The organism is Taishania pollutisoli (assembly GCF_014518315.1).
Taxonomy (GTDB): domain Bacteria; phylum Bacteroidota; class Bacteroidia; order Flavobacteriales_D; family Crocinitomicaceae; genus Taishania; species Taishania pollutisoli.
The window spans coordinates 288,357-346,027 of sequence record NZ_JACVEL010000001.1 but is presented as its reverse complement, the minus strand read 5'-3'; the positions used below and the strand labels follow the sequence as shown (position 1 = coordinate 346,027).

Sequence of the window (57,671 nt, the reverse complement as noted above, 5' to 3'; positions counted from 1 at the left end):
TGTGTATAGTACCCTCTGTAATTGGAAGGTGTTGAGGTACTGATGTCTCTGGAATTATAAGCATGTACAACCCATTGATTATTTGCCCAATCTGTTGCAGCCGGAGCTGTAGGAGGGGTACAACTTCCTCCGCCGCCGAATGATACGGTTGCGTATAAACAACCAATGAATAGCAATGAGAAAATTTTTTTTACAGTGGAGCAGGTCAGTGATTGACTGAGTGAATAGTTTAAATGATACAACATACTTATGTTTCTATTGTTTCAATCGACAGTGGTCATCTAAATCGTTTTTTCAGATTTCAGTAAATAGATGTTTGTCAAATGAAAAACGGTTAGCAAATTTATCTTCCTTACAGTGAGTTTTTTATAAGAAAAATAGCTGTTTTCAGCCTGACGAAGATAAGTAGAAAGTTAATTTCAACTGTTAAAAATTGATTAAAAATTGGTTGTTTTTGTGAAGAATGCTGAAAAAGAGGAGTTAAGCCAACTGGAAAAATAGTTGTTGAAATAAAAAAGCCCAACCAAATCCGGTTGAGCTTTTACGATTAGATGTTTTACCGGTTTATTGGATAACCAATCGAACTGGTGTATAGATATTTTTATCTTTTACCTGCACGGAAACAATATATGTCCCACGGGCAAGGTGTTTTTCTTCAAAGCTAACATTGTTTGTTCCGGAAAGTACACTAACAGTACGATCGGCTACGATCTTACCGCTTACATCCTGAATACGTATTGTTGCATCCCCGATGGATTCTGATGCAATCAATGCAACTGTAAATACACCGTTGGTCGGGTTCGGATATATTTTTAATTCGTTAGCAGATGAGGTACAATTACTCATGACAGGTCCAAACAGTTCAGATGTTCCGTCGAAATTTGTTTGAATTAAACGGTAATACACTTCCGTAGCAGCATTATCGATTACTTCATAATTAGTTGTTGAATTCGTTGTACCGGCACCATCTATTGTTGCGATAGCATCCCAATTGTATCCGTCACGACTGCGCTCCAATGTGAAATAATCGGAATTTTGTTCAGAGGCGGTTGTCCATCTGATACGTACCGTGTTTTCTTCACAGTGTGTTGTAAAGCTGGAAAGATTCACTGCCAGCGGACTGGTAGGGTTCATCCCGTGTAACCAGAATTCTGAGAATCCGGGAATGGTATATTGTGAGTACAGTGCAGAAGCTTCTCCTCCCGGAATTGTAACTCCGGCCACTGTTCCGACGCCTGAGTTATTGTGAATCGTTGTCATTCCGGCTACACCTCCTAATGCAGGGCAGTTGTCGAAAGGACTACTGTTCACATTGACAGAAGCAGGGAAAACACCACCTGAGTATTTACTTAAACGGACACTTGCCTGACCACTTACGTTGTCATCCGGATTGCTGTTGGCATTTGCAACGGTTGTCAGTTGACTTAATTCTTCTCCGTAATAAGGCAATCGTACTTCAGCAGCTCCGTCAACTGTAGGTGTAATCACCCAATGGCGTTCCATCACGGAAGTGATATACCCCGGATCGTTACATGCCGGAACATTCAGCGGATTCACATCATCATATGCGGTAACAGTAACGTTTCCTAAGTTGGATGCAGGAGAGGTTCCGCGCACAGAAGCCAGGTAACGACCATCAGAACCGGTGTAGAAATGTACCCATTGATCTCCGGAAACAGGACATGTTCTGCTGTCACCTGACAATGCGAGTGTCGAAACTACCGGTGTGATACTTAAACTTGCATTTGCTCCTCCAACTCCTTCTGCAGTTCTTACTTCGATCGTGGAGTTGGGGTCTAATGCATAAACACCAATTCCCCCGGTACAGGTTCCTGCGCCATTCCAATCCGGACAACTCCATACAGGGGTAGGGTTTCCATTGATGTATACGCGTGTTGCATCATCCCAGTTGTTCAATGTTAACTGGTACGTTCCGCACGGGAATCCCCGACGTTTGTGCACAAATGTAAAGTTGTCATTCGGAAGAATACATCCGTTCCAGGTTGGGGAAGACGAAGGGCTTAGTGTATTGTTCCACCCGGAATATGTCATATCCTGTGTATTGAAACCAAAATCGGTGGTACTTCCGGTATTTTGTGTGTAATACCCGTAGTATGTGGTACCTGTTAAATCAATGTTGTTTCCATTGTGTCCGGCTACGTTCCACATAAAGTTTCCGAACCCCGGATCAGTAGGGGGAGGGTCATAGGTTACTCTAAGATAAATCCTGTCGGCGTTGGAGTATCCTCGTATTTCAATCCAGCAATCAGCATGACCACCGGTGTGGTTGTACATTTCTAATCCTACACCAAACCAATCCACAGCTAGACTGGCTTGCAACTCGGAATTTGCGTTTAGCGATTTGGTATACCAAAAATTAGTCCCTCCTTCGGCATTTACCTGCTTAATTGCCCAATCAGCATTGGAATAGATTGCACCATCCCGAATATCTGTAAGAATAGTGGCATTAGTTGCCGGTACCGGGTCATTGGCCATGTGACGTGTTCGTACTTGTGTAACACAGCTGGATTGCGTCGTTGCATTGTAATACACTTTATACCATAATGCTGCGGAAGAAACACAAGAACCGTCAGGAATTCCTCCAATGTTAAATTTGGCCCATCCGCTTAAAACATCATCGTCACCATCATCAAATTTACCTACGGCAATGAAATCATTATCTCTTATTGTGTTTGTTCCGGCGTATCCAGTCCATGACTGAAGACTCCCTGTCCATGCAGTAGCATTGTTCGGAGTAAAATTAGCAGTAGGGTCAATAATAATCGGGTAAGAACGTTCCGGGGCAGTTAACCAGGTGATGGAAACCTTTGTTTTGATCGTCAATGTATTTCCAACTTGTATCAATTCACTGATTCCTTCTTTTCTATGCATACTTTTGCCGGAATTTTGAGAAGGGCTATGATTGCAGTTTCCATCGTGATGATGATGCTGAGGAGTATCTGAAAAGATCGGTTTTTCGTATATTACCTGAACGGTATTTGTCGGATCAATTAATAAAATTTCATTGTTAACTAATTGTGCAGTCCATGCATTCGGGAGCACTACTTGTTCTTCAAATACCAGAAATTGCGCTCCGGAAGGTATGTTTATTAAGGCAGCGGGACTGTTGATAATGTAGTCCATTTTTCGTTGTGTCGTATTTTGTGTCAGACGAAGGTCAATGCCGACGCCGTAAACATTAGAATAAGTCAGCTCGTTGTAGTTAACCATCCCTTGTTTTTCCTGTATATTCTGAGTTTGTACGGGATTTCCGTTTACCTCGTAATACATTTTCAGATTTTTCAGATCAATCAATGTTGCTCCGTTTGCCAATGTGGTTTTGATATTTCCTGCTGAAGTAGACGGATAATAGGTTTTGTGATTATTGGTTGTATTTTCAAATCCTGTAGAAGAAGGAACAATACTATGAAAAATCGTCTTCCATTGACCATTTTCAAAGTAATTTATTTTCCCTGAAGATACATGTGCGGTAATTGTACCATCCGGATTTCGGAAATGTTTGGTAGTTGCATCGCGTTTTTGAATGATTTCACTTCCCTGGGCGTAAGTGCCAAACGGTTCATTTTCCCATAAAAACTTCGATTCATCAACCGTGTATTTTGCAGCTCTTTCGGACTCTTGTGCCTGGTTTTGTCCAAAAAGAAGAGTGCCTTTGTTCAGTGTAATTAATAAAAATAGCAGTGAATACAGTGAGAGTTTCTTTTTCATACGTTAATAATAGTTGATATTTCACATAAACAGCAGTTTCTTTTTCAAGCTACGTCATAGTACCTAACAACTAACAGACGAAATCACTTAAAATAAGTTGCATCACATACCACCTATCATTAAAGCGTAAGCATAAAAATATTGATCGTAAGTGACAGACAATAATAATAAAAAAATAGACATGGACTTCCTGATTGTTAAAAGATTAACCGATAAGTGTAAAAAACCTATGTATTTTTATTTTCTTGTTGAAAATTAATAAAGAACAATGTGTTATTTTACTTTTTCATTCACAATGGCCAGATTATTTATCAATATACCACTGTCCGGGTATTGTTTTAACCCTTCCACTAAAATTTCTTTACTTTTCGGATAATTCTTTAATAAAAAATACCCCCTTGCTACCACTCCGTAAGCATGGTCATTCGGTTGAAGTTTAAACAATTCTTGAGCGCTCCTGAGGTATTCATTATAGTCCCCTTTTAACTCTGTTATCTCCAGCAAAATGTAATAGGGAAGTGTATTGTCGGGATCAATTTCAATGGCTTTTTTCAACGCACGTATTCCTTCGTCGTAGTCTTTTGTAATCATTGTCGCCCTGCCTTTATCAATGTATGCATTAAAAAAATCAGGCCATAGTTGCGTGGCTTTATCGTAATGTGCTACAGCAGTTTGCTGCATTTCTAATTTTTGTGACGGTGTGAGCTGTTTTTCTGTCATAGAATTAGACATAAGTGTCATTGCATACAGATTATTTGCCTGTGCAGAATTTTCCAGGTGTCTGATGTCGTGGCTCATTAATGTCAGTGTATCTTTCCAGTTGATATTTCTTACAAAGGTTCGTGCAGCAAATAATACAATGACGATTCCTAAAACAGCTCCTATGATTCCCGGTTTTCGGGTGTTAAAATCAGGATTGATCCAATAAATGATTCCTGCAATCACAATACAAAACCCCGCTGAAGCTGTGAATGCCAATCGTTCTCCTACCATACCGGCTACTAATTCTACCCAGTTGCTGAACAATAAGATACTCATTAAGTACCACATGATCCCAACTGTGATCAGTGGACGTTTACGAATTTGCCATATGGCCAGAAAAATTAAAAACAAGTGAACAACAATTGAAATCAGTACCATCGGATGTTTAAAATCTACTGTTTTAATTTTAGCATATCCATAGTAGAAGGAAAGTTCCTTTGGAAAGCTATGTAGCCGGATATATTCACCCAATGTAAGAAAACCGGTTGCCATTTTTTCTGATTGTGTATGAGGTGCAACAAGGGTGTTTTCAGCGTATAATAATTGGCGTCCTTCTTTGAGAAAATTTGCAGTTGAAGGTTGTTCCTGTTCTTTTACTGAAGTGCTTTCCGCTAATTGTACCGGTAACTCATTTCGTTGTTGAAACTGCTGGTACCATATAACAGAAAGTGAAATACACAAACCGATGAATGGAGAGGAGTATATCCATCGATTATTTTTTGTTACGTGAGATAAATACCAGGTAAGGCTATAGATAAATATATAGACATTATAAACGGGAAGTCCACTGATTATTAGTGCAGCCAGTATTGTAGCGCCAGTGATTATCAGACCGATGATTGGTTTTTTTTGCAGGATACTGCTCAGAATAATAAAATGGACAATCAATACGATGTTTCCGATGTCGTGATGGTGATATAGAAAATACGCAACAGAGAGCGCCGCCGCAGATACCCAGAAAGCAGGGACCGTTTTTTCCTTTATTGTGAGATGAATACACGTTGCTATCCCTGATAACATTGCTAATAGTTGTAATTCGTAATTGGATGACCATAAAAAATCTAAACCAATCAGTGTGACAATCATTGTTGTGATCCCGTACTGAAAATTCGTTTTGAGCAGTAAAAAAAACAAGGGGATACTGATAATCATAAAGAACACGGATGTATATACTGATAAAAGTACTATTACCCCGATGAGCAGTATGTAGAGGAAACTGTTTTTTTGAGGCGTTTTATTTTCTGATACCAGGAAATTCTTTACAAAATAACTGATGAAAATAAGGGATATGGGAATCACCATCATGAGTATGGTTCTATCCCACTTTAATTCAGCCCCTATGATTGCTGCGGGAATAATTAATACTGCCGATAGTATAATTAATTGTTTTATTGAAATATCTTTCAGAAGTAGAATGGCTATTGGTAGTATAAAAGCCATCGGATAAACACTTTTTTTCGAAAGCATGGCACATGAAAATAAAATAAAAGCAGTAAGGATAGAAAACCAACTATTTTTTATCAGGTATTTATGGAGCGATAGAGCCGACCATATCACGAATAAAAAAGCCAGTATTTCATCCCTGTTTTTCAGGCTTGCAACTACTTCCGTGTGAATCGGATGAACGGCAAACAACAGTGTTGCAATCCCTGCAAACAGCACATTTTTTTCTCCCAGCATTTTCACCAGTAGTTTAAAAAACAAAACAACAGATAAAGCAAACAGGATTACATTGATAAAATGTCCTGCTCCCGGTTTTTCACCAAATAAATCATGCTCCAGTGCAAAAGAAAGATGCACCATCGGACGGTATCCGTAAGCATATCCCATTGCATCGCTGTAATAAGGAGAAGTAAATATTTCACTGATTGCACTCAGTCCTTTTGAGGTCAACGGGTGATTTCGGGTAACCATCCCATCATCCATATTATAACCATTTCCAAGTGTATTGGCAAACAAGAAAAATGTTAATAAACCAAACAGGTAGTAATATTTTTTCAAAGAAGTTACCGGTTGCCCAATCTGAGCAGAAACAGCTTCCTGCTGATTTTGCTTTACTTTTTGCTTTGTTGCCATGTTTTAACTGTTGTTAACCTGTTGATGAATCCACTGATAGAGCTTTGAAACACCTGTTTCTAATGTATATGCGGGCGACCACTCAAGGTCGTTTTCAATGAGTCGGTTGTGTGAACATCTGCCGCGTACGCCGACAGGTCCGTGAATGGTTTTGATCGCATTGGTTTTCGAACTGATTGCTAAAACGAGTTTGGTGAAATCCAGCATGGAAATCATTTCTTCCGAACCAATGTTATAGGGACCGGTGTAATCTGATCGCATTAACCGGATAGTGGCATCGAGGCAATCATCAATGTACAGAAATGACCGGGTTTGCAATCCGTCTCCCCAAATTTCCACTGGTTGTCCTGAGCCGGCTTCCGCTACTTTTCTGCAGATAGCGGCCGGTGCTTTTTCTTTTCCTCCTTTCCAGGTGGATTCAGGACCGTAAATGTTGTGAAACCGGGCAATTTTTACATTTAATCCGAAATTGCGTTTATAAGAAAGATACAAGCGTTCACTCATCAGTTTTTCCCATCCGTATTCGCTGTCCGGATTGGCAGGATATGCAGAGTTTTCTTCGCAATTCGGAGTTTCCGGATTTGTTTGATTTTCTGCGGGATAAATGCACGCAGAAGAGGAGAAGAAAAGACGCTGTATTTTTTTTTCAGTGGCAACTTTTGCAACATTCAGATTGATCTGAGCTGAATTATGCATGACATTGGCATCGTTCAGTCCTGTGAAAATATACCCTGCACCTCCGACATCTCCGGCGAGCTGGTATACTTCATCCACAGCTTCATCGATATTATTCTGAACAGTGTGAATATCCCGTAAGTCTCCGATTATAAATTCATCAGCAGCAGATTCAGAAAACTCGGGGTGTTTGATGTCAATTCCTTTTACGTACAATCCTTCCTGTTTCAGACGTTTTACCAGATGACTTCCAATAAAGCCGCCCGCGCCAAGAACGATCGCCTTCTTTTTCGCTTTCATAATAGTTTAGATTCAAATAGTCTGACAAATTTCCATCGAAGGTAATAAAAGTATGTTGAAAAAGAGGAGGTCGTCAGTTTTTTACTTTGAAATGTAAATCCGGGTTTGTGTTTTTGCAATTGGGACAAGTAGGCATTAAACGCGTCGTGTGCCATTGACTGTGGTTGCGAAAACCGTTCAATTGAAAGTTGCGCAAAATGAATAAAAATCAATGGATCGTTGTTGATAAGCAGCTCGTTCGTACCTGTTTTCTGTAGTACAGCTTCTTCCTCGTTCCAACCTGCGAAATTACATCCCCTGTGTTTGATGATTTCAACGTGATCGAACAGAACGGGAATCAAATCCAGGTATTTTTGGTCGTCAAACAACCCCCGCCAGTATGCTTTTTTGATGTTATAGGTACAACAGTCAATCCACCAATCCAGTATGTGTAGTGCATTTTTCCCCGCACCGATAAACCCGGCATTATACAATCCTACACGAAAATTTGCTTCCAGCCAGTTTTGCTCTTTATGCGGATGCGCTTTGTAAAAATGAGGAGTCAACAGGAAGGAGGCTGTTTCTAATTTTTCGAACAAAAAATCGGGAGACGCATAAAAGAAAATATCATTATCAACATAGATGACGTTATCATATCCACGCTCAATGAGGTATTTTAAGTAAACCGGTTTTAATGCCCACCGAAGTTTGTCGGGGTTGTTTTTGTAGCGTTGTTTGATTTTTTCTGCCCGGGCTGAATCAAGTGATTCCAGGACAGAATGATGAATAAACGCAAGTTCCGGTTGCTCGTTTGTATCAGTAGTTAAGCAAAACAGATCCGCACCACTATATTTTCTGACCGATTCAAGGAGCGCATAGCTCTTAAACAGGTGACTTTTAGTGGATATGGTACAAACAGCTGTTTTCATGTTAATTTACTGTTGGAATGGTGTTCCAGAAATCCCAGGTCTCATCGCCGAAATGATGATAGACGTGCAATAATGCCGGTGTATAACTCTCCTGAGCTCCGATGTGTACCACATTGCCTTCCCATCGCAAAAAAGGGTTGTGATAATCTGCAATCAGGTTCCATTTCTTATTCAGTGTAGGATGCTCTTGCAATCCGAATTGCCAGACCGTTTTGATCAAGGTTCCCTGGTCCCGGGTTTTCCAGCGGGGGTTTTTAAAAATTTCCAGTGTCGATTCGTGCCACATGTTTAAAAAATCATGCGATGAGTCGTCAAATAAAAAAACACCTCCGTTCCAGTGTTGAAAATGATCATTTTTTACAGCAATGTCAAAGGTTTCCGCAATCTGTTCTTTGAGGTGATTACAGCTTAATTTCCACAGTGACCGTCCGTCAGGAAGAGCAGGGTAACCTTTCAGGTGATTCCATTTTAATCCACTTTTTTTGCTGATTTCAGCCCATCTGAAATGATGCATGAACGATTCTCCTGTTTGATCTTTCCAGGTTTTATCCTTTTTATCAAAATAGATTCCCTGCGGAATTGAGAAACGGTTGAATGAGAACAAAAATCTGAGTCCGACGGCTATTTTGCGGGGAATGGAATTGTTTTGCTGATAAAACGATACCAGTTTTTTCCGGTTTTCAATGATCGATGGTTTGGAAGATGTTCTGAGCGGATCGATTGCAACCAGATTTTTTTCAATTCGATTGGAATAAGTATCATATAACGAAATGCAGTCACAATTAACAGCATAGGCCGAAAACTGCTCCATTGTGCAATGATCAGGGGCAAAGGAGATGGGTGAAACAAATTCATTGAATACGTCATCCACCTCTTCCGATAAAGCGAGAATGTCCGTGTCCAGGTAGCAATAGCGGTTTCCCTTGGGGAAATAGTGATGTATTCCTGTTTTCAGAAAAATACTGGCTTGATGGTGGTTGAATGCCTCCGGAGTTCTGACATCAACTACTTTATCATGAATAACCGGAATCTCGTTGCGGGAAGTATCCGTCAATACCCAAATTTCATTGGAAGTATATTTTTTCAGATATTCCAGTGAAAAGTGCAGGGTGTCAATGTGTTCCCGTGCCCCGCAAACGACAAAAATGAAACTATTTTTCATAAGGATCATTTTTAAACCAGTTTGTCATCTCTTGAATTCCCTGTTCGATAGAACAGATGGGTTTATATCCGGTATAGCTCTCCAGTTTTGATGTGTCGCTATGTGTTGATTTCAATTCATTGAGAGGAAGTGTCGCATATTGTATTTGCAATGGTTTTTCCAGGTAGTGCGCAATAAGTTCGGCATAACGATGTACGGAAACAGGGGCACCGTTTCCGATATTGAAAATTTGGTGTGTTCCCGGCCGCTCACCAACAATTTTATTCACTAACAGGCGAATGGATGTAACGATATCACTCACATGCGTAAAATCTCTGAATACATTTCCTTCGTTGTATAACGTGACAGGATTCCCGTTGCTGATTGCCTTCATAAATTTATATGCGGCCATATCTGTTCGGGTCCAGGAGCCATAAACGGTAAAAAAACGCAATCCGATGGCAGTGATCCCGAATTGACGGCAGTAATTGTCAATCATTAGCTCTGTCATGCGCTTACTTGTACCATAAAATGACAGTTGCTTGTCATGCGGAGAATCCTCATGCATAATGGATTGACTCGGTTCATACACGGAAGAACTGCTTGCATAAATCAGGTAATTTACTCCGTTTTTCCGGCATTGTTCTAATACATTGAATGTTCCTTCCACATTTTGATGGAAATAGCGTGCAGGATTGTTCAATGAACCAGAGATTCCGGTTTCCGCTGCCAGGTGAATCAGCACATCCGGTTTTGTGTGCATCTGATCAATAAAACCTGAATGAATCGAATGTTCATCACTGGCTCCGAAGTGAACGGACCGTTGCCGGGAAGCAGCAGCTTGTAAATTATCCATGCCGGATACTTCCACGTATGATTGCAGCTCTTTTTGGAGGTGAGAACCAATGAAGCCTGCAGCTCCTGTGATGAATATTTTGTTCATAGTGTTTTCGGACGAAATATAGGTATTTTATTTATAAATAGATATATCAGGTAAAACGGATTGATCATGAAGATGATCATCGATTTATAGAATGCTTCTATCTTTACGTTAAAGAATAAGTCGATTCCGATATGAAGGGAAAGTAATAAACATCCATATATGATTGTCATTTTTTTATTCAGTAATCCGAACCCCGAGGTAATTTCTATCAAAAGCGCGATCATTAGTAGTGTGGCCATGAATTCTTTGTGATCAAATACGAATTGAACTTTTGAAGAAAGAATCGATTCCGCAGGAATTTTTCCGTCAAAATAATTCATTTGATTCGATTTTAGTAGTTGTAATGTCATCAAACGGGCATCATATAACCAGGATAATCCTGAGGTCCAGATTTTTGATAATCCTGCCAATGTGTAACAGGCTACAATTACTTGAACGGGATAAAAAATCCGGTTTTTATGTAATAAAATCTGATTCGGATTGTTTTTATAGAATAAATAGGCAAAAAACTGAGCCAACCAAATCAGTGTAAATACTCCGGTTCGGGCAGACACACCAAATGATTCATGAAGAGAAAACACAAGTAAAGCAATGCAGAAAATGCCAAACGTTGAAATAATCATTTGTTTCTCCATGATGTACAGAATAGAGAAGACGAGTAATAAGCTAATGATAACTACTTTAAACACGTCAGAAAGTAGCGGGTTACAATCGAACAATGAACAGATTCCTTTCCCGGAGGATATAGAATTAATAGGGATTAATGTTGAAACGAGTTGATTGATCGAAAACAAGATGAATGGAATTTTAATGCATAACCATTCCAACTTTTGATTTGTGTTATTGAGATTACTTAACATAAGTAGTGCAAAGAATAGTTGTATCCGAAATCAATTTATTGTCCTTTATGTAATTGTATATCCGGTATAACCTTACTTCTTCAACTGAAGATTCTCTGAGTTTTTCCCAGTGAATCACCTGGCGAGTAATACGTTCCCCAACTACTTTTAAATCGGCTACTGACTCGATGCCATATCCATGTCCTATCTTCTGATTATCGCACTCTGTGTAATAGAGATGACTAAGTTCTGCATGATGGACAATCATGTATTTGTTCAGATTGTTATTGTGTTCATCTTCAAGGTAAAAAGTATAAGACCAATTGGGAAAATTATTGTACATCGGATAAACTGAAAACGGATACGTTTCTGTTACAAAAAACGTAATTAAAAGTACCCCGAAGTAGAAAGGGTATTTGACAAAAAGATGTATTAAATTGTTAGTGAGTTTTTTCATAGTATTGCAGCTATTTTATACCCATTGTTGCACCCATTTTTCCATAATGAGTAATTTCCATAATTTCCAGTTGTAGGACTCTTTATATAAATCATCAATGTATGATTGTTTGATCAGCTTCAACTCAACCAACCTGCTGTTTTTAAGTTGATCTTTGTACCAGTTGAGATCCATGTAGTAAGCGTCGGGACCTACAAATCCTTGTTTTTTTCGTTCTAAAATTTCTTTTGGAAGTTGTTGTTCAATGTTTTTGTACAATAAATACTTCGTTTGGTCTTTCCGGAAATACGTTTTTTCATCAAGTTTAAAAACGTACTCAAAGAGTTCATGGTCGAGAAAAGGAACACGCACCTCAAGTGAATTGGCCATGCTTGCCCTATCTATTTTTGTCAGTACGAGCTCTCCCATGAAGCACTTTACATCCATGTATTGAATCGATTTCAGCGGAGATACCTCTTTTTTGAAATGCTTACGATAAAACCAATGGACATCTTCAGGAATGTATTGATGTAGATCAGGATGCAACATCTTTTTCAACTCTTCCCGGTCAAACCAACCCATTGCCATCGCGTTTGCATAGTAGTTGACCGGATCATTTTTAAATAACTTTCGTTTGAGTTTATCCAATACCGAGGAAGGGTATTGCTGATTGAAAAAATCGTGTTGCCAGGTATATCCCCCAAAGAGTTCATCGGCACCTTCTCCACTCAAAACGGCTTTCACACGCGAGCGAGCGAGTTGACTTACCATATAGGTTGGAACAATAGAGATATCTGCAATCGGTTCATCGTATACCACTGCCATACGGTCAACCAGTCTCAGGCTTGTTTCGTCTGCAACAACCGATTCATTGGGAACATTCAGGTGATTGGCCACAATTTTTGCAAAGTGATCTTCGCTTTTCTCCCATTTTGAAAACCCAATTGAAAAGGTTGCCGGTTTTTGCCCCAGCTGATCCATGTAAGCAACCAACGTGCTGCTGTCATAACCACCGCTTAGAAACGAACCCACCGGAACGTCGGCATACATGTGCTGTCTGACAGATTCCTGCAGAATGGATCCAACCTGTTCGATCATCTGTTGGTCGGATTGTTGCTGGTTGTCAACAGGAATTGTCCAGTATTCGACGAGTTTACAATTCAAGGTTTGTAAATCAACAGTTGCATAATGTGCCGGAGGAAGTTTATGAATGTGTTTCCAAATTGTTTTCGGAGATGGAATGTAACGGTACACAAAGTAATCTGCAAATGAGGAGAAATCCATTTCCTTCTGAATGATGTTGGCAGCGTGAATGGCTTTCAATTCAGAGGCAAATAGTAATTGATCATTTTGAAAGACATAATACAACGGCTTGATTCCAAAGCGGTCACGAACGAAATAAAGTTGCTGTTTTTCTTCATCCAGCAGTGCGAATGCAAACATTCCCTTTAAATGGTTCACGACATCAATTCCCCATTTTCGATACCCGGCCAGGATGACTTCTGTGTCCGTTGAGGTCTTGAATTCATAACTGTCGGAAAGTTCTTTTTTGAGCTCCGGAAAATTGTAAATCTCCCCGTTAAATGTGATAATGACCTTTTCCGAATTGTCTTTCATCGGTTGTTTTCCCTGCTCGGATAAATCCAGGAAGGACAAGCGTCGGTGCCCCAACGCGTAATGCCCGTTTTCGGAAATGTACGTGTCGCCACCATCCGGCCCCCGATGCATGAGGGTGTCGGTCATTTGTTGAATGACAGATGGAGAAATTCTATTGTGTATGTCAATATATCCGGTTATTCCACACATTTCAATTTCTTTTTCGCTTCAAATAGTTATAGACAGATTTTTTTTCCTTTTTCAGATTGATACCAAAAATAAGAAGAAAATAGTAGATCGAATAATTTACAATTTTACTTAAAACAGATCTTAAACGACAGGTAATCCAATGCAATAAATTGTAATGAAATATGATCAGATACGGGATAATAAAATAAATCCATTGAAGATCGATACTGATCAATAAGATCGCATAAGTTACAGGTAGTAATACCTGATAATAATAATTGGGAAAAAGTAATCTTTTCTCTGTTTTCTTAAACAAATGGATGAGACTGTATAGAACGATTATCAGTAAAAACAGTGCATATGTCCAATGAAAAAAGTAAGCATATAGCAACCAGATTACAAATAACAATCCAACCTCAATCCACATACAGAAATATACAAGGCTTTTTGTTTTTTTAATTCCTATTACATGCGGGATTAGCTGTATTCCCACTTTCCGATCATTGTCATAATCGCTCAATTGGTGAACGATAATATTTCTACATCCTGCAATAAAAAAAGTGGCGGTAATGAATAATAGATAAATATCCGTTGTATGCTGATAATATAAAGAAAATGTTACCAGGCAGAGTGTAAAAGGGATTGTATATGCATATAAGGAATCAATGATAATGGAGAGAATCCAGTTTTCTTTCAGTCTGAAAAGCGGATGAGAGTAAAGGAAAAAGATCACTACTTCGGATACGATAAGTGCGATAGAATATTCATTAGCGGGGAGAAGAATCCAGGGGGAAAACATGCAGATGATACTACTGAAAAGCAGCCCCCTTTTTTGTCGTTTTGTTAAACTCCCCAGTACCGTTTTTTTTCCGGCTTTTCGGTCAATTTCAAGATCATAAAAATCATTGATATAATACCCGAATGCTGCAAAACCAATAGAAGATACGACAAAAAGTAATAGGTGTAATAAAATACTGGTATTAAAAGAACCGTCAAAATAATAGATAAAGAAATAACAAAATCCAAAAATTTGAGGAATAAAGCTGATGATCCAGTCTTCCATACGAACTGAATGCAAAAAAACAGCAACTTTATTTTTTCTATGATGCATTACATCTTTTGTATGATGTTGGGACCAGGTTTAATCGCTTTAATTTCATACCACTCTAAATAGGGGGGGAGTGAGTTTTTTAGCGGATCCGGCATGATATGAAAATCGACCACAAATTTATTTCCTTTATCCTGATTTGTAGGAATTTTCATGAGTTGACAAAATTCCAATTGAAACCCCTCTTTCCGGAGTATCATTAATAATTTCTCTTTAGGAATAATGTTTAATTTTATATGTTTATTGTTGTGTTTTACCCATTTACGAATGTCTTTTTGCTCGCTTTTTGTGTATGGCGTTTTTTCAAATAAGTCTTTGATATAGATAACCCCATCAGGTTTTAGTAATTGCTTTGCTCTTTTTATAACTTTTCTCGGATTGTTTGAATGAACGAGTGATTCCATGAAATAAATAATATCATAGTGATTATGCTTAAAGTTTGATAATAAATGAAAATCATCTTTAAAGACAGTAATTTTTTCATCTAACCCATGCTTTGACACAAGTTCTTTTCCGAATGAAACCTGCTCTTTGGAAATTGTTACAGCGTCAATCGTGATCGTGTTTAATTTTGCTAATTCCACAGCGACTCCACAGACTCCACAGCCAGCATCGAGTATGGTTAATCCATCCTGAATCCCCATCTGACCTGCGTAATACTGTATCAATTGATCATCATTCTCTGCAACTTTAGACTGAAAAATTAATCCAAAACCAGTTAAATAATTGGCTGTCCAGGCATCATAATAGTCTTCGACCTTTTTGGGAGTAAGATAATTGGTTATTTTTTTTAACATATTCGTCTATTAATTATATTTCCATTCTACAAATAGTTTCAGTGGGTTGGGATAGATTTCAAGTAAATCTATTTTTTCACTTTCTAACCTTATCGTATAACAAGAAATAAAAGATTTTGTAATATTTTTTTTGTCTTTAATCAAAAAGACAGAAACACTATATTCACCGGCTTTCAAATTTTTCTTTCCAATCGAAAATGTAACGTTTAGTTCTGTATCTATTTCCGATGGGCTTATATTTTTGACACTATCAATAGAGCTGATGACAAACCTGGATTGTATCGAATTATTATAATCAAATGAGAGGCCAACATCAAGTGTTGGCTTCTGATTGATATTGCTGAAAGATAAATGAAAAGTAATTTCTTCGTTTGTTTCAATATGCTTAATATTTTCTAAACGTATCTTTTGATCGAGTTTAAAATAAGCTGTTTCATTGAACACAAAAGTGGCATCATTATTAGAAACAATCTGACCGTTTGAGATTTGTAGAATTCTTGTACAAATGTTTAATAAAAATTCAGTATTGTGACTGACAATAATTGCGGTAATGCCGTTTTCTATTTTCTGCCGCAGAATAGTTAATGCTTTTTCCGTAAAGTATTGATCACCAACAGCAAGTACTTCGTCGAGTAGATAAATGTCACAATCCAAGTGCACCATGATGCTAAATGCCAACCGAAGGTACATCCCGCTTGAATAGGTTTTTACTGGTTGATGAATGAAATTTTCTATTTCACTAAATGCAATGATCTCATCAATTTTTTGCTCAATTTCTTTTTTTCTTGCGCCCAATAGAATTCCATACAAAAAAATGTTTTCTCTTCCGCTCAATTCTAAGTTAAAACCTGCTCCTAGTTCTAAAATAGCGCCAACTTTACCTTTTATTTTAATGATTCCCCCGGTTGGTTTGGAAACACCGGAGAGTAGCTTTAATAAAGTACTTTTTCCGCTTCCATTAGGTCCTGTTATTCCTACTACTTCACCTTTTGAAATCCCTAAAGAAATATTTTTCAGCGCATAGAAGTCTGTTGCGGAATTTGTATTCGGCACATTCAAAAAAGAATATTTTTTTGACACGTTTGTTAACTCAATTAATATGTTTTTATCCATAATTTAAAGGCCAATAGATCGTCTGATTCGCTCCAGTACAGGTTGGGTTCTTAAAATGTCTTTTCTATCCAGTATCTTACACATGATGGAATGGTCAATTTGTTCTTCCAGGATTACTTCCTGCGGAATTATTTGTGAATAAACCGAGTATTTAACAAAAAAAATATCTTTTACGGTTAACTTTAGTATCCTGTTTTTGTCACGATTATATGAATAATGAATCAATTGAGCGTCTTGAGGTATAAATCCTAACGCACAAGCAATTCTTCTTGTTTGAGAAACATTTGCCGGGGATTGATGAATTATTCTTGCGTCATAAATAAGCACCTGCCCCTTTTTAAGGAAAAACGGTTGAAGTAATCTTTTTAAAAACGTACCTGATTGATCCCTTAATTGCTTTAAAGGATCTTCAATACCGGTCCCTCTGTATGTGATGGGTAATTTATGTGTACCCGGAATTAACTGAATCACACCATTTTCCTTTGTTAAATCTTCCAGAGGAGTCCATGCATTTAAAAATACATATTTACGTTCATCGACAAGGCTCCAGTCCTGATGAGCAATTACCTCCGAGTTGTTACCAGGTTCTTTAACAACAAAGCTGGCAGTTACCAATCGATAATCAAAAAGTAAATCATTCACTTTTTGTCCTAAAGTAGCATTCAGATATTCGTACGTTTTTGCCTTAATTTCTTCGTTTTTTAAGTGAAGTGAAGAATGAAATCCATGTAATTCATTGTGGTATTCGTTTGCGTAAAAATTCTTAATGTCAGTAAATTCATCCGGGGTAAATAGTTGAACACAGACGAAGCCGTATTGCCGAAATTTTGTTTCCAATTCATCGCTATTAAATATTCTTCGCATGGAGTCAGGATAGTTTTAACAATGACAATATTTTATGGACCAGATTTCGTCGCAATGGCTGTTGAATTTCCCATATTTTTTGCAGATCACTTTCAGAAAAAATGGCAAACTCAGTTACATTCTCCAGTGTATCATAAGGCAACGTGAATGTAGGTTTGTTAAATTGATTATGAACATGTTTGAAATAAAAGTCTTTATTCGCTGTATATTTCAACAACCGGTTTTCATCTTTTTCGTAAAACAGGTGAAATACTTCGGCTTGTTTTGGTACCACGCTGATTACAATAGCGGGACGAACGGATTTACTTTTATTAACCGGAGAAGCATGAATACACCTGTGATCATATACAAGAGCCTGCCCGGCTTTCATTGGAAGGTATGTTAACCTTCCAACATGGAAGGCCGCATGATTCTGTAAAGCATCAGGGATACACGAGCCCCTGTATGTAAAGGGGAGTTTATGTCCTCCTTTCATGATATGGATCGCCCCATTGTCAAAATCAACATCGACTAACGGAATCCAAATATTAAAGGAAGCATATTTGGTTTCGTCAACTAAGGTCCAGTCCTGATGAGGATACATTTCGCTATTGCCCCCCTTCCCTTTTACCATAAACGTATTAATAACAACTTCATAGTCATTAAAAAGTGTTTTCGTTAGTTTATTTGCAAGCGATTCTATATATAAATCGATTTTCTCTTTGTAACCATCTATCGGCGCATATACAGAAGAAAGAAACCCTTCCTGAAACCACGGTGTTTCTTTTTGAAAAAAACGGAGTAAATCTGAAAGACTTTCTTTGTCCAGAGCGTCTGTAATAAAAAAGCCGTCAACATCGTATTTATTTTGATGCTGCGCATCTTTAAAGATAGATTTCATAAACGGATTTTGGTTGGCGATCAGTTGATGAATCTGATCGTCAGAAATGTTGTTTTCCGGCATTTGAATGACTTTTATTACATTAGTTTGTTCTGATATTTTGTTGCTTCCGTAATAGAAATGATAATAAAATTCAGTGGGAGCATTATAAAGTGTCAATCCTTGCTCATTCTGAAAATAATGCAAAGGTTGAGCTTTTACTGGTATACAGGCACATCCTGCTGCCATTCTAACGGAAGATGATTTATTAGGGGGAGACATGTGTATACACTTCAGGTCATAAATTAAAGCTTGCCCCTTTTTTAAAAAAACAGGCGTTAATGTTCTGTAATCATTCAATAAATTACCGTTGAATGCAGAATTGATATTACTTCCTCTGAGAGTTGGTGACATCAGATGACTTCCAGCAACAATATAGAGTGCGCCGTTTTGCTCTGTTACGTTGTCGAGTGCCAACCAGATATTTACACCTGTATATTCTGCTTCATCAACCATATTCCAGTCCTGATGAGGAGGAACTGCACTATTATCATGGGGGTACTTAACAACAAAGTTACCAATCAGGGGAGTATATTCCTGTAAATAATCACTGCACAATTGATTCATAAACGGATATAAAAGCCTGTGCACATTCTCCTTATAATCAGGATTGGGATTGTCCATCGTTGACTCAAAAGGAGTCTGTGTATTGTCGGTTAATTGTTGATAGCCATTTATAATTTGATCAATTGTGTCATTTCCCAGCGGGGAATCAACTATAACGTATCCATGTTGCTCAAAAAAAAGCTGATTTCTCTTATCGCTAAAAACAGGCTGTTTCATTTCATTAATTTTTTTAAAAACCGGGATAGTTTATTCTGGGGATACTGACTTCTCATGAAAGAAATAACATGCTCTATATCGGGTGTTTTTGTGTATCTTTCTGTTGTGCCGATCACTTCTGAATATGCTTTTGGATTTTGAGAGAAGGATTTGATATCTCTGTAGTAATCAGTTCGGTTTACCTTTAATATTTCAATATTTTCATGACCATTCTCCACGTTACGGAAATAATGAATGAAGTTAGAATGCTTGGTGAAAATACCGGAATGCAGAACCATCCGTTTTTCATCTTTTAAATTTGCGGGAGATCCATGAAATAAGCTATGAGAAAAAATACAAGCCTGCCCTTTTTTAATCGTTAAATTCTGAATATGCCGGGTTACTTTAGGATTGTTTATGTCAATGTATAAAGAAGGATTGTTGACCGACCGGATTGTTCCTTTAAATTGCCGGTGAGTTCCCGGTAATACACATAGACCGCCATTTTCTTCTGTCGTGTCGACTAATGGTATCCATAACCCCATTGAGATATCTTCAAATTCGTCAACCAGATTGTAGTCTTGATGAAGATTGAAATGTGTATTATTTTTATCCTTTCCCTTCACTAAAAAAGTTGCTCCTTCAATATAGCAGTCTTTCATATATGTTTCCAATAACGGATTGGCTACACGTTTCATCAAATCACTTAATTCCTGATTTAGTTCTGGTTCCCATGAATATACACTGGTGAAAATACCATCGTCAAAAGATGCATTTTTTCTCTCCCAAAAATCCAGAAAGACAGCAATGTGCTCATCGTTGAAAAAATCGACAATTACGTAACCGTTTTCATTAAAAAAAGCTTGTAATTCAGGATGGTTAAAAATTTTCATAGAGTGTATTTAATAGAAGAATTCTGAAGCTTCCTGTTCTATAGGAGTCGTGAAATTGTGCTGTTCAAACAAATGTAAAAAATTTTCCTCATCTTTTTTCTCAAATGCACTCAAAAGATGAAATACCCCGTCTTTTTTTCGAAGTAAATTCTTAATAATTTCAGTTTGTTCACCGGATGTATATCGGGACTCTAATTTCTTATATAATTGCTGATTAAATCCTGAATCCGGACCATTCATAAATTCTGCAATAGAAGAGATACTAAGATAAAAATCAGAAAATAACGAAGTGGGATTAGAAAATAAGATTCGTAATTTTAACGGAAGAGACGGATCGACAGTACTCCTGATTGCTTGTTTTATTTGAAGAGTGAGTACTGTTTCCATGAGATTGGTAGCAGGAAAATCAGAGGCGGCTCTACCCATTCTGTCAGAATAGAGAATCGATTGATCCTGGTACATGAATTCAACCTGAGTAAGGGCTTTGTCAAATTCTTTTTGATTTTGTTCTCCTATATTATTGTTTGGCGTGATCGGGTGTTTCATCCATCTGTGCAGCACTTCTTTAAGCTGTTCAGGTGAAAAATTCGCCAAAGAAAGGTCATGAGGAGTTGTTAAAATGTTGGTTTCAAAAAGTAAATTTTCCCGATTTGCAAAGTCCAGAATAGATGGATATTCTGCCCAATTATGAGTCATATAAGTGGGGGAAATAATGACATACCGGTCATTTTTTTTCACAATGTCCCTAAACTGAAAAACGTGTTCTATTACGCGTTCAAATTGGGCATTAACTCTTATTTTTTCATAGGTATCTTTCGTTATTGAATCAAGCGAAACAACCAATTGAAGGTTCACTAATTTTTCGAGTACCCTCTTAACACGATTATTAAAAATAGTCCCGTTTGTTGTAATATAGATCTTACAACCGGGATTTAATTCGATAAATAAATCCCATATATCCAGGTATAAGTCAATTAAAAAAGGTTCTCCTCCGAAAAATTTAGCTTCTTTCAGATGTGGAATATATGACTTTAACTGATTGATAAAGTCCTTGTTGTACCGTTGAGGGATGGGGGGGAGTTTTTCCCGGTTTTTTCTGATGCTACTGGACAATAAGCCGATACACATAACACATTCAAGGTTGCAGGTGTTAGATAATTCAAAGCTAATTACCTGAGGGTATTCTATAAATTTACCAATTGAAATTTTATTAGTTAATTTTGATTGTGTTCTATTGATGTATGTTTTGCCATAAATGTCATACAATTTGGAACGCATTTGACCATAGTTTTTAGAATGAAAATCAGATGAGCACACTTTACAACCTTCCGGAAAAGACCGTGTTTTCATTTGTTTTCTATGCTTCTGAGCAACGTTTCCAAACCAAATTTCATCAATGGTTTGTTCCGGGAACTTTCCCATTGGCATAAAACGTGTAAAACTACAAGCAGATACAACTCCGTTTTGAGCAAAATGCATGCTGTAGTTCGGTGCGTGACATAGACTACTTTTATCTAAACAATTACGATCCTTATTATAGTCTTTATACATAACTCTTCTATATATAGTCTGATAGTCGATTTTCCTTCCTGTTATAGACGTACATACCGGTTAAAAGGAGTGCCAAAACAATAAAAAAATTGATCAACCAGATCCAGTTAAATTCCCCAAAGCCAAATAAACACCATCTCCAGGCCTGTATTACATTTGCCATTGGGTTGAGATCCAATACAAACGTATATTGAGATGGTAAAATATCACTACTGAAAAACACAGGGGAAAACCAAATGCCGAAATACAGAAGGAAGGGAATTAAATGTAGTACATCTCGTTTCTTGTACGCGAAAACCGAAATCCAGAATACGAGACAGAGCGCACAGGCTGTATTGTAAAACAAGACAATAGGCAAAAAAATAATTTTCCATGATATTACCTGTCCGAAGTAAAAGAGTAACGGGATGAGTAATAGTAAACTAATTCCTAATTCAACCAGTGCAATGACCATTTTTGAAAGCGGGATGACACTTTTCGGAAAGTAAATTTTCTTGATTAACTGAGCCGATTCCTGCAAGCCGAATGTTCCTGCATTGACAATATAAGAGAAATAACTCCATCCGAGCAATCCACTTAGTACATACACTGGGTAATCAATTCCTTCTGTTTTCCATTGAAGAAGAAAACCAAAGAAAAATGTGTAGATGATTAAGGACGTTAACGGTTGTAACAATGTCCAACCCAACCCGATCACCGTCTGTGAATACTTAACCTTTAAATCCCGTTTAGCAAACACCCAGATCAATGAACGATACTTTCGGATATTTCTGAAATAAGCCCCGAATGTATCGGGTTCAGCAGTCATGATGTGTAGTTCATCACCATCATTTTTCATCCCAGTATGATTTAATAGTGTTACAAATGTATTCGACTACCTCGTTTCCCATTTCAGTATGTAAAGGAAGACGTAGTAACTGATCTGAAATAGTGGAGGCATTTGTCAACTTTCCGGGTGAAAAAGAATGTCCTTTTAGTGTTTGATGTAGTGGAATGTAATGAAACATTGCTTCTATTCCGTTTTGTGATAAGTAAGATGCGAGCTGTTCACGCTCTTTTTTATTTTTTAATAGTAAATAAAATTCATGGTAATTTTCGGCAATATATTTTTCAGCGATTAGTATCAACTTCCCTTTTCGTTCCAATGGCTGTAATTCTCTGTAATAGTGTCTTGAAATCCGGTTGCGGTGTATCAGTATTTCTTCATAACGAATCAACTGATCATACAACGCAACCGCATTCATCTCATTCATCTGGAATTTGGAACCGACATCTACCCATTCATAATAAGGAGCATTTCCTTCCATGAAATCTTCACGATTGGTTCCTATGTGATAGATGTGACCGGCCCGCTTGCGAAATTTCGGGTTGTTGACCAGTAACAAACCTCCCTGAACAGCCGAAATTTGTTTGGTGATATCAAAACTGATCACCCCAAAGTCACCGATTGTTCCGAGCGGTTTTCCCTCAAATGTATTTCCGAATGCCATTGCTGCATCCTCCACCAAAAAGAGCTGGTGCTTTTCACAAATCGCTTTCAAACGATTCAGATCGCATGCATGACCGGCATAATGAACCGCTACGATGGCTTTTGTTTGCGGTGTGATGAGCCCTTCTACCAGATCCAGATCAATATTCAGCGTCTCCGGCTCAATGTCTGCAAAAACCGGAGTTGCTCCCCTGGATACAAAAGCATTGGCAGAAGATACAAATGTGAAAGAAGGAATGATGATTTCATCTCCCTTTTCAATATCCATCAACAAGGCAATCATTTCGAGTGCACCGGTAGCCGAATGCGTAAGAAATAATTTGGAATCCGGGTAAATGGGGCTTAAAATGGAAAGACACTGATTGGAAAAGTGCTTTTTGCGAAACAAATTATAATCAGAATACAGCAACTCAATATGTTGAAGATAATTTGTAGTTTTACCAATGTTGTTGAATAAAATGTTCATAGTTGATTCGCGTAGCACATATCATTAACCCTGTAAAGGTAAACGAAAAATCGGATTTACACGTTGCACAGCCTATAACTTTTGAAACAATGTTAAGGGCAAAACACAATTCCCCGCACGAACGGGAAATTGAACTGTATACAACTCAATTCGAAGAAGATAGGGAGGTCATCCCGGCCGGATTTCAGGTGCTGTCAAACCTGGATCGCTCCGTGCTGGATGTAAACAGTCAACTCACCAAACGCAAACTCCCGTTGATTGCAGATATCCTGCTAAAGGTAAAAGAAGCCGCTCCGTTTGATTATGTGATTTTTACCAATATGGATATTGCGTTGATGCCTTATTTCTATGATGCTGTTTTTTCTTACCTCGAAAAAGGACATGACGCATTGGTCATCAACAGAAGAAGAATTTCCGACCGGTATAAATCGGTGGAAGAACTCCCGTTGATGTATGCCGATTTGGGAAAATCACACCCGGGATTTGATTGTTTTGTAATTAAAGCTACGTTACTGGATCGTTTTATTCTCGGAGAAATTTGTGTCGGGATCTCATTTTTAGAAGCAGCATTGGTGCACAATATTTTCTCATTTGCAGAAAACCCCTTGTACATTCCGGATGCTCACCTTACGTTTCATATAGGGATGGACGTGTTGGTTCCCCGTAACAATGCATTTTACAAACACAACAGGAATCAGTTTTTTGAGAACATCTACCCGAAGCTGCAACCGTATTTTGAGCTGAAAAAATTTCCGTACAGTACACTTCCCTTACCGAAGCGTGCATTAAAATGGATGTTAAATCCAAGCATTTTTACCCGGAATTACCTCAATTTAGAAGGTAAGAATCTCTGGCAACGAACCAAAGCCCGGTTGGATGAGGTGCGTTGGCGTATCCTGCAAAAATAAGTATGAATTTTCAGACCAATGTCTTTTCGTATACTTCGGCAATCACACCGACTGCGTAGTCAATCTCTTCTTTTGTAGTGTAACGTGAAAAAGAAAAACGAACATTCGGACGAGACAAATCGGCATCAATTCCTGTTAATACGTGCGAACCTTTGTTAGCACCCGAAGTACAGGCACTTCCACCACTTGCAGCGACTCCTTTCAAATCCAGTGTGAACAACAACATCCCCGATTTTTCTGTCGCAGGTAATTTTACATTCAGAACGGTATATAAAGATGCTTCAGGAGCAATAGATCCATGAAATCCGACGTCCGGAAGCTGCTCTTTCAGGCGTTCGATCATATAGGATTTTAATTCCTGTACATGTCGTTGGTGACTTTCAACATCTTCGTATGCCAATTCCATTGCTTTCGCCAATCCGACAATTCCATACAAGTTTTCAGTTCCTCCGCGAAGCCCGCGCTCCTGACTTCCTCCATGGATGAGGTTTTCAACTTTCACTTTTTTACTGCAGTATAAAAAACCGACACCTTTCGGTCCGTGAAATTTATGAGCAGCACAGGTAATGAAGTCAATATCCAGTTCTTTCAGATCAAAGGCATAGTGTCCCATCGTCTGCACAGTATCCGAATGAAAAAAGGCATTGTATTTTCTGCACAAGTCGCTTACACGTTTCAGCGGGAGCAAAATTCCGATTTCATTGTTGGCATGCATCAGAGAAACCAGTGTTTTTTTCGATGTATCCGCAAGTAATTCTTCTAAGTGTTGTAGATCAACTGTTCCGCAATCATCCGTTTTGACAAAGACCATTTCAGCTTTCCCTTCTTTTTCCAATGCTTCAACGGTGTGTCCTACAGCGTGATGTTCAATCGGAGTAGTAATTACGCGTGTCACTCCTAACAGGTGAACCGACGAATTGATTGCCATGTTGTCGGCTTCTGTTCCTCCACTTGTAAAAATAATTTCAGAAGGTTCACAATGCAGCAACCGCGCTACTGTGCGACGTGAATTTTCCAGCAACGCTTTTGCTTTTCTTCCATAGGCATGTGTTGAAGAGGGGTTACCAAAATCGTCCTGCATCACAGCTGTCATGCAGTCAATAACCTCTTTCGCCATTGGTGTTGTAGCGGCGTTGTCCAAATAAACGTTTTTCATCTTAAAAATTAATTACAATACGTTAAAATCAACAAGTGGTAGCAGGGCTGAATGTGTATAGAAAATGTCTTATGGATTATGGTTGCTGAAGAAAACACCGATACGTTCGATCGTTTCAACCATTTTTGCACCTGAAAGTCCGTGCCCTTCGGCAGGAATAATCCAGGAGTCAACCATTTTTCCTTTTGTGTTCAATGAATCAACTAACCACATGGTTTGCTGAACAGGAACGACATTGTCTGTATTACCGTGAAATAAAATCGATGGAATAGCTGTTGATGTATAATAAATCGGGCTGGATTCAAAATAGATATCCGGAACATCTGCAGGAGTCCCTCCCGTTACCAGTTCAATCAATGCTTTTGAATCCGGCAAAGCGTCATAACCTTGTGCCAGATGTGTAGGCGGGTAATAAGCAGCTACTGCTTTGATTGTATGATCACTATTGTTTTTGTATGAATGCAATAGCGCCAGATGTCCTCCCGCACTTGCTCCGACCATTGTGATGTGATTCGGAGAAATATTCCATTCAGCACATTTGGATTTGATGTAGCTCACAGCAAGTGCAACATCTTCTTCCTGTGCAGGAAATCCGTTTGTATACGGGTCTGCGGAACACAATCTGTAATTGATTCCAATGAAAGCATATCCTGGTAAATGCTTCTTGAACGTTGTCAGCAAACCGGTTAATTCATGTTTGTCTCCTGAGCTCCAGCCTCCTCCGTGAATATAAACCATTACTTTCGTCGAATCATAGCTTCTGTCTTCCGGTAAATGGACATCCATCACATTCCGGGGGTCAGTACCGTAACTTTGATTGTAAAGTACCTGTCCCGGAATTTCAGGTTCTTCCTTGTCTTTCTTTTTACAAGAAGAAAAACCCGTCAAAAACAGGCAAATAAGCAACAGACCGGAAAAATGGATGTATTTCATATAACGGCTTTTATATCAATTAGATTGATTGAAAATCAAGTGTAAAGATACAAAAAAACAGTGGTTCGGATTTTCTTTTTGATTTTTTTGTTTTTCATGCAGATGTTCATTTACATCGTTGAATCGAAAAGTTTCATTAGTTTATTCTTAAAAAAAAACGCATATTTGTCTAGGAACATATATGCAAGAATTAAAATGAAAATTTACCCATTAAATACAGGAAATTTTAAATTAGACGGAGGTGCCATGTTTGGTGTCGTACCCAAGTCAATCTGGTCAAAAACAAATCCTGCTGACGAAAACAATATGTGCAACTGGGCGATGAGAAGTATGCTTATAGAAGACGGTAACCGGCTTATTCTCATTGATGCAGGAATTGGTGACAAACAAAGCGAGAAGTTTTTCTCTCATTATTATTTACACGGAAATGATTCATTGCATGGCAACCTGAAACAGTTGGGATTTCATGCCGATGATATTACAGATGTTTTCCTGACACATCTGCATTTTGATCATTGCGGAGGAGCAATTCAGTGGAACAAAGATCGTACGGGATTTGAGCCGGTGTTTAAAAATGCAACTTATTGGAGTACTGAAAATCATTGGAAATGGGCAACGGAGCCGAATCCGAGAGAAAAAGCATCCTTTCTGACAGAAAATATCCGTCCCATCCAGGAAAGCGGTCAATTGAAATTCGTAGAACGGACAGGTGATTATACGAAGCAGGTTTTTCCAAACTTTGATGTCTTCTTTGTCGACGGTCATACGGAAAGTATGATGATTCCGCATATCCATTACCAGGGAAAAACAGTAGTCTTTATGGCGGACTTACTTCCGAGTACCGGGCACATTCCGCTTCCATACGTGATGGGCTATGACACCCGTCCGTTGCTGACATTGACGGAGAAAGAAAAATTCCTGAACACGGCTGTGGAACATAACTACTATCTGTTCCTTGAGCATGATAGCGTCAATGAAATCTGTACACTACAAAATACAGAGAAAGGCGTTCGGTTGGGAGATACCGGTTCGTTCAATGAACTATTTGGCTAATCAAAATTATTGCTATGAATAACTATCTGATTGAAATTTTAAAAGAAGAGAACACCGTCATCCTTCCCGGTTTCGGGGCATTTACTGTCGTTAACAGAGCGACAAATGAATTGATGTTTATGTCGTTTATGAAGTACAACGACGGGACATTGGTAAATTTTATCGCAAAAAAAGAAGGAATCTCCGCTGAAGAGGCGAAAGAAAAAATTGACAACTATGTAGCAGAAATCAATGCAGCGATAGATGGGGACGGAATGTTCAAATTAGATCAGATTGGTGTGTTTACAAAAGACAGTGCCGGGGAAGTGCAGTTTTCACCAACACCGGGAGATGCAGCAGTGACTGCACCGGTGGTAACTGTTGTTCCGGAACCGGAGGTTATTGTTGAAATACCAGAGGAAATTGCTCCTGTTGAAGAGGAAATACACAGAGTGGAAGAGGTGCCGGAAGAAATTCCTGTGCCTGTAGAAACAATTAATGCATATGAAGAGCAGGTAACGGAGGAAGAAGTGGAAGTCGATGAGGTAGATGTTCCGTTGGTGAATGCGGAAGAACCTGTTGTTGAAATTCCGGTTGTTATTGAAGAAAACATCCCGACTCCGGCTACTGAAGACGAGCAGTGGAATGATGATTTGGATCTTCCTCCGGTGAATTATAAACCGGAACGTCCGAAACAGCCGATTCTGGAGAAAACTAAAAAAGATAAAAAACCGCGGAGAAGTGGTACGCTGATACTGATGATTATCGCATTACTGGTAACTGGAGGGGCAGCGTATGTCGGGTTCAATTATAAAGATCTGAAGGATAAAATCCCTTTCCTGGCAAGTGCTGAAAAAGAAGTAAAAGAAGACATGAAGCCAGTGGAAGATATTGAAACTCCCGAAGAACCGGTGGAGGAAATTCCGGAAGAGGAAGTCGTGGAAGAAGTTGCTGAAGAGGTGGCTCCCGAAGTAACTCCGGAACCGGCAAAGGAAACCAAGCCTACTCCAGCCGCTTCTTCAGCCAACGGAATCAGAGTGGATAAAGCGCTTCCGATTCAGGTGATTGTCGGTTCGTTTGGAGAGGTTGCCAATGCTAACCGTATGGTTGAAAAATTACAGGCGCAGGGATTCCCGGCACAAATTATCGGCGTATATGGCGGGTTACATACAGTAAGTGTGGCATCCTTCAACTCAATGGATGAATACAAGGCGAATCAGTCACAATTGCAAAGCGCCGGTGCACATTGGGTAAAAAAGTAACCGCAAATTTGTAGCTTTGCCGGCAAAAGAAGCAAACATGGAATGGACAACAATTAAAGAATACCAGGATATCACATTTAAACAATGCAACGGGGTTGCCCGTATTGCGTTCAACAGACCCGAAGTACGCAACGCATTCCGTCCGAAAACGGTTTCGGAACTGCTGGAAGCATTGATCATCGCACACGAATCACAGGAAATTGGTGTGGTGTTGATCAGTGGAGAAGGGCCTTCACCCAAAGATGGCGGATGGGCGTTTTGTTCCGGTGGAGATCAGCGGGTGCGTTCAACAACAGGATACAAAGGAGAAGACGGAGTGAACCGTTTCAATATTCTGGACGTACAACGGCAGATTCGTTTCATGAATAAAGTGGTCATTGCTGTCGTTCCGGGATGGGCTGTCGGAGGAGGACACAGTTTGCATGTAGTTTGCGATTTGACCCTTGCGAGCAAAGAACATGCGGTTTTCAAACAAACGGATGTGGATGTGGCAAGTGTGGATGGCGGATTCGGTTCGGCATATCTAGCCAGACAAGTCGGGCAAAAACGCGCCCGGGAAATTTTCTTTCTGGGAAAATCGTACTCCGCACAGGAAGCCTTCGATATGGGAATGGTCAATGCCGTAGTACCCCACGATGAGTTGGAGCAAACAGCTTATGAGTGGGCGCAGGAAATACTGACCAAAAGCCCGACAGCCATTAAAATGTCCAAATTTGCATTTAACCTCATTGATGATGGGTTGGTAGGCCAGCAAGTGTACGCAGGAGAAGCGACGCGATTGATCTACATGACAGAAGAAGCTGTGGAAGGAAGAAATGCATTCTTAGAGAAACGTCCGCGTGATTTTTCGAAGTTTCCGAAATTTCCGTGATCAGCAGATAGAATATTAAATGTAAAAAGCGCATCTCAATTCATTGAAATGCGCTTTTTTATGAGGTTTTATTCGTTTATTTCTTGAAAAACTGACCGATAAATCCAAACAAACCTGCTACACCACCCGATTTAGATTGTTTTGAGTTTCCTGAACTTTGGGTAAAAGAACCAAGTAAATCTGTAATCATATTCAAATCAACATGCTTCAGCAATTCAGGAAGCGAGTCGGCAACTTTCTTTGCCATGTCATCAGACAACCCGACCTTGGAGATCAATTGTTTTACAAAATCACTTTGAAGGGCAGACTGAAGTTGATTATCAGCAACGGTATTGGGTTTTGAAGAAAGTAAACTCGACAAGGCTTTCGGATCACTAAATGCTTTTGACCGGATCAGTTCGTATGCCTGATCGACCACCTGAGGTTGTTTGTCTTCACTGATTCCGATCTTCGTCAGTGTTGATTTAACCGTCTCATTTTTTAACAGGGATTGAATATCCATGACAGCGGGAATTTATTTTTCGTTCACGTATTTATGGTAAATCCTTCCTTCCCATCCTTCAATGGTGTAGTAGATTTCACTTCCTTCTTCTTGCTTGTACGCCACATCTTTCAGGTCAACTTCCAGGGTTGTTGTCTGGATTGCTCTGCAATTATCCCCGTTGGCATGGTGTACAATCTGTAATGAGCGAATCGGTGGGTACGATTTTGCTATCGCCAGGCTTCCGATCACTTCAAAGGTGTGTTTTTGACAGCCACCACCATACGACAAATCAATGTACATTGTATTTCCTTTAATTTCTACCGTATCAATGCTGATGATCGGGTCCGAATCTTTGACAAATTGCCCCGTAGTGGCTTTTACTTTAACAACATTCATGGTTGTTCGTTTTATTGCGTTACCAGTATCTCCTTCACCTGCATTCTTCTTAGATCCGCAGGCGAACATTAACAGCCCGGCTGTAAGTATGGTCATTAACTTCATAATTAAAACAAATTGACATTTGATTAAACAGTTTTCCAAATATAATACCAACATTGGTAATTCGGTAAAAAATAGCAGGTTATTTTTTGTCTTATTGCAGAAAGAGTTGTGTAATTCGGCAATACATTAAACTTTAACTAAACACAAAGTTTCATTGTTTTTTTAGGGGAAAACGTTAATTTTTCAACAGATGTAACAGTGATATGAAACAACGTTTAAATTTGAGCCCTTACGAATGAAGTTGCGGTTTTTTATTACACATTTTATAATTTTATTCGATCAACATTTCCGCAATAGAGCGCAGATTGTTTCTCTGTTCAGGTAACAGGCCTGAATCAAAGGAAATCTTTCTGTGATTTTTTTAATTATTATTTTTGAGGTTGTGAAATTTTAATAATTTAGCACCTCCGACAGGTGTCCCGATCAGGGAGTTAGTTGGTTTCTGTCAGTCGAAAAGACTGGTGTGTGTGTAATTAATGTTAAAGTATATGGCAGAGAAAAGTAAGACCGGAATGTACGAAAGTGTGATGAAGCAGTTTGAAAAAGCCGCTGATATCATGAATCTGGATTCGAACATCAGGAAGATTTTATCAAATACAAATAATGAAATTGTTGTTCACTTCCCGGTGAAAATGGACAACGGTTCCGTAGAAGTATTTACAGGATACCGTGTTCAGCATAACAATGCGTTGGGACCATACAAAGGAGGGTTACGTTACCACCCGACAGTTGATATTGACGATGCCAGAGCATTGGCAATCTGGATGACCTGGAAAACCTCACTGGCAGGTCTTCCGTACGGAGGTGGAAAAGGAGGGATTCAATTGGATCCTGTGAAGTACTCTGCGTCTGAGTTGGAACGTATCACACGTCGTTTTACATTCGCGTTGGGAGGAAACATCGGGCCTGAATACGATATTCCGGCTCCGGATGTTAACACCAATGCACAGATCATGGCGTGGATGGCAGATACCTATATGTCAACGAAAGATTCTGATTCCCGTTCAAAATATGCACACGTTGTAACTGGTAAGCCGATCAACTCAGGAGGATTGGAAGGACGTGACCGTGCAACAGGATTCGGTGTGGTTACAACATTGCAATCATGGGCTGACTGGAAAAATGAAACGCTGGAAGGAAAGTCATACATTGTACAAGGATTTGGAAATGTTGGTCAATGGACAGCTCACTTCATGAAAGAGAAAGGAGCCAAGATGGTTGCCGTTCAGGATCATACGGGGACAATCTACAACGAAAACGGAATTGACCCGATTGAATTGCTGGAGTATGCGAAAGGAAACAAAGGCGGAGTAGCCGGTTATCCGAAAGCAGAAGCAATCGACAATGATAAATTCTTTGCATTGCAGTGTGATATCTGTATTCCTGCAGCGTTGGGAAGCCAAATTACAGGGGCGAATGCAAATGACATCAAGGCAAAAGTAATCGCTGAAGGAGCAAACGGTCCGACAACTCCGGAAGGAGAAGAAATCCTGTTGAAGAAAGGAGTAAGTATTATTCCGGACATTCTGTGCAATTCAGGAGGTGTAATCGGAAGTTATTACGAGTGGTTGCAAAACAGAAACGGAGAGATCTGGCAGATGGACGATGTAATCGGAAAACTGGAAAGAAAACTGATCAACTCGTTTGGAAAAGTTGTTGTAGCTGCCGCTGAATACAAAGTTGATTTGAGAACAGCAGCATACATCGTTGCAATCCGTCGAATTGAATTGACATACAGAGAAAGAGGTGTATTCCCATAGTCTTTGGTGAATTAATTGATAAAAAAACAAAACGGGGCAGAAATTTTTCTGCCCCGTTTTGTTTATAGATTCTCTGTGTCGGCTATTTTTTATTCCGTGGATGAAACGAAATAATCGCATCCCGAAGGAAACGCTCGTCCAGGTGTGTGTAAATCTCCGTTGTGGTAATGGATTCATGCCCCAGCATTTCCTGGATGGCACGCAGGTTGGCTCCTCCTTCAAGTAAATGTGTGGCAAATGAATGCCTGAATGTATGCGGTGAAACAGGTTTGTTAATGCCTGCAGCGATGGCTGTTTGTTTGATCATGGTAAAAATCATGACACGTGTCAGTTGAGCACCCCGCCGGTTCAGAAAAACAATTTTTTCGTGTTTCGGGAGAATGTTCAGCTTTGCACGGGAGTTATTCCGGTACGAGGTAATTTCCTCCTCTACGGATGGACTTACCGGAACAAGTCGTTCCTTATTTCCTTTCCCAATGATGCGGATAAAACCTTTGTCGAAATGCAGATCTTCAAACCGCAGATTGACCAGTTCGGAGACACGCAAACCACAGCTGTATAATGTTTCGATAATTGCCCGGTTGCGCTCTCCCTCTGCTTTTGACAAGTCGACGGCACGAATCATCAGATCAATTTCCTCAATGGTCAATACTTCCGGTAATTTGCGGCCAAGTCGTGGTTGTTCCAGTAACTCGGACGGATCATCGGAAATTTCTTCTTCCAGGAATAAATACGCATAAAATTGTTTGATCCCGGAAATGATGCGTGCCTGTGAACGGTTGCTCAACCCCAGATCATACAATTCAGCAACAAACTGCACCAAATCGCTGTGCGTTAATTCCGTTGCGTTCTTTTTGACCGCCTGTGCGAAATCCCTCAACTTTTCCACATCCCGTGTATAGGCTTCCACCGAATTTGCTGCCAATCCTTTTTCGATTTTCAGATATGCGATAAAATCATTAATATAGTGCTCCCAATTCGACATGTGTATGAAAATATTGATTGTAAACGGTCCGAATCTCAACTTACTCGGTCAACGTGATGTACAAATGTATGGTTCTCGATCATTCGACGATTATTTTTTGGAATTAAAAAATCAATTTCCGGGTGTTGAGTTGGTCAGTTTTCAATCCAATGTAGAAGGAGAACTGATCAATATACTACAACAATCAACTGCGGACGGAATCATTTTGAACGCCGGTGGCTATACGCATACCAGTGTTGCGATCCGCGATTGCATTGATGCCATTGCCGTTCCTGTTGTCGAAGTGCACTTATCCAATATCGCCAAACGGGAGTCATTCCGTCATGAATCAATGATCACACCTGTTTGCGCAGGAAGCATCATGGGATTCGGATTAAGGTCCTATGAGTTGGCGGTGAAGTATTTTGTCAGCTGATGCAAGTGATCATCATTGAAGGCCTGGTATGATTATATGCGACATCCGTTTGCTGATTATTCCTGGAGTGAGGGAGACTTTCCTGAAAACCGTTCTGTTGCCGGAAGGAAAATAATCGGAATTGATAAAAAAGGCTATTTTTGTAATAAAAATCGAATTTTACGTTAGTAAGGTAATGAAATCTTGGTTACTTATTTTCATGGCATTGGTTGGGTTTGGAGCAGTTGCCCAAAAGGAAAAACCAAAGAATTACCGCAAGTTTGACGAACGATTGTTTCATTTTGGGTTTATGCTGGGCGCAAATTCCTCCGGTTATTCTTTATCTCCAAAAGTGGATGCATACCAGCAATACGGATTGAAAGGGATGACTGTCAAATCGCAACCGGGAGCTCAGCTGGGGATTTTAACAACCATGAAAATCGGAACACCAATGGTGCGTCTGCGGTTTATTCCTTCACTTTCATTTCAGGAACGTGTCATCAACCAGGTATTTGTTAATCCGGCTGATTTGGAAAAAGACATTCTCAATGAAGAACGCATCAATGCAACCAGTCTGGATTTCCCGTTAATGTTTCAGTTCAGAACGCTTCGTCTCAATAATTTTGCAGCCTATTGCCTTGTCGGAGGTCAGTATTCGTTAGATTTACAATCCCAACAGGATGCAGCCCAGCAATTTGACGACCCGTTTATCAAAATGAAAAAACACGATGTTCTCGGACAGGTAGGTGCCGGAGTTGAATTCTTCGCACCGTTCTTCAAATTCGGAATAGAAATCAAATATTCTCACAGCTTTATGAACGGCTTTATTCAGGACAATACACGTTCATCGCTGCCAATTGACAAAATCTACAACAGCGGCTGGATATTTTCGATTATTTTTGAAGGATAATGGTAAAAGAAATTCAGTTTCAGGTTACTCCTGAGCAAGCTGTTGATAGTGTATTCTTGAGCTCCAGAATTAAAAACGATCTGGGGATCAAAACCGATGATTTCACCTTTCAATGGAAAAAACGATCAATCGATGCCCGCAAAGCAGCAATTAAAATCAATTGTACATTTGATGTATTTATCGGAGAACCGCTCCCTGTATTTGATGCTGAATTTAATCCCGGAAATGTTTCCGAATCCCCGGAAGTTGCGATTGTAGGTGCGGGTCCGGCTGGAATTTATGCGGCACTCCGCTGCCTGGAATTAGGATTGAAACCGGTTGTGTTTGAACGTGGAAAAGATGTCCGTTCGCGAAGAAGAGATCTGGCGAAGCTGAATAAAGAAATGATTGTTAACCCGGAATCCAATTACTGCTTCGGAGAAGGTGGAGCAGGAACGTATTCCGACGGAAAATTATATACCCGGTCGAAAAAACGGGGGGATGTGTTGCGGGCATTGAAGTGGTTTGTGCATTTTGGCGCCGAATACGATATTCTGGTAGACGCACATCCGCACATCGGAACGAATAAATTGCCACATATCATTGTAGCAATGCGGGAAGAGATCATCAAATGGGGAGGAGAAGTTCACTTTGAGACCAGGGTGACAGATTTTATACTGGAGAATGGATCAGTGACGGGGGTTGAACTCAATTATAAAGAACAACGACACTTTGAAAATGTAATCCTGGCAACCGGACATTCGGCACGCGATGTATTTGAATTGCTGCACCAAAAAGGGATTGCTATTGAAGCCAAACCGTTTGCACTGGGTGTGAGAATTGAACATACGCAGGATGTAATCGATACGATTCAATACCATGGACGAAAAAATGACGAGTTCCTGCCTCCGTCTTCCTATTCCCTGGTAACACAAGTGGATGGAAGAGGGGTGTACTCTTTTTGTATGTGTCCGGGAGGAATCATTGCTCCGTGTGCAACCGCAGAAGGAGAAGTTGTTACCAACGGATGGTCTCCGTCCAAACGCAACAATCCGTATTCCAACTCGGGAATTGTGGTTGCGGTATACCCGGAGGATTTTGAGAACAGTAAAGATCCGTTTGTCTGCCTGGATTTTCAGAAAGAAATTGAACAGAAATGCTGGGAAGCAGCAGGGAAAACACAACGTGTTCCGGCGCAGCGAATGGAAGATTTTGTGAATGAAAAACAGTCGAAAGACTTTCCAAGAAGTTCGTATCAGCCGGGAATTGTTTCCGTCGATCTACATACAGTTCTCCCGCCATTTATCGCCAAACGTTTGCAGCAGGCATTCAAAGATTTCGGAAGAAAAATGAACGGTTACCTGACGAACGATGCCGTGTTGCATGCACCGGAATCCCGTACGTCTTCCCCTGTTCAGGTCCCGAGAAATCCGGAGACGCTGGAGCATGTTTCAGTTGCGGGCCTTTACCCGTGTGCTGAAGGAGCGGGTTATGCCGGAGGAATCATATCCGCGGCAATTGATGGCATGAAATGTGCTGATGCGATCGCTGCCAAATATGCCGGTCTCAAAAATAATTGACCTGCATGGAGAGCGATGTGTTTTTATTGTACTTTTGACTTAAATTAATTGAATGTATGAAAAAGTTATTTAATTTTTCGTTGATTATTACTGCTACTGCGTTGATTATTACTGCTTGCGGCGGGTCAGGAAAATCGCGGTCATTGATAGAAAGTGTCTCTTCATTTTTAAATGGAAATGAGACAATCATTGGTTTTGGATCTGCCAGAATGAATGACATTCTTGAAAAAACAGGCTACCAACAGGAAGCGAAAATCAAAGCGTTTTTGAATGAGCCACTGGGACAGTTGAAAAGTTCTGTTAACCTGGATGCTCCCGTTTATTTTGCAATTGAAGGTCCTATTGTGGATGGCAATCCGACAGCAACGTACCTGTTCATTGAAGTGAAGAATGCAGATTCCCTGAAAGCAAACCTGACAAAAAATGGATTTGAAGTCAAAAAAGGAGGTGATTTTGACTATGCCGGAGAAGGTGATATGAACATTGCATTCGATCAGGGAGTTGCCATTGTATTGATCAAACCCAATGTTTCGGATGCAAAAACAGCGTTAGCGGAAGTGCGTAAAAAAACGCAGGGAGACGTAAGCACCGGTTACATTGCAGACATTTTAAGTAAAAAAGAAGACATCGTATACGGTGCCAGCCTGGCGAATCTGTATGGCACTTCCAATACAGACCTGGAGGATTTGAGCGCTGATAAACAAAAAGAACTGCGTGCAATGCTGCAAAATTCATACATTGAAAGTGGATTGAAATTTGAAAACGGAGCAATCGTTCTGGAAACAAAAAATCACTTCTCAGAAGCATTGAAGAGCAAATTGTTCCTGAACAAAGACGGAGGAGCTAAAATCCTGAGCAACTTAGGAAACGGAAAACCAAGAGTCGGGGTTTCATTGAACATTGACACGAAAAAACTACAGGAGTTTCTGGATGAATATGCCCCGAACGCATTGGAAGACCTGAGCGATGGCATCGGGGGACCGTTTGCAATGGCGATGATGGTGGCCAACAACGATATTTCCAAGCTGATTGATGGTCGGATCGGAGCACTGGTGTTGGGAGACGCAACGCAAGTTGTTGAAGGAATGACGCCGGATTTCAATTTCTATGTGGGACTTTCCGGGCAAGGAAAAAATTTTGGACAAACCATTAAAGATGCCATTTCATCCGATTTCCAGGTGGTGAATCTGACAGATTCGGGGATTGCTGGATTTTCATCTTCAGCATACGCCGGAAAGGGAATTACCTTACCGGAAGGAGCTGAGAATTTCGGAAAAGATGCATTTAACCTGTTCATTGACCTGAGCGATGTAAACCTGGATGAATTCCAGTTGGAGGGAGGTGCAAAAATGGCGGAATTGGTAAAGTACATTTCTGTCAGTTATAACCTGGAAGGAGGTCAGGTCATTATCAAAGCAAAAGATGGCAAAGAGAATGCATTGAAACAACTATTCAACAAGGCGTTGAGAACATTTGAAGATGAAATAGCAATCTGATTCGCCTCTGTATATCGTATTGAATCCTCCTGTTTTTAGGGGGATTTTTTACTTTCAACTGTTCGGATTTATAGACGGTGGTGCATGATTTTCTTGTTGATAGATTGTGAAAACTTAACGTGTAAATCTGGTTGTTGAGGAATTTTTTGTTTTAATTTTGTCCCTGCAATGACACATACATTTAATACATACGATCCAAAAGAATTGCCGATTCCGAAGGTACACCAGTATTTGTTGGGGGCTGTCGGTCCGCGTCCGATTGCTTTTGCATCGACAATTGATGAAAACGGAGTGCCTAATTTAGCGCCGTTTAGTTTTTTCAACGTGTTCAGTGCCAATCCACCCATTCTGATTTTTTCCCCTGCACGCAGTGGAAGAACGGGAGAGGCGAAAGATACGTACCATAACGTAAAGCGTATCCCCGAAGTGGTCATTAATATTGTAAATTATGACATTGTCCACCAGGTAAGTCTGGCGAGTTCTCCTTACCCGTCGGATGTCAATGAATTTGTCAAAGCCGGATTTACACCACTTCCTTCAGAAACCATTCGTCCGTTTCGTGTAGCCGAATCTCCGGTTCAGTTGGAATGTAAAGTCAATGAGGTTGTTGAATTGGGACAGGGAGGAGGTGCCGGAAACCTGATTATCTGTGAAGTAACCAGGATTCATATCCGACCGGATATTCTGGATGAAAACGGAATGATTGATCAGCACAAAATCGATTTGGTGTCACGGATGGGAGGGAACTGGTACTGCCGTTCAGATAAAAACTCCATGTTTGAAATTACCAAACCGATCACAACCTGTGGTGTGGGATTCGATCAGCTTCCTGAAGATATCTTAAGAAGCACAGTGTTGACGGCAAATAACCTGGGGCAGTTGGCCGGGATCACTGAAATTCCGAATGAAACGGATGTGAACGAGTATAAACTTTTGGAATTAAGTGATTTATTCGTATCTTTAGAAGATAATCCGGTTGAGTTGGAGTTGGAATTGCACCGCCACGCGCAACAATTACTGGCGGAGGAGAAACTGGAAGAAGCATGGATGACTTTGTTGTCATTTAACAATGGATAATCCGTTCTTCATCGTAAAAAAGAATAAAATCATACATGTAAGCTACCAGTTTACATGGAATAACAAAGACAAATAAAATAAAAAACTATGTACAAATTAACAGGGACAGTAAAGGTCGTAAATGACACCGTTCAGGTTTCGGAAAAATTTTCAAAGAGAGAATTTGTAATCACAGATTCATCTTCGATGTATCCGCAGGATATTCTTTTTCAATTAACGCAAGACAAATGTTCCATTATTGATGGTGTAAATGTCAACGATACAGTAGAGGTTTCGTTCAACCTGCGTGGAAGAGAATGGGTAAGCCCGCAGGGAGAAGTAAGGTATTTTAATACATTGGATGCGTGGAGAGTGGAGAAAATGGGACAAACCGGAGGAGGAATGCCACAGGGAGGACCTTCTGCAATGAACCTTGCACCGACACCTTCTCCGATTGAATCGGCAGCAACGGAACAAGACGACGACGATTTACCGTTCTAAACAGGTTTTTTAAACTAATAATGAATCGAGACACCCCACCGGCTGTCTCGATTTTTTATTTCCGGAATGTGTAACCAATTCCCAGCTGAATCCCCAGCGATGAATATTTCCTGTTTAGCATTGACAGGGAAATGGTTGGTGTGAATGCAGATTTAAAATACGGGTTGACAAACACATGCCAGTGATTTTGAAAATTTCGCCTGATTTCTAACTGGATTACATAAGAAAGACTGAATGCTTTTGCCTTGAATTGGGTGATCGACTGAGATAGAAAGTCAGGATAATTACCAACTCGTCTCGCGACGCCAAAATTAAATTGTACACCGAGGCGCGGAATGAATTCAAAAGAACCTGCCTGAAAACGATATCCGAAATAAAGCGGTACGGAAACCCACGAGTAGCTGTTTTTCACGTGAACAGCTATCAATGTGGAGTCTTGGAACTGGAAGGTGTATTGTTCCGGAACTTCTACTATTTCTTGGATTTCCCATGTACCATTGATTGAATCATAATAATAGATCGTATCATAGCTGGTAAAATGAATTGTTGAATCCCGGAAGAATTTATGGTTAATCGTTGAAGTATATTTTTCACCGGTTTGATTGTAATTTAATCCTGCTCCGAATGTCATGTTTTTATAAGAAAAATGCCCGTTGATGCCGATGTCAGGAATAATAATCCTCCGTTGAATCTCTTTGAATTGCTTCAGATAATTGGATGTGTCGGATCGGTCATTGTAGAAGGTCGTACCGATTCCTCCGTACAGCTGCATTTCTTTCTTCCAGTTACCCGTCGTTTTTTCATTCTTGCCGGTTGGAAGTAACTGGTTCAATGTATTGTGTGCAATTGTTGATCCGGTGCTGTCATTTACGATGTGTGCTGAAACAGAATCAGGAACACCTTCGTCCGGGATGTTCTTCAATATATGATCACCTGATTCAACGTGAATGTCGGGATCCAATTGTTCACTTGTTGAGTGGTCGGTGGTAACCGGATTGCCGGCATAGATTGTTACAGAGTCGTTATTCTGTATTTTTTTCTCTGTAATTATTGTCTCCGGAATGTCTTTTGTACGATGGCCAGAAAAAGATGTTATCGTTCCGTATGCAGCTTTAATTGTTGTGTCTGCTTTTTTGTTGTTGGTTTTGTTATTGTGTTCATCAGATTGAAGACTGTTTGACTTTATTCCGGCGTTCATACCTGTTAATGTATTTGTTTGGTTTCCTGCTCGCGGGACGGTATGTTCTGTTCTGCGTTGCCGGGTAATTGACAGAGTTTCGTGTTCTTGTTTCGTTGTTGTGCTGCCATTGTTGAAATCAGTGATTACCGGTTGAGGCTTTCCCGTTCGTTGTGTTAGTAATGCCAGGGAAAAGGGTATTACTGTGAAACCGGCGAATAGAATAAACCACCACAAGAACCCTCTTCTCTTTTTCTTTTCGATTGCATCCAATCGGTTATTCAGATCGTCCATAAACGCCTCAGGAATGTCAAAAGAACGGTTGTTCAATGCTTCATTGAATAACTCATCGATGTATTTCTTTTCTTTTTTCACGATCGTTTCAGTTGGTTTGTATTCAATTGCGTTCTCAGTCTTTTGCGAGCTTCCTTCATGTGCCATTTTACCGTTTCATAGGAGATATTCAGGTCTTCCATGATTTCAGCAGTAGTATATCCGTCAATTGCATAAAGATTAAACACCATTTTCGTTGCCGGCGGTAAGGTGTTTAATATGAGTTGAAGTTCTTCTGCTTCGAATGTGGTATCTGTTTCCGGTTCTGTGATTAGTGACTCACTTTTGTAATCATCATTGTACTGAAATAATTCTTTATACCGTTTGTTTTTTCTGAAATCATCGATGATCTCTCGCTTAACGATCTGCTTCGCCCAGGAAAAATATGCTGTTCCCGGCTGGAATCGTTCAATATTTGTTACAATTTTCATGAACGCGTTATTGACGATTTGCATCTGGGTTTCCGGATCAGTCGTATAACGTACAGCATTGCCCATCAATACTTGAAAAGTATAGTGGTAAAGCTTCAGAATGATCTTTCGATCACCTTTTTTGATAGCATATACAGTATCCGAATTGAGTTGAAACAAGATGGTAAATCTGAATTTTTGGTGAAAAAACAACAAATAAAACAAACAAAAGGCAAAGAACCTGAACATTCAAGGCACGTTGTCTGAAAAAACGACAGGAATCTGTTTTTGAACAGCAACGAAACTCATGATGAATCCCGGGGGTATTTATCTGTGATCACGGTAATGAGTTCAATAAAACAGATAATTCTGTAGAAGACATTTCTTCCGGCTCCTGAACAAACTGAATATGATTGCTGGTAATCATTGCGGGCACTATTGCCGCTTTCAATGTGCCGGTTGTATGTGAAATAATGACAAAATGTACACTTGTGCCGATGGGAAGTGTGTACCCGGGGACAGATGCGAAGATCCCCGATTGAGTGGCATGGAGTTCTCCCAAAGATGTAACTCCATCGATTGAAACATAAACAGCAGTATTTTCAGATGTATGTCCGGAAGGCAATTGCAGGCTGAGAGGAGATTGTGCTCCGGTCATGGATGCAAAGTGTGCGATACCTGCCCATCCCAATGTATTGTTGGATGTATAATATGCCCCGTCGTATTCGTTGACAGACATATAATCAGGCCCGTTTTCAACTTCAATGGACTCAGCCTTGCTCCAGAATACCTGATTTTGCTCGTTGATTAGCCGGTGAAAAAGAAATGCCGGAGTTGTATTACTTCCTGCCGGAATGTGGTAGATGTAACAATAATGATTTTCTTTTAGTCGTAATTCCTGCCCGTTTTGTTTTGCGCTTATATAGAACTGACCTCCTGAAATGAGCGGAGTAAGTCCATTTTGCAGGTATCCCATATTGGAATGACCTAATAGTAACAGGTCTTTCTTATCGTATAATTCGATAAATCCAATGTCAATGTTTCCCGTAACAGGAGTGCCATCCATTGTTTCGAATACGTCTTTCAGTACAAAAAAATGTGTGCCTAAGTTTGTGATAATTGTATCAGCTTCGAAATCAGAATTGTTAATTGTTACAAACTGCATTCTCTCTAATTTGTTGGTTGCAAAAAAATCTGAGAGATTCTGATATGTCTTTGCTGTGGGTGAATTTTCTGTAGATGAACCGAGTTGTTCTTTTTTACAGGCAGTGATAAGAAAAAGGGAGGCCGGAATAATTGTTGACAGAATGAACTTTTTTAGACTACTCATGATGTAACGTTTAATGTTTTTATGAGAAACGAAATGTCAACCGAATCCGGGGGGGATTATTTTTTTATTATGTAAAATAAATCCAGGCATTCATCATTAACATCGGCTAAAAAATAATCGTCCATTTTGATTGTTAAAACATTGCTGTTGCGACATACCATCTGCTTTCTATTCCACCTGTTTAATACATCGTATGGAAGTTTCAGAAACCAGCGGGGTAATCTGTATTGCAGATTTAAAACATCGAAACGTATAATTTTTTTTACTGCTTCTTTATTGATATAATAGTGATTCATAACAGCATTATTACCGTAGATACCAAGTGTTTTAACAATATCGAATCGATGCAGGCACAATTTTTTTAATTCACAGGCTGTGTATTCTCGTATATGCCACGGGTTGCGGGTGAGTGACATTTTCTTATTCGGTGTGGTGATGATAAGTTGACCGCCCGGCTTTAGAACCCGGTATATTTCCTGTAAAAAAAACGTGTCGTTTTTGATGTGTTCAATGACCTGGAATGTGATGACGAAATCAAAACTGTTACTTGCAATCTCTGTCAATGGCGGGATGGTTGTTTTTTTAAAAATGACATTCTTGTATTGTTGCAAAAGGCCGGTTATGTTATCGTTTTTGAACTTATCGATTGTGTACAACTGAGACACTTTTCGGGCGATCATTTCAATCCCGTAACCATTTCCGGTTCCGATTTCAAGGACATTTCCAGACACAATTTTAGCTGCTTCTGCATAAGCCAAAACCGATCGTTGAAAAATGTAGTTATCTGACGGTTCCGTCGATGATATTCTTTCTGCTGTTTGTAAGATGGGCATATGAATGGGGATTTGTGTGTTAAAGTGCTTTGCTTTTGTGTAAATCAGGATGGATGTTTTGAGGAGAAACGTCATAAGATGCAGAGCAGAGGGGGAAGGAGGTGTTTCTTTTCCTGATCAATAAAGTTTTCAACAGCCTTTCAGCTTACCGTTTTTCATTGTATCTTTGCAGGTAATGAGCGAAGAGTTTATTGTATCCGCAAGAAAGTACCGCCCGCAGACCTTTGATACGGTTGTGGGGCAGAAATCTGTTACTTCTACATTGCGTAATGCAATCAAAAACAATCAACTGGCTCAGGCATTTCTGTTTTGCGGTTCACGGGGAGTCGGTAAAACGACCACTGCGCGTATTCTTGCCAAAACAATCAACTGTTTTAACCGAACGGAAGAAATCGAAGCATGCGAAGTCTGTGAATCGTGTAAATCCTTCAACGAAGGCGCTTCACTCAACGTATATGAGTTGGATGCCGCTTCCAATAACTCGGTTGATGACATCCGGAACCTGATTGATCAGGTACGTCTGGCACCGCAGTTGGGAACACACAAGGTGTATATCATCGACGAGGTTCACATGTTGTCCAACAGTGCATTCAATGCGTTTCTGAAAACATTGGAAGAACCGCCGAAACATGCTATTTTTATCCTGGCGACAACAGAGAAACACAAGATTATACCAACGATTTTATCCCGTTGTCAGATTTTTGACTTCAACCGGATCAAAGTCAAAGATATTGCGGATCACCTGGCAGCGATTTCGGTGAAAGAATCCATTACGGCTGATCCTGAAGCACTACACCTGATTGCACAAAAGGCAGACGGGGCATTGCGCGATGCGCTTTCCATTTTTGACCAGATCGTTACCTTTGCCGGAAGCAATATCACGTATCAGAATGTGATTGATAACCTCAATGTGCTGGATTACGATTATTATTTCCGTGTCGTTGACCTGGCGCAAAAAGAAGACATTCCCAATTCATTGTTATTGTTCAATGAAATCATGGAAAAAGGGTTTGATGCACACAATTTTATCATTGGGTTGTCCAACCATTACCGTAACCTGCTGGTATGTAAAGATGTCAGGACTTCAAACCTCCTGGAGGTAGGTGAAGTAGCGGAAAACCGGTATATTCAACAGGCGAAAGAAGTGGATTCCCCTACAATTTTGCGTTCGCTCGGCGTCTTGTCAAAAACAGATGTGGATTACAAACAATCCAAGAATCAGCGACTCCTGGTAGAAATCACCCTGATGCAGTTGTGCTCCCTGAAACAGGAGCTCGAAAAAAAAAATCCTTAACTGATCCGGTTAAAATTATTCCGTTTCCCGGACAGACATTGCGGGACAAACAAACGGCAACAGAACAGGTAACAAAACCGTCCGTTCCGTCTATTTCTCAGCAATTGAATCAAAAACCGGAGCCAAAGGTCCTGGCAACAGCCGGAGATAAGGTCAATTCGGCTAACTTGTCGATCAAAAAACTACTCAATCCGCAGACAAATAGCGAAATCCACGGACTTTCCAACCAGGAAATGCCACGGGAAGCATTCACCATGGATGCAGTCAATATGAGCTGGAGACAGTTTGCCAATCAAATGAAAGAGCAGGGAAGGGAAACATTCTATAATGCGATGATCAAGCGCAATCCGAAAGCACTTTCCGAAACACATTTTGTGATGGAAGTGGATAACCTTGTTCAGGTGGATCTGATCAATGCTGATATGGAGAAACTGACTTCATACATGCGCAATTCACTGAAGAATTATGATGTTTTCATCGAAGTTAAAATTACCGAAAACCAACAGGAAGATGTCAAGCACCTTACCGGGAAAGATAAATTTGCGATGTTGGCCAGAAAATTTCCCAATCTCCACTCCCTGAAAAATACATTCAGCCTGGACATCGAATACTGATCCGTTACCGGACCAGTATCCGTTCTGATTTCCCTTTATTTGTCAGATGAACAATAAATATGCCCTTGTGATGAAACGGGATACTCGCTGTATTATCTCCCCGCGCAATCAATTTTCCGTCCGTTGAGTAGATCTCCACATCTGCTGCTTCCATTAATTCAATGGTACCGGTAACTTGATTGTAATAAGTCATCCACCGTTCCACTTCAACGGCAACAATCCCTTTGAAATGTGTTTTGCCGTCGTAATCGGTCGATTGCAGTCGGTAATAATCAATTCCGCTTTCAGGAGCGTAATCAATCAGTTCGTAACTGGTTGCATGAGTTGTTGTCCCTGCTCCGTTGACACGTCCGATGATTTCCCAGTTGATCCCGTCAACAGATCTGCTGATCGTGTAGTGACTATTATTTATTTCAGAATTGGTTTTCCAACTGAGAACAGAAATGGATCCATCGTATGCTCCGTTGAATGAAATCAACTCTGTTCCGAGTACGACAGGTGTCAGCTGACAGTCGTCATCGCCATAAGATATGGCAGGTCCTCCGTCAGAATCAAAGGTCGCATATACTCCGTCTCCGTCAGGATCCCCGTAACTTGGATACAATGCGGAGTTGATTGTGTAATTAACCGTAAATGTGTTTCCGGAGGTTGTTCTGACGACGGTTCTGAAATAACGCGTTCCGCTGCTGCTGTTAACAAACGTACCGTTCAGGTTCCAATCCGGATCGTTTTGGAAAATAACATAGATCGGTCCTGATCCGCACAGCCCGCTCCATTGCAGTGCTTCCGTGCAAACCTGTGTTGGTGCAAGCATCCAGCTGGCATTGGCAGGAATTGTTGCTCCGGTTGCATCGACAAACAATCCCGGGCACCCTGCGGCGGTGTTTAGCTGGTTGATTTTCGAACTGTTGTTGACAAGAACGTCTGTGTAATTGGTTCCGGGGTTGCTGGATCCGTAGTAAAAATCGAAGTTTGTCGTGTTGACGGTGAAATCATAACTTCCGGAAGTTCCGAACACCAACTCATTGTGTCCTTCCAGGCAAGTTCCGTTGCACGAATTGATATACACGGATGTCATGTGAGGAGGTGTTAAAACACATGGTCCGTTGTTCAGTGTAATGGAGAATACAGCAGAGGTATCGCTGATCACAGAAGGACTGGAAGAGATAATTCGTATTCTGTAGTTTGTTCCTGAAGCAAGTGAAGCAGGAATGGAGATCGGAATGGAGCCGGACGGGGTTGTTCCACCCAGAGTAATTGAGCCAATGTTCACAGGGGTAGCAAAACTTCCCGAAGCATTGGATAATTGTACCGTGAAATCATTGGCAGGATCAAAATCTCCATCCGTCATGAAATCAACGGTACCGTCATCCCCCGTTTCACAATCGACGACAAAAGGACCTCCGGTTACGTTCACAACAATAATTTCTTCGTCCAGTGTAAAACAGAGTAGTTCTACATTCCCGATATGAACACGTTTGTTGACCGTAGTACTAAAAGATAAAGTCGGATTGGCCGGCACACCGTTAAATGTTACCGTTACCCAGTCAAAATTTACCGGTAGATTAGTGATGGTTTGTGATTGTCCGCCTAATGTAACAGTCACACTCGTTTCGCTGGCATTGTATTGCTTTGCTCTGAATCTGACCGTAACACTTCCTGCGGTAACACCTGTTGCTGTTGTGGAGATACTTCCTCCTGAACCTCCTGATGCAAGTCGGATTGTATTGGTGGGTGATCCTCCGCTGTCTGTATCTCCGGCGATTGTATATCCGGATGTTGTGAAATTAGGTGCATGTCCTGTATAACATGGGCCGCAACTTCCGGTTAGTGTGACCTGGAATGCTGTCGATTCTGCTCCGGTAACAGCTGGGTTACTGGACACGATTCTAATTTTATATCCCGTTCCTGAAGGTGTTCCTCCCGGAATCGTAATGTTGATCGTTCCTGAATTAGCCGATGAGGTCAATGTTCCGACAGATACAGGAGCGGCAAAACTTCCCGTAGAACTGGATAGTTCCACCGTATAGACATTTCCTGCAGCATAGGTTCCGACAGAAGTAAAAGTAACTTGTCCGTCATCTCCTGTCGAACAATCCACGGCAAATGGAGCTCCTGCAACGGTTGGAGTAATGGAACAAGGAGTGTTGGTGACAGAAAAAGCAGTTGATTCACTGCCTGTTATAGCAGGGACACTTGAAAGAATTCTGATTTTATATCCTGTACCGGTGGCTGTTCCCGCTGGAATGGTAATGTTAATGGTCCCGCTGTTTGCTGTTGATGTTAACGTTCCTACGGTTACCGGAGAGGCAAAACTTCCCGAGGCATTAGACAATTCAGCTGTATAAACGTTTCCGGCAGTGAATGTACCTGAGGATGTGAATGCAACAGTTCCTGTGCTTCCCGCTCCGCAATTCACAGTAAAAGGAGTACCTGTAACGGACCCTGTGGTGACGGTATTGGAGGAGACTGTACACGTTCCGCTGAGTACAACATCATCAATCCGGTATTGGGTAGTTGTTGTCGTGTTGGTCCATTTCAATGAAATGCTGGCCTGGTTCAGAAAACCTGCCGGTAATGTCGCCGTTGCCAATGTCCATGCATTATTGGTAGTGGCTGTTGTTGTATATGGAATTGTGGTAAACGTTGTTCCATTAGTGCTATATGAAAGCGTTAGGCCTGAGAATGTATTGGCTGATTTCAAGACTCCGAACGTGAGACTCAGACTTGTACACCCGGTGGTGGAAATCCCGGCAATCTGAAAAAAGATCCCGTTTGTATTGGTCAAAAAAATATTTGCTCCTCCGGATGCTCCTGTATAAGTTCCCGATGGAGAGGTGTTTCTTAAGTCACTTGTTCCGGACATGGTAAATCCGTCATTGTCGAAATTATTGGCTGTTTCGTGGGAATTAATTGTAGTGGTACCTGAAACAGTTCCCATGGATTCAGTAAATACCTGGCCGTACGTATTTTTGATATACAGTGAACAAACAATAGTCAGGAGAACAACTATCGGGTGGATTATTTTCATAAATGTGTCTTTAACAGAACGCAGAAGAACTTTACGGGCATCCACCCGTACGTGTCACTGCACAACGCTAAAGAATTGATGCCTCGTAGAGCATTGACATAGGCATATCGTATCCGATAACAGTTACCATAAAACTTCGGTTTTGAATTTACTAAAACAAATTTCGAATATTTTTTTACTGGAAGGTAAAAAAATAATTAACAACAAGGATTGGGTTGTGTTAATAACTTAAACCATTGTAAATCGGTTTGCCCGGAATGCCGGATGTGTATTGAAAAAAAGCCTGCTGTTTTTTACGCAGCAGGCTTTTTTCTTTTTCTGGGGTCAGCTATTTTATAAGCATTCGTACGGTTTTTCCCGTACTGACATCGTGAACTAAAAAGACCCCTGAATGGTGGAATGGAATGTGTTTTGAACCGATTGATTGCATGATCAGCCTTCCGTCCGTCGCATAAATTTCAATGGTACTGTTTCCTGATAATTCAATAGTGGCAGTTGTTTCATTGTAATAAATTGTCGAAGAAGTAACGTCAACAGATACAATTCCCTGTTGGAATATTTTCCCGTCAAAATCGGTTGATTCCAGGCGGTAATAATTGGTTCCGTTTTCAGGTGTGTAGTCAATCAATTGATAGCTTAGCGGCTGATTTGAATTTCCACCTCCTGCAACGGTCCCGATGTTATTCCAGTTCATTCCGTCCGTTGAACGAAGGATGGAAAAATGGCTGTTATTGCGTTCTGTTGCTGTTTCCCATGTCAACACAGATCGTTGATGCTCGTAGGTGCCTGTATATCCGATCACTTCGGATGCGAGTACAATGGGAGTAAACGAGCAACTTGTGAGTGTTCCGTTGGAAACCGGTGTTCGCGGATTTGTTCCAGTCGGATACGATGATCCGTATACGGCATATCTCCCGTCACTTCCGCTCCCGTCGTAGGTGTAGTTTGTTGTGTAGGTCGTTCCGTTTGTCGCGGTTACCTCCAGATTGAATGTTCTGTCGGTACCGGAATTCCCGAAGTTACCGCCGCTGACCCATCCATCGGTTGTTGTGCTGGTTCCGTCCCGGCCATAGATCACATAAATTGGTCCTTCTCCGCAAAACTGGTCCCAACCGCTGTAATTTTCCGGGCAAAATGCTTCGGAGACAAACATCATTCTGGAGTTAGGAGGAATGATTGTTGTTATTCCATTTAAAAATAACCCCGGGCAACCTGCGGCAGTATTGAGTGCAGTTGTAACGGATGATCCGTTTACAAAATAGAGCAGCATATCATAAGAAGTTCCTGCGGTATAGTTTAAATTGATATTGTTGGCGTTGTTGATGGCAATGCTGTATCCGCCCGTAGTGGCAAACACAACTTCCGATTGTCCTTCCTGGCACGACCCGGCGTTGCATCCGTTGTAGATCACGCTTGTAATGTGCGGTTCCAGCAAGGTGCAGGGTCCTCCGCTCAGGGTAATTGAAAATGCAGCGCTGGTGCTACCTGTTGTTGCCGGATTACTGGAAACGATCCTGATACTGTACCCTGTTCCGGAAGGTAATGCGGACGGAATTGTAATCGTGATCGTACCGCTATTTCCCGTTGACGTTAATGTACCAATTGTTGTCGGTGATGCAAAACTACCTGCAGCATCTGAAAGCTGAGCGGTGTAGGTGTTTCCTGCGGTAAATGTTCCTGCCGATGTGAAAGCAACGGTTCCCGCGTCCGTAGTGGTGCAGGTAACCGTAAACGGTCCCCCGGAGACAGTTCCCGTTGTGACGGTATTAGTGCTTCCGCAATTCCCCAAAGCCGTTACTACCAGGCTGCGGAATCGTTTTTGGCTGGCACTTGCTGTTCTGGTGATGCGGATCATCATGTTATTGGAAACATTCGGAATAGTCATCGTATTGGAGAGATAAGTGGAACTGGTTGGAGTGCTTGAGTTTCCGAGTGTAATCCATGTGGATCCTCCGTTTAAGGAATATTGAATGGTGACAGGTCCGTCGCCTCCTGTTCCGAATTTTGCGACCTCAAATTCCACCCGTAAAGAGCAGGCTGTTTCGGCATTGAATACAGGTGATGTTAAAGTTGCGCTGTTGGAAGTAAAGTTGGCATATCCCCCGGCTGCAGTTGTAAATGTTACGCTGTTTTGCGACCATCCCGCAGGTAGTGATCCATCAATAAAAGGTTCATCAATTAATTGACTCAAAACGGAATTGGATGTGATGAAAATAATTCCGACAAAAAATAATAATGCTTTCATGTTCAAGTGTTTTAGAGATAAATCAGAAGAGCTTTTTTCGGAATACACCGATACGTGTCTCTGAATGACGCTAAAACACAATCCTGTCGTAAAGCATAGACATCGGCATGTCAAAACCAATTACCTGTACCATTGTTATTCAATTTGAGAATACGGCACAAAGTTCTTGTCTTTTGAGCGAAATTGAATTAAACAGAAATTAAAGATGTATTAACTAACAATACAACTTTTATTAAGGAATTTTAAAGCGAGGAACACCGGTAGTGCCGGATTGTTTGATAATACAGTACCAACGCGAGTAAAAGAAATATATGACTTACATCGTTTCGATCCCAGTACTGATGAATGTTGATTTTCATTGCCTGCGGAATGGCTGAAAGAATCAATACGATCATTGCATACCAGAGGTACTTGAACGAAGGATGTAATTTTCGCTGGTAGTAAAATCCGAGTATTCCGAGGCAGATAAACAATCCTGCAGTGGTTGACAGTGTAGGCAGCAACAATCCTTTTTCAGGCGCATCGGAAATATCAAATACACAAAGTATAACTAATTCCAGCAGTGCAAAGACAACTAACTTAATGGTCGAGATTTGTCTGAACAGTTTTCGGCGGGATACATTCGGGTAAATGGAAAGCATGGCTTGCTCAATAAAATAAGGAGCAAGTAATCCAAGGAACCAGGATGGTGTTTTTCCCATGACTCCGGTATAATTGTAGAGAACATGTCCGAATCCGCCGCATAGAAAGCTAATTCCGAACCACAGGTAAAACAAGCGCCAGTTTTTCAGAAAATCATCCGAACCGTTCAATTCCTGTTTTTTTACCTTGAAATAATAGTATAAAGCAACCAAAAAGATGATCAGGTCGCCGATAAATGCATTTGGCTCTACCAGATTGAGTCCGAATAATTCAAATTCTATTTTAGGGTAATCTTGTCCTATTAACATTTTTTTGAGTTGAAAGTTAAGAGTTGAAAGTTGAAAGTTGAGAATGTGATTTACTCTGCTCAACTTTTTACTTTCAACTAATTATTCGCTTTTTTCTTCAAACTTGTGCAGGTTTTTCAATATAATGCGTTCCACCAGCATCGGGAAACGGGCTTGCATGAATTTATTTACTTTTCCGATTCCTGTGAGTGTGGTGATGAATTTCCTGCTCCGTATATTTTTTACTGTTGCTATAGCAACCTGCTCTGTTGTTTGTACATTTGATTTATCTCTGCTTTTGAGCGTTTTCATACTTCCGTCAGCAGCGATTGTTTCTTTGTTGTGTTCGATTTCGGTAATTCCTACCTGGATCAATCCGACATGTACACCGTTGCTTTTTTCTTCCAATCGAATGCTTTCTGCGATAGCTCTCAATGCCATTTTAGAAGAGCAATAAGCGGAAAGTCCCGGAAGTCCTCTGATACCCGCTAAACTGGAAATAAATACGATGCTTCCCTTTGTTTTGCGTAAATACGGAATCGCGGGAATGGTTGGGTTGACAGAACCGTAAACATTGCTTTCAAATACTTTTTTGAACACATCCGGATTTAACTCTGCTACCGTCCCACGCATAGAAACACCGACATTGTTCACCAGAATGTCAAGCCGTCCGAATTGCTGTATCGCGGTTTCGATCAGCGCTTCAGAAGCCTTTATATCTGAAACATCGCAGCAGATAGAAACAACATGGGGGTGAATGGAGCGAATGATCTGTTCGGTTTCCTGCAGGCGTTGTTCATTTCTCCCGTTCAGGACAATAGAAGCGCCGTTTTTAGCCAGTTCGATGGCAATAGCTTTCCCGATTCCCCTGCTGGAACCTGTAATTATGGCTACTTTTCCCTGGAATTTACCTGCCATTTTTTGTGTACTGTATTTCAGGATGATGTTTCAATGCTGTTAAACTGTTTGTCCATGCCATTGCAATGTGTACAATCACGGCAATCCAGATGGTTCCGGAAGCATAGGTCAGTAAGCACAAGACACCCCCCAGTGGAATGGCTCCGATTGTTTCATCCAGTCCTTTCGGAATGTGTGTCGCTGAGTACAAGGCAATATTGATTGCGATTGCCGGCCAGATCCCCAATGGTTCGATCAGCGGCATGAACAATACGCCGCGGAACAGCAATTCATACCCGAACAGGTACAAGGCCCATCCCAGCAAGTTTTTATAGTAAATGGTCGTTGTCCAGTTTTTTGCACGAATTTGCGGGTAATTGACCAGATTTTTCGGCTTTTTAGCACTGAATGCTGCCAATGGGATAACCAATGCGCATAAACCAACTGTCCAAACAAGCGTAAAAAATGCCGTTTCTGAATAAAATGTCAGTCCCAGGTCTGCAAATGTCATCCCGTCTATCAACACGAAACAAACAATAACCGGCGCGACGCCCATCGAGAGAAACCCGAAATATTTGGTAAAAAAGATGTGGTTGGCAGAAGCATTGTCAAAATCGTACTTTTTGTAAAACGATGCTTTGACCTTTTCCGACTGTGCGGTAAACCAGTAGATAACAAAGAATACCAGGGCGGACAGGATCGGAACGATCACCTGCATGTCGGTGTCTTTCCATTCCAGATTTAGTTCAAAGTAATTGTACATAGCTGCTTATTTTTTTGAAAGATAGCCGTTTTCTTTAAACCATTCAAAACATTCTTTCACGGCGACCTCAATTGGTGTTTGTGGCATATCCAGTTCCCTTCGGGCTTTTTCGGCAGAATAATAATGGTGATCACAGGAAATAATTGCCAGTTCTTTTGTCACTGCAGGATAAAATTTAAACAGTTTAGCCATTATCCCGTTTACTACTCCGTATGAAATCACCACCGAATTGGCTAATTTCCGTTTCGGCGGTTTTGCATCAATCGCCTGCGCGAGTTTATTGAATGCTTCCCGGTACGTGAGGTTTTCATTTCCCAGAATGTAACATTCACCGATTCTACCTTTCTCAATGGCCTGTGCAATCGCAAATGCAACGTCTTTGACGGCCACATAATTTTTTCCGCCGCTGGTGTACCCCGGAACACGCCCCTGGTGCAATGCGAGAATCATCAACCCCGAACTGGGTTTTGAATCATACGGTCCGATCATGAATGTCGGATTGACCACAATGGCAGGTAACCCTTTCGTTTTGACGGCATCGATGATGTAATCCTGTGCGTAACGTTTGGAATCCATGTAGTCCAGACCATATCTGACAGACAAGTAAGGAGTGTCTTCTACTCCCGGTTTATCTTTGGTCGTACCGTAAGAAAATGAATTGGCTGTTCCAACGTAAATCAGTCGTTTGATGTTGTGTTTCAGACAGGCGTCTGCGATGTTTTTTGTCCCTTCAATGTTTACTTTGTTGATGAATTCATTTCTGGGTGGAAATACATTGGTAGCTGCTGCACAGTGAATGACCACATCCTGGTTGGAAAATGGTTCGTTCAATGATTCCGGGTTGGTAATATTTCCGTAGAATGAAGTAATGGGTAACCCCGAGAGGGTAGGGGAATTTGTTCCTTCCAGCAATAAAACGCTGACGTCGTAATTGCGTTTTAATAATTCCCGAACCAGGTTGCTTCCAAGTACACCATCAGGACCTGTTACAAGTACTTTCATATTTCTGTCTGTATAAGTAAGCACTGTGCAGTGCAAAAAAAAGCCCCAATGTGTTCATTGGGGCCAATTTTTATGTTTTTTGTGAGGTCCCGAGCGGATTCGAACCGCTGTGCACGGTTTTGCAGACCGGTGCCTAACCCCTCGGCCACAGGACCATTTTTACCAATTTGACAGGGTTATTTATCAAGATTGGACGACAAATTTATAAATAAATTCTGAAACAGAAGGAAAAATGCGTTGTTTGAATAAAAAAATAATTTCTTTTTTGGTTATTGGAACTCAAAATCAGTTGTTTTCGAACAGGATTTTTACAACTTTTGGATTTGCAGCAAAAAATTGTCCTTGAAAAGTTGTCCATTTAAAATAAATGAATAACTTTGCGCCCCTAATGAATTAGTTTTGATTCCGTAGCTCAGCTGGTAGAGCAATACACTTTTAATGTATGGGTCCTGGGTTCGAATCCCAGCGGGATCACTTCTTGGGACAAATCTACAAAAGATAGATTTGTCCCATTTTTTTCACCCTCTAATACGCTGGTTTTCTGATACATGAGACGAATCACTTCGTTGACTCTCGGGGTTCGATGTATATTTCCGTCGAAAACGATTTTTTCAGGGAATATCGAACCCAAGATTATTCGTTGTTCTTCAGGAGTAGCTTTTTCAAATCTTTCATCAAGCTTATATAGCTGATAGGCAGCAGATTCGAACAGTGAATCAATCTCTTTGAAGTTGTTTGCCAACTTACCAAGCTGTTGTTCTATCTGTTCAATACGTTGATTTGTTTCCTTTTTAATATGGACAAAATCTTCATCATCAAGTGTCCCTTCGACTTTTTGGATACGTGCCTTCTGCATTCTCGCGTTTAATTCATCCAGTTCATCCAGTAATCTTTTTCTTTCCGAATTTTGCTGCTGTGTCTGCTTTGCGAACTCGTACTTAATAGATTCAACAAACAATTCCACCATGCCAGGCTTTGGAATTAATTCACCGAGTTGCTTAATGAATAGCTGATTCGTGTCCTGAGCCTTGAACCGAGTACCACATTTGGAAGTACAGTGGTAATAATAGTAGTATTTACCCAGCTTGCCACGAGAAGCACTACCTGTCAGTGTACGACTGCATTTAGGGCAGGCTAGAAAGCCTCTCAGTGGAAGATTATCTATGGACACCACTTTGGGCTTGATAGTTCTTTTACGTCCATCTAGGACGTCCTGTACGCTATTGAACAATTCTTCGCTTACCAAAGGCTCATGCTGACCGTGAACGAAATATCCAGTTTCATTTTCGTAGGGAGGAACAAATATTTTTCCACAGTAGACAGGATTTCTGATCGCAACCCAAAAATTATTCTTACTAAATCTCTTCTGTCCGCTTTCTTTGGCCTTCTCACGAACCATTTTCCAGATTTGTTCGGTGTTGTAGGTATCTTCACTAAGTTGCTCAAATGCCCACCTGAGCAAAGGTCCTTCTATGGGATGAATAGCGATATACTTTTTATGATCTTCGGTAATTTTATTGACATAGCCAACCGGAGCAGTTCCCATCCATCGTCCTTCCTTTTTTGCACGTCGCATACCATGAAAGACGTTCAATGCCCTACGGTCATTTTCTACCTCGGGAGCCGCCAGATAAAAAGCAAGCATCATTTTGTTTTCAGGAATAGAGAGATCCAAAGGCTGTTCGATAGCCTGAGGTTCAACACCCAGCATGCGCAACGTGCTGATCATTTGATACGCATCACCCGCATTCCTACTAAACCTATCCCATTTGGTAAATAAAACCAGATTTGTTTTGCCTCGTTTGCTTTTTAACTTTGAAAGTAGCTTTGTCCATTCTGGTCTTTGAAAAGATTTAGCAGAGTGATCTTCGTAGATGATATCCCGCACCTCAATTCCATTCCTTTGACAATACTGTTGAAGTCGTTCTTCCTGATCTCTTTGAGAATATCCCTTATCCGCCTGTTCGTCCGTAGACACACGTATATATAAGTCTGCAACCATAATTCATTTTTTTTGACACATAAATCCCTGACACATTTGGTTATGACACCCATAAAATTAAACATTATGGGATAGATTTACAAGTTATTGGTCTATGGCAACACACCATAGACCATTGATTTCCTTGTTATTTAGTGTAAATACTGGTCGAAAAACCAGTCTCCGATGAATAGTTTTTAAATGCAGTATATCACATTCAGAATCTTTTATGCTTCATCCCAGCTTTCTGTAAGATCCATTCAAAGTGAGTGGTTTATTTTGTTTTATCAAATCTCTTACCACAATAGATACAAGTTTCTCCATAAAACCCTGTATAAGAGTTGCCTGTTCAAGATTGACTTGTGTGCCATGCTTTGCAAGAATTTTCACAATTCGTTTAGGGGACAATCCTTTCTCTACGTTTCCTACCATCACGATCTCCTTTCTTAACTAAATTTAAACGATAACCAAAGAAAATAAAAGATGTATCACCGCACAAGTACAACTTTAAGTTGTTTCCCCTGTTAATGCTGGTTCCGAATGTGAAATCGCATGGTTTTCTATTCGGAAACAAGAATAAAGAAACCTTTTGAAAAGAAAAATCGCAGTCACTATAGTAAGTAACTGCGATTTAATTTTAGTTGCGTCATCATATTTATTCTTCGTTCCACTTATTTTCGACAAATTTGATTAAATCATCACGCATCACAATCCCACTTGCTTCTGGAAGCCTGATTATTCTTTCAATCTTTTGAAAACTATCTTTTTTTTCCAGTTTATGTTTTTCCATAAATGCATTGCAAAAATAGACAACCTCATAAAGCTCTTTTTTGTTTACACGATCGCGATCACGCTTACCGGTATAATTGGGATCATCGCCCGGTGTTGTCGTGTTTTCATAATCATCATGTAGTAAATCATCTTCGTTAAAACTCATAATTTTTTGTTTTTAGGTTTCATTAAAGATAAAACTTTTCAGAAAAGTGCAAATACGGATTTCCGTAAAATCTCACAATATTAACTTTTTAGCGCGCTATACCGAATAATATACCAAATAGCTTTTCGACTGTTGGGCTGCCCCTATATTGCCCTTAATTATCAGCCTTATTTGCAAGGCAAATAGGCGTCAGCAAGATTAAAATTTCATATTCTCGAAACAATCCTCTAACTTTGGTTTTATAACCTACTGATGCCATGTATATTACTGACCACATCCCAGAAAAGGACTTGCTGATACGTCTGCAAGGTGGCGATCATAGGGCATTTGAGATCATCTATAAAAAATACAGTCTTATCATATACGCAAATATCCTCAGAATGGTGCGTGATGAAGATATTGCAGATGATCTACTACATGACCTCTTTTTGAAAATATGGAACAAAAGGGTTGAGATAGATCCTGAGAATTCATTTAAAGGATACCTCTTTACCTGTTCCAGATTTCTTGTCCTGAATTTTCTGCGCCATG

Annotated in this window: 49 protein-coding genes, 2 tRNA genes and 1 pseudogene (2 of these 52 cut by a window edge); 15 read left to right on the top strand and 37 right to left on the bottom strand. The window is 40.4% G+C overall.

From position 1 onward, the window contains the following. The 19 genes from H9Y05_RS01475 to rffA form a co-directional block, all read right to left on the bottom strand. A protein-coding gene (locus H9Y05_RS01475; RefSeq protein WP_216713306.1) for a T9SS type A sorting domain-containing protein crosses the window boundary here: on the bottom strand, positions 1-245 show its 5' end (the start). Its footprint begins 1,498 nt before the window's first position; 245 of the gene's 1,743 nt are visible here — the first part of the coding sequence; the start codon lies at positions 243-245; its stop codon lies off the left edge, out of view. Positions 246-564: 319 nt separating this feature from the next. Next, a complete protein-coding gene (locus H9Y05_RS01470) occupies positions 565-3,729 on the bottom strand; it encodes a T9SS type A sorting domain-containing protein (RefSeq protein ID WP_163492387.1) in 3,165 nt (1,054 codons plus the stop codon). A 273-nt stretch (positions 3,730-4,002) separates the two neighbouring features. Then, positions 4,003-6,567, bottom strand: coding sequence for a glycosyltransferase family 39 protein (locus H9Y05_RS01465; protein WP_216713305.1), 2,565 nt, complete (start codon positions 6,565-6,567; stop codon positions 4,003-4,005). 3 nt (positions 6,568-6,570) lie between these two features. After that, a complete protein-coding gene (locus tag H9Y05_RS01460) occupies positions 6,571-7,542 on the bottom strand; it encodes an NAD-dependent epimerase/dehydratase family protein (protein ID WP_216713304.1) in 972 nt (323 codons plus the stop codon). After that, positions 7,539-8,450: a glycosyltransferase family protein gene (locus H9Y05_RS01455; protein ID WP_163492390.1), complete on the bottom strand. Its 912-nt coding sequence runs from the start codon at positions 8,448-8,450 to the stop codon at positions 7,539-7,541. Before H9Y05_RS01455 ends, H9Y05_RS01460 begins: the two co-directional genes overlap by 4 nt. Position 8,451: 1 nt before the next feature. Continuing rightward, complete coding sequence (locus H9Y05_RS01450; RefSeq protein WP_216713303.1) at positions 8,452-9,612, bottom strand: hypothetical protein; 1,161 nt, start codon at positions 9,610-9,612, stop codon at positions 8,452-8,454. Then, positions 9,602-10,534 carry an NAD-dependent epimerase/dehydratase family protein gene (locus H9Y05_RS01445; protein ID WP_163492392.1) on the bottom strand — a complete coding sequence of 311 codons (933 nt, stop codon included), beginning with the start codon at positions 10,532-10,534 and terminating at the stop codon, positions 9,602-9,604. Before H9Y05_RS01445 ends, H9Y05_RS01450 begins: the two co-directional genes overlap by 11 nt. Further along, positions 10,531-11,361, bottom strand: a complete 831-nt coding sequence (locus tag H9Y05_RS01440; RefSeq protein ID WP_163492393.1) for a hypothetical protein — start codon at positions 11,359-11,361, stop codon at positions 10,531-10,533. The genes H9Y05_RS01445 and H9Y05_RS01440 overlap by 4 nt, the downstream gene beginning before the upstream one ends. A 22-nt stretch (positions 11,362-11,383) precedes the next feature. Next, positions 11,384-11,830 carry a hypothetical protein gene (locus H9Y05_RS01435; RefSeq protein WP_163492394.1) on the bottom strand — a complete coding sequence of 149 codons (447 nt, stop codon included), beginning with the start codon at positions 11,828-11,830 and terminating at the stop codon, positions 11,384-11,386. A 15-nt stretch (positions 11,831-11,845) separates the two neighbouring features. After that, positions 11,846-13,615, bottom strand: a complete 1,770-nt coding sequence (asnB, locus tag H9Y05_RS01430; protein ID WP_216713302.1) for an asparagine synthase (glutamine-hydrolyzing) — start codon at positions 13,613-13,615, stop codon at positions 11,846-11,848. Position 13,616: 1 nt separating this feature from the next. Then, positions 13,617-14,705, bottom strand: a complete 1,089-nt coding sequence (locus tag H9Y05_RS01425; protein ID WP_216713301.1) for a UbiA family prenyltransferase — start codon at positions 14,703-14,705, stop codon at positions 13,617-13,619. Continuing rightward, positions 14,705-15,499 (bottom strand): SAM-dependent methyltransferase, encoded by a 795-nt coding sequence (locus H9Y05_RS01420; protein ID WP_163492397.1) that lies wholly within the window; start codon positions 15,497-15,499, stop codon positions 14,705-14,707. Before H9Y05_RS01420 ends, H9Y05_RS01425 begins: the two co-directional genes overlap by 1 nt. A 9-nt stretch (positions 15,500-15,508) precedes the next feature. Next, the gene (locus tag H9Y05_RS01415) at positions 15,509-16,612 is read right to left on the bottom strand and encodes an ABC transporter ATP-binding protein (protein WP_163492398.1); all 1,104 of its coding nucleotides are present in this window, start codon (positions 16,610-16,612) and stop codon (positions 15,509-15,511) included. A 3-nt stretch (positions 16,613-16,615) separates the two neighbouring features. Beyond that, positions 16,616-17,476, bottom strand: a complete 861-nt coding sequence (locus H9Y05_RS01410; RefSeq protein ID WP_163492399.1) for a phytanoyl-CoA dioxygenase family protein — start codon at positions 17,474-17,476, stop codon at positions 16,616-16,618. Between the two features lie 4 nt (positions 17,477-17,480). Then, positions 17,481-19,178, bottom strand: coding sequence for a phytanoyl-CoA dioxygenase family protein (locus tag H9Y05_RS01405; RefSeq protein ID WP_216713300.1), 1,698 nt, complete (start codon positions 19,176-19,178; stop codon positions 17,481-17,483). Next, complete coding sequence (locus H9Y05_RS01400) at positions 19,175-20,050, bottom strand: phytanoyl-CoA dioxygenase family protein (protein ID WP_216713299.1); 876 nt, start codon at positions 20,048-20,050, stop codon at positions 19,175-19,177. Before H9Y05_RS01400 ends, H9Y05_RS01405 begins: the two co-directional genes overlap by 4 nt. Positions 20,051-20,059: 9 nt before the next feature. After that, positions 20,060-21,601 carry a radical SAM protein gene (locus H9Y05_RS01395; protein ID WP_163492402.1) on the bottom strand — a complete coding sequence of 514 codons (1,542 nt, stop codon included), beginning with the start codon at positions 21,599-21,601 and terminating at the stop codon, positions 20,060-20,062. 7 nt (positions 21,602-21,608) lie between these two features. After that, complete coding sequence (locus H9Y05_RS01390; protein ID WP_163492403.1) at positions 21,609-22,439, bottom strand: ABC transporter permease; 831 nt, start codon at positions 22,437-22,439, stop codon at positions 21,609-21,611. Next, the gene (gene rffA / locus H9Y05_RS01385) at positions 22,429-23,556 is read right to left on the bottom strand and encodes a dTDP-4-amino-4,6-dideoxygalactose transaminase (protein WP_216713298.1); all 1,128 of its coding nucleotides are present in this window, start codon (positions 23,554-23,556) and stop codon (positions 22,429-22,431) included. The genes H9Y05_RS01390 and rffA overlap by 11 nt, the downstream gene beginning before the upstream one ends. 89 nt (positions 23,557-23,645) lie before the next feature. Between rffA and H9Y05_RS01380 the strand changes: the two genes are divergently transcribed. Beyond that, a complete protein-coding gene (locus H9Y05_RS01380) occupies positions 23,646-24,464 on the top strand; it encodes a hypothetical protein (RefSeq protein ID WP_163492405.1) in 819 nt (272 codons plus the stop codon). Positions 24,465-24,474: 10 nt separating this feature from the next. Here the strand turns inward: H9Y05_RS01380 and H9Y05_RS01375 are convergent, their stop codons facing one another. Continuing rightward, positions 24,475-25,620, bottom strand: coding sequence for a cysteine desulfurase family protein (locus H9Y05_RS01375; RefSeq protein WP_216713297.1), 1,146 nt, complete (start codon positions 25,618-25,620; stop codon positions 24,475-24,477). 69 nt (positions 25,621-25,689) lie between these two features. Continuing rightward, the gene (locus H9Y05_RS01370) at positions 25,690-26,553 is read right to left on the bottom strand and encodes an alpha/beta hydrolase (RefSeq protein WP_216713296.1); all 864 of its coding nucleotides are present in this window, start codon (positions 26,551-26,553) and stop codon (positions 25,690-25,692) included. 195 nt (positions 26,554-26,748) lie between these two features. Between H9Y05_RS01370 and H9Y05_RS01365 the strand changes: the two genes are divergently transcribed. Genes H9Y05_RS01365 through H9Y05_RS01355 form a run of 3 tightly spaced genes read left to right on the top strand, consistent with a single transcriptional unit; the run spans position 26,749 to position 29,718 of the window. Continuing rightward, positions 26,749-27,606, top strand: a complete 858-nt coding sequence (locus tag H9Y05_RS01365; protein ID WP_216713295.1) for an MBL fold metallo-hydrolase — start codon at positions 26,749-26,751, stop codon at positions 27,604-27,606. Between the two features lie 14 nt (positions 27,607-27,620). After that, complete coding sequence (locus tag H9Y05_RS01360; RefSeq protein WP_216713294.1) at positions 27,621-28,847, top strand: SPOR domain-containing protein; 1,227 nt, start codon at positions 27,621-27,623, stop codon at positions 28,845-28,847. A 37-nt stretch (positions 28,848-28,884) separates the two neighbouring features. Further along, complete coding sequence (locus H9Y05_RS01355; RefSeq protein WP_216713293.1) at positions 28,885-29,718, top strand: 1,4-dihydroxy-2-naphthoyl-CoA synthase; 834 nt, start codon at positions 28,885-28,887, stop codon at positions 29,716-29,718. Positions 29,719-29,794: 76 nt separating this feature from the next. Here H9Y05_RS01355 and H9Y05_RS01350 read toward each other — a convergent pair whose 3' ends face one another. After that, positions 29,795-30,220, bottom strand: a complete 426-nt coding sequence (locus H9Y05_RS01350) for a hypothetical protein (RefSeq protein ID WP_216713292.1) — start codon at positions 30,218-30,220, stop codon at positions 29,795-29,797. 12 nt (positions 30,221-30,232) lie between these two features. Beyond that, positions 30,233-30,694 carry a hypothetical protein gene (locus H9Y05_RS01345; RefSeq protein ID WP_216713291.1) on the bottom strand — a complete coding sequence of 154 codons (462 nt, stop codon included), beginning with the start codon at positions 30,692-30,694 and terminating at the stop codon, positions 30,233-30,235. A 497-nt stretch (positions 30,695-31,191) separates the two neighbouring features. On the opposite strand from H9Y05_RS01345, the gene H9Y05_RS01340 reads away from it, so the two are divergent. Beyond that, positions 31,192-32,463, top strand: a complete 1,272-nt coding sequence (locus H9Y05_RS01340; RefSeq protein WP_235992063.1) for a Glu/Leu/Phe/Val family dehydrogenase — start codon at positions 31,192-31,194, stop codon at positions 32,461-32,463. Positions 32,464-32,545: 82 nt separating this feature from the next. Here H9Y05_RS01340 and xerD read toward each other — a convergent pair whose 3' ends face one another. Continuing rightward, positions 32,546-33,448 (bottom strand): site-specific tyrosine recombinase XerD, encoded by a 903-nt coding sequence (xerD, locus tag H9Y05_RS01335; protein WP_216713290.1) that lies wholly within the window; start codon positions 33,446-33,448, stop codon positions 32,546-32,548. A 4-nt stretch (positions 33,449-33,452) separates the two neighbouring features. Here xerD and aroQ point away from each other — a divergent pair, with 4 nt between their 5' ends. The 6 genes from aroQ to H9Y05_RS01305 all read left to right on the top strand — a co-directional run bounded on the left by aroQ (position 33,453) and on the right by H9Y05_RS01305 (position 39,364). Further along, positions 33,453-33,863 carry a type II 3-dehydroquinate dehydratase gene (aroQ, locus tag H9Y05_RS01330; RefSeq protein WP_163492416.1) on the top strand — a complete coding sequence of 137 codons (411 nt, stop codon included), beginning with the start codon at positions 33,453-33,455 and terminating at the stop codon, positions 33,861-33,863. Positions 33,864-34,038: 175 nt separating this feature from the next. Continuing rightward, positions 34,039-34,752, top strand: a complete 714-nt coding sequence (gene porT / locus H9Y05_RS01325) for a type IX secretion/gliding motility protein PorT/SprT (protein ID WP_163492417.1) — start codon at positions 34,039-34,041, stop codon at positions 34,750-34,752. Then, positions 34,752-36,311 (top strand): NAD(P)/FAD-dependent oxidoreductase, encoded by a 1,560-nt coding sequence (locus H9Y05_RS01320; RefSeq protein ID WP_216713289.1) that lies wholly within the window; start codon positions 34,752-34,754, stop codon positions 36,309-36,311. The genes porT and H9Y05_RS01320 overlap by 1 nt, the downstream gene beginning before the upstream one ends. A gap of 56 nt (positions 36,312-36,367) precedes the next feature. Next, entirely contained in the window at positions 36,368-37,807 is a 1,440-nt protein-coding gene (locus H9Y05_RS01315) for a DUF4836 family protein (protein WP_216713288.1), read from the top strand. A gap of 168 nt (positions 37,808-37,975) precedes the next feature. Beyond that, positions 37,976-38,884, top strand: coding sequence for a flavin reductase family protein (locus tag H9Y05_RS01310; protein ID WP_163492420.1), 909 nt, complete (start codon positions 37,976-37,978; stop codon positions 38,882-38,884). An 87-nt stretch (positions 38,885-38,971) separates the two neighbouring features. Then, positions 38,972-39,364, top strand: coding sequence for a DUF3127 domain-containing protein (locus H9Y05_RS01305; protein ID WP_163492421.1), 393 nt, complete (start codon positions 38,972-38,974; stop codon positions 39,362-39,364). A gap of 55 nt (positions 39,365-39,419) precedes the next feature. On the opposite strand, the gene H9Y05_RS01300 is transcribed toward H9Y05_RS01305, so the two are convergent. The 4 genes from H9Y05_RS01300 to H9Y05_RS01285 all read right to left on the bottom strand — a co-directional run bounded on the left by H9Y05_RS01300 (position 39,420) and on the right by H9Y05_RS01285 (position 43,522). Next, positions 39,420-40,982 carry a hypothetical protein gene (locus H9Y05_RS01300; protein ID WP_216713287.1) on the bottom strand — a complete coding sequence of 521 codons (1,563 nt, stop codon included), beginning with the start codon at positions 40,980-40,982 and terminating at the stop codon, positions 39,420-39,422. Further along, on the bottom strand, positions 40,913-41,533 hold the full coding sequence (locus H9Y05_RS01295) for an RNA polymerase sigma factor (protein ID WP_235992062.1): 621 nt from the start codon (positions 41,531-41,533) through the stop codon (positions 40,913-40,915). The genes H9Y05_RS01300 and H9Y05_RS01295 overlap by 70 nt, the downstream gene beginning before the upstream one ends. Positions 41,534-41,621: 88 nt before the next feature. Beyond that, on the bottom strand, positions 41,622-42,614 hold the full coding sequence (locus H9Y05_RS01290; protein WP_216713285.1) for a hypothetical protein: 993 nt from the start codon (positions 42,612-42,614) through the stop codon (positions 41,622-41,624). Positions 42,615-42,670: 56 nt separating this feature from the next. After that, positions 42,671-43,522, bottom strand: a complete 852-nt coding sequence (locus tag H9Y05_RS01285) for a class I SAM-dependent methyltransferase (protein WP_205729595.1) — start codon at positions 43,520-43,522, stop codon at positions 42,671-42,673. Between the two features lie 100 nt (positions 43,523-43,622). Between H9Y05_RS01285 and dnaX the strand changes: the two genes are divergently transcribed. Together dnaX and H9Y05_RS01275 are read left to right on the top strand one after the other, a co-directional pair. After that, on the top strand, positions 43,623-44,741 hold the full coding sequence (gene dnaX, locus H9Y05_RS01280) for a DNA polymerase III subunit gamma/tau (RefSeq protein ID WP_163492425.1): 1,119 nt from the start codon (positions 43,623-43,625) through the stop codon (positions 44,739-44,741). Next, the gene (locus H9Y05_RS01275) at positions 44,702-45,355 is read left to right on the top strand and encodes a hypothetical protein (RefSeq protein WP_163492426.1); all 654 of its coding nucleotides are present in this window, start codon (positions 44,702-44,704) and stop codon (positions 45,353-45,355) included. The genes dnaX and H9Y05_RS01275 overlap by 40 nt, the downstream gene beginning before the upstream one ends. Positions 45,356-45,359: 4 nt before the next feature. Here the strand turns inward: H9Y05_RS01275 and H9Y05_RS01270 are convergent, their stop codons facing one another. The 7 genes from H9Y05_RS01270 to H9Y05_RS01240 all read right to left on the bottom strand — a co-directional run bounded on the left by H9Y05_RS01270 (position 45,360) and on the right by H9Y05_RS01240 (position 54,377). Continuing rightward, positions 45,360-48,386, bottom strand: a complete 3,027-nt coding sequence (locus tag H9Y05_RS01270; protein ID WP_216713284.1) for a beta strand repeat-containing protein — start codon at positions 48,384-48,386, stop codon at positions 45,360-45,362. A 328-nt stretch (positions 48,387-48,714) separates the two neighbouring features. After that, positions 48,715-50,631, bottom strand: coding sequence for a hypothetical protein (locus H9Y05_RS01265; protein ID WP_216713283.1), 1,917 nt, complete (start codon positions 50,629-50,631; stop codon positions 48,715-48,717). Positions 50,632-50,873: 242 nt separating this feature from the next. Continuing rightward, complete coding sequence (locus H9Y05_RS01260) at positions 50,874-51,581, bottom strand: DUF6962 family protein (RefSeq protein ID WP_216713282.1); 708 nt, start codon at positions 51,579-51,581, stop codon at positions 50,874-50,876. Positions 51,582-51,662: 81 nt separating this feature from the next. Continuing rightward, positions 51,663-52,478: an SDR family oxidoreductase gene (locus H9Y05_RS01255; RefSeq protein WP_216713281.1), complete on the bottom strand. Its 816-nt coding sequence runs from the start codon at positions 52,476-52,478 to the stop codon at positions 51,663-51,665. Next, positions 52,468-53,220: a CPBP family intramembrane glutamic endopeptidase gene (locus H9Y05_RS01250; RefSeq protein WP_216713280.1), complete on the bottom strand. Its 753-nt coding sequence runs from the start codon at positions 53,218-53,220 to the stop codon at positions 52,468-52,470. Before H9Y05_RS01250 ends, H9Y05_RS01255 begins: the two co-directional genes overlap by 11 nt. A 6-nt stretch (positions 53,221-53,226) precedes the next feature. Continuing rightward, a complete protein-coding gene (locus H9Y05_RS01245) occupies positions 53,227-54,222 on the bottom strand; it encodes an NAD-dependent epimerase/dehydratase family protein (RefSeq protein WP_216713279.1) in 996 nt (331 codons plus the stop codon). An 84-nt stretch (positions 54,223-54,306) separates the two neighbouring features. Then, a tRNA-Cys gene (locus tag H9Y05_RS01240) sits at positions 54,307-54,377 on the bottom strand. Between the two features lie 246 nt (positions 54,378-54,623). On the opposite strand from H9Y05_RS01240, the gene H9Y05_RS01235 reads away from it, so the two are divergent. Beyond that, positions 54,624-54,696: transfer RNA gene (locus H9Y05_RS01235), tRNA-Lys, on the top strand. 733 nt (positions 54,697-55,429) lie between these two features. On the opposite strand, the pseudogene H9Y05_RS16265 reads toward H9Y05_RS01235, so the two are convergent. Both H9Y05_RS16265 and H9Y05_RS01225 read right to left on the bottom strand, forming a co-directional pair. Next, positions 55,430-56,224, bottom strand: a pseudogene (locus H9Y05_RS16265) (recombinase family protein); the annotation flags it as partial. Between the two features lie 634 nt (positions 56,225-56,858). Next, positions 56,859-57,140 carry a hypothetical protein gene (locus H9Y05_RS01225; RefSeq protein WP_216713278.1) on the bottom strand — a complete coding sequence of 94 codons (282 nt, stop codon included), beginning with the start codon at positions 57,138-57,140 and terminating at the stop codon, positions 56,859-56,861. A 257-nt stretch (positions 57,141-57,397) separates the two neighbouring features. Here H9Y05_RS01225 and H9Y05_RS01220 point away from each other — a divergent pair, with 257 nt between their 5' ends. Then, positions 57,398-57,671, top strand: the start of a protein-coding gene (locus tag H9Y05_RS01220) for an RNA polymerase sigma factor (protein WP_216713277.1). The gene runs 320 nt beyond the window's last position; 274 of the gene's 594 nt are visible here — the first part of the coding sequence; its start codon is at positions 57,398-57,400; its stop codon lies beyond the right edge, outside the window.

What these genes read in the sequence shown, in the direction of transcription:
- H9Y05_RS01470 (WP_163492387.1), bottom strand. Translation starts at nt 3,729, where the DNA reads ATGAAAAAGAAACTCTCACTGTATTCACTGCTATTTTTATTAATTACA.
- H9Y05_RS01465 (WP_216713305.1), bottom strand. Translation starts at nt 6,567, where the DNA reads ATGGCAACAAAGCAAAAAGTAAAGCAAAATCAGCAGGAAGCTGTTTCT.
- H9Y05_RS01460 (WP_216713304.1), bottom strand. Translation starts at nt 7,542, where the DNA reads ATGAAAGCGAAAAAGAAGGCGATCGTTCTTGGCGCGGGCGGCTTTATT.
- H9Y05_RS01455 (WP_163492390.1), bottom strand. Translation starts at nt 8,450, where the DNA reads ATGAAAACAGCTGTTTGTACCATATCCACTAAAAGTCACCTGTTTAAG.
- H9Y05_RS01450 (WP_216713303.1), bottom strand. Translation starts at nt 9,612, where the DNA reads ATGAAAAATAGTTTCATTTTTGTCGTTTGCGGGGCACGGGAACACATT.
- H9Y05_RS01445 (WP_163492392.1), bottom strand. Translation starts at nt 10,534, where the DNA reads ATGAACAAAATATTCATCACAGGAGCTGCAGGCTTCATTGGTTCTCAC.
- H9Y05_RS01435 (WP_163492394.1), bottom strand. Translation starts at nt 11,830, where the DNA reads ATGAAAAAACTCACTAACAATTTAATACATCTTTTTGTCAAATACCCT.
- asnB (WP_216713302.1), bottom strand. Translation starts at nt 13,615, where the DNA reads ATGTGTGGAATAACCGGATATATTGACATACACAATAGAATTTCTCCA.
- H9Y05_RS01425 (WP_216713301.1), bottom strand. Translation starts at nt 14,705, where the DNA reads ATGCATCATAGAAAAAATAAAGTTGCTGTTTTTTTGCATTCAGTTCGT.
- H9Y05_RS01420 (WP_163492397.1), bottom strand. Translation starts at nt 15,499, where the DNA reads ATGTTAAAAAAAATAACCAATTATCTTACTCCCAAAAAGGTCGAAGAC.
- H9Y05_RS01415 (WP_163492398.1), bottom strand. Translation starts at nt 16,612, where the DNA reads ATGGATAAAAACATATTAATTGAGTTAACAAACGTGTCAAAAAAATAT.
- H9Y05_RS01410 (WP_163492399.1), bottom strand. Translation starts at nt 17,476, where the DNA reads ATGCGAAGAATATTTAATAGCGATGAATTGGAAACAAAATTTCGGCAA.
- H9Y05_RS01405 (WP_216713300.1), bottom strand. Translation starts at nt 19,178, where the DNA reads ATGAAACAGCCTGTTTTTAGCGATAAGAGAAATCAGCTTTTTTTTGAG.
- H9Y05_RS01400 (WP_216713299.1), bottom strand. Translation starts at nt 20,050, where the DNA reads ATGAAAATTTTTAACCATCCTGAATTACAAGCTTTTTTTAATGAAAAC.
- H9Y05_RS01395 (WP_163492402.1), bottom strand. Translation starts at nt 21,601, where the DNA reads ATGTATAAAGACTATAATAAGGATCGTAATTGTTTAGATAAAAGTAGT.
- H9Y05_RS01390 (WP_163492403.1), bottom strand. Translation starts at nt 22,439, where the DNA reads ATGAAAAATGATGGTGATGAACTACACATCATGACTGCTGAACCCGAT.
- rffA (WP_216713298.1), bottom strand. Translation starts at nt 23,556, where the DNA reads ATGAACATTTTATTCAACAACATTGGTAAAACTACAAATTATCTTCAA.
- H9Y05_RS01380 (WP_163492405.1), top strand. Translation starts at nt 23,646, where the DNA reads ATGTTAAGGGCAAAACACAATTCCCCGCACGAACGGGAAATTGAACTG.
- H9Y05_RS01375 (WP_216713297.1), bottom strand. Translation starts at nt 25,620, where the DNA reads ATGAAAAACGTTTATTTGGACAACGCCGCTACAACACCAATGGCGAAA.
- H9Y05_RS01370 (WP_216713296.1), bottom strand. Translation starts at nt 26,553, where the DNA reads ATGAAATACATCCATTTTTCCGGTCTGTTGCTTATTTGCCTGTTTTTG.
- H9Y05_RS01365 (WP_216713295.1), top strand. Translation starts at nt 26,749, where the DNA reads ATGAAAATTTACCCATTAAATACAGGAAATTTTAAATTAGACGGAGGT.
- H9Y05_RS01360 (WP_216713294.1), top strand. Translation starts at nt 27,621, where the DNA reads ATGAATAACTATCTGATTGAAATTTTAAAAGAAGAGAACACCGTCATC.
- H9Y05_RS01355 (WP_216713293.1), top strand. Translation starts at nt 28,885, where the DNA reads ATGGAATGGACAACAATTAAAGAATACCAGGATATCACATTTAAACAA.
- H9Y05_RS01350 (WP_216713292.1), bottom strand. Translation starts at nt 30,220, where the DNA reads ATGGATATTCAATCCCTGTTAAAAAATGAGACGGTTAAATCAACACTG.
- H9Y05_RS01345 (WP_216713291.1), bottom strand. Translation starts at nt 30,694, where the DNA reads ATGACCATACTTACAGCCGGGCTGTTAATGTTCGCCTGCGGATCTAAG.
- H9Y05_RS01340 (WP_235992063.1), top strand. Translation starts at nt 31,192, where the DNA reads ATGGCAGAGAAAAGTAAGACCGGAATGTACGAAAGTGTGATGAAGCAG.
- xerD (WP_216713290.1), bottom strand. Translation starts at nt 33,448, where the DNA reads ATGTCGAATTGGGAGCACTATATTAATGATTTTATCGCATATCTGAAA.
- aroQ (WP_163492416.1), top strand. Translation starts at nt 33,453, where the DNA reads ATGAAAATATTGATTGTAAACGGTCCGAATCTCAACTTACTCGGTCAA.
- porT (WP_163492417.1), top strand. Translation starts at nt 34,039, where the DNA reads ATGAAATCTTGGTTACTTATTTTCATGGCATTGGTTGGGTTTGGAGCA.
- H9Y05_RS01320 (WP_216713289.1), top strand. Translation starts at nt 34,752, where the DNA reads ATGGTAAAAGAAATTCAGTTTCAGGTTACTCCTGAGCAAGCTGTTGAT.
- H9Y05_RS01315 (WP_216713288.1), top strand. Translation starts at nt 36,368, where the DNA reads ATGAAAAAGTTATTTAATTTTTCGTTGATTATTACTGCTACTGCGTTG.
- H9Y05_RS01310 (WP_163492420.1), top strand. Translation starts at nt 37,976, where the DNA reads ATGACACATACATTTAATACATACGATCCAAAAGAATTGCCGATTCCG.
- H9Y05_RS01305 (WP_163492421.1), top strand. Translation starts at nt 38,972, where the DNA reads ATGTACAAATTAACAGGGACAGTAAAGGTCGTAAATGACACCGTTCAG.
- H9Y05_RS01300 (WP_216713287.1), bottom strand. Translation starts at nt 40,982, where the DNA reads ATGGCACATGAAGGAAGCTCGCAAAAGACTGAGAACGCAATTGAATAC.
- H9Y05_RS01295 (WP_235992062.1), bottom strand. Translation starts at nt 41,533, where the DNA reads ATGTTCAGGTTCTTTGCCTTTTGTTTGTTTTATTTGTTGTTTTTTCAC.
- H9Y05_RS01290 (WP_216713285.1), bottom strand. Translation starts at nt 42,614, where the DNA reads ATGAGTAGTCTAAAAAAGTTCATTCTGTCAACAATTATTCCGGCCTCC.
- H9Y05_RS01285 (WP_205729595.1), bottom strand. Translation starts at nt 43,522, where the DNA reads ATGACGTTTCTCCTCAAAACATCCATCCTGATTTACACAAAAGCAAAG.
- dnaX (WP_163492425.1), top strand. Translation starts at nt 43,623, where the DNA reads ATGAGCGAAGAGTTTATTGTATCCGCAAGAAAGTACCGCCCGCAGACC.
- H9Y05_RS01270 (WP_216713284.1), bottom strand. Translation starts at nt 48,386, where the DNA reads ATGAAAATAATCCACCCGATAGTTGTTCTCCTGACTATTGTTTGTTCA.
- H9Y05_RS01265 (WP_216713283.1), bottom strand. Translation starts at nt 50,631, where the DNA reads ATGAAAGCATTATTATTTTTTGTCGGAATTATTTTCATCACATCCAAT.
- H9Y05_RS01260 (WP_216713282.1), bottom strand. Translation starts at nt 51,581, where the DNA reads ATGTTAATAGGACAAGATTACCCTAAAATAGAATTTGAATTATTCGGA.
- H9Y05_RS01255 (WP_216713281.1), bottom strand. Translation starts at nt 52,478, where the DNA reads ATGGCAGGTAAATTCCAGGGAAAAGTAGCCATAATTACAGGTTCCAGC.
- H9Y05_RS01250 (WP_216713280.1), bottom strand. Translation starts at nt 53,220, where the DNA reads ATGTACAATTACTTTGAACTAAATCTGGAATGGAAAGACACCGACATG.
- H9Y05_RS01245 (WP_216713279.1), bottom strand. Translation starts at nt 54,222, where the DNA reads ATGAAAGTACTTGTAACAGGTCCTGATGGTGTACTTGGAAGCAACCTG.
- H9Y05_RS01225 (WP_216713278.1), bottom strand. Translation starts at nt 57,140, where the DNA reads ATGAGTTTTAACGAAGATGATTTACTACATGATGATTATGAAAACACG.